This window comes from Marivita sp., assembly GCF_020055635.1.
Taxonomy (GTDB): Bacteria; Pseudomonadota; Alphaproteobacteria; order Rhodobacterales; family Rhodobacteraceae; genus Marivita.
Map to the genome: position 1 here is coordinate 1 of NZ_JAIPUT010000014.1, position 57,671 is coordinate 57,671.

The following is a 57,671-nucleotide window of genomic DNA, read 5'->3' on the forward strand; positions in this document are numbered from 1 at the left end:
TTGCGCGTGTGGGTCGTGGCCCCGCCCAGTTCCTCGGCGGTGACATGCTCGTTGGTGACCGTCTTGACCACGTCCGGGCCGGTGACAAACATGTAGGAGCTGTCCTTGACCATGAAGATGAAGTCGGTCATCGCGGGGCTGTAGACGGCCCCCCCGGCGCAGGGCCCCATGATCACGCTGATCTGGGGCACCACGCCCGAAGCCATGATGTTGCGCTGGAACACTTCGCCATATCCGGCAAGGCTGTCGACACCTTCCTGGATGCGCGCGCCGCCCGAGTCGTTGATGCCGATCACCGGCGCGCCGTTCTGCATCGCCATGTCCATGATCTTGCAGATCTTCATCGCGTGGGTGGCGCTGACCGATCCGCCAAGCACGGTGAAATCCTGGCTGAACACATAGACCATGCGGCCGTTGATCGTGCCCCAGCCGGTGACCACGCCATCCCCTGCGGGCCGGTTCTCCTGCATGCCGAAATCGATGCAGCGATGGGTGACGAACATGTCGTATTCTTCAAAGCTGCCCTCATCGAGCAGCAGTTCGACCCGCTCGCGCGCCGTCAGCTTGCCGCGTGCATGCTGCGCGTCGATGCGGTTCTGCCCACCACCCATGCGGGCATCGGCGCGGCGGGTCTCCAACTCTTGCAGAATATCTTTCATGGACCGTCCCTTTTCGCTTTCGCCGGAACATACTGTTACGCAGCATTCCCTCAAGCTTTAAAGAGCAAATTTGCAAACCATGAAAATCGCTTGTGCTGCAATTTGCAAAACTGCAAATTGTATCGTTACGCCTGCCCATATGGACATTCCTCAACCGCAGGCGTAGCGATACATGATGAGTTACGCCTCTAAGGTCCGATTTCTCGACCGATCCACACCGCCGCATATTGTCACACTGATCCTGCTCGCGGGGCTTTCGGCGTTGGTGATGAACATCTTCCTGCCATCCCTGCCCAACATGACCGCCTATTTCGACACCGAATACCGGCTGATGCAGCTGTCGGTGGCGGGGTATCTCGCGATCAACGCGGTGCTGCAAATCCTGATCGGCCCGGTCTCGGACAAGCTGGGCCGCCGCCCGGTGATCCTGTGGGGGATCGGCGGCTTCTGCGTGGCGACCCTGGGCTGCATCTACGCGCCCGACATCTACACCTTCCTCGCCTTCCGCATGGCGCAGGCGGTGATCGTGACCGCCATGGTCCTGAGCCGCGCCGTGGTGCGCGATTGCGTGCCGCAGGAACAGGCGGCGTCGATGATCGGCTACGTGACCATGGGCATGGCCGTGGTGCCGATGATCGGCCCGGCCTTCGGCGGCATCCTCGACGAGGTGTTCGGCTGGCAGTCGAACTTCTGGCTGCTCTTCATTCTCGGCCTCGGGATGCTGTGGCTCTCCTGGTCCGACCTTGGCGAAACCGCCAGCGTCAGCGGCCTGACCCTGACCCAGCAATTCGCGCAATATCCCGAGCTTCTGACCAGCCCGCGCTTCTGGGGATATGCGCTCTCCGCCGGCATGTCCTCGGGCGCGTTCTTCGCCTATCTGGGCGGCGCCCCCTTTGTCGGCACCGAGGTATTCGGCATGTCGCCCGCCGTCCTGGGCTTCTTCTTCGGCGCGCCCGCGATCGGGTATTTCCTCGGCAACTTCATCTCGGGGCGCTACTCGGCCCGGATCGGCGTGAACCGCATGGTGTTTACCGGCACGTTGATCAACGCGTCGGGGATCATCCTGTCGATGGCCGTGTTCTGGGCCGGGCTGGGGTCGGAATGGACCTTTTTCGGCTTCATGACCTTCGTGGGTCTGGGCAATGGCATGACCATCCCCAACGCCACCGCCGGCATGCTTTCGGTCCGCCCGCATCTGGCGGGCACGGCCAGCGGCCTGGGCGGCGCGATCATGCTGGGCGGCGGCGCGGGCCTGTCGGCGCTGGCGGGGGCATTGCTGGTTCCGGGATCGGGCCCCTGGCCGCTCTTGTGGATCATGTTCGCCACGGCGATCTTTGCGATCATGGCGATTCAGCTGGTCATCTGGCGGTCGGCCCGTCTGGCGGGGCTGGACAGCGCGGGGTGAATTTGCAAACTCGGTCCTGACAGGCTGCAAAGCTGCAAAGCCCCGAGGATGCGATGCCCACCCAGAAACTCTATGCCGGCGCCAAGCTGCGCGAGATTCGCACCCGGCTGGGCATCACCCAGCGCGATTTCTCGGCCAAGATGGGCGTGTCCCTGCCCTATCTGAACCAGATGGAGAACAACAAGCGCCCGATGTCGACAACGGTGGTGCTGGCGCTCGCGCAGGAGTTCGGCATCGACGTCACCGAACTGGGCCAGGGCGACGCGGAACGCATGATCTCGGACATGCGCGAGGCGCTGGCCGACCCGGTCTTCGCCGATGCCGCGCCGCCGATTGCCGATCTGCGCCTCACGGCCTCGAACGCGCCGGGGCTGGCGCGGGCCTTTCTCGAACTGCACCGCGCCTATCGCCAGACCCATGAACGGCTGGCGTCACTGGACGAGGCCCTGGGCCGCGAAGGCGCGCAGTTGCAGCCCAGCCCCTGGGAAGAGGTGCGCGACTTCTTCCATTATTGCGACAATTACATCGACGCCGTGGACAAGGCCGCCGAACACGTGGCGACGAAGCTGACCGGATCGGACCGGGTGCGCGCCGCCATTCGCGGGCTGGAGAACGAGGGCCTGCATGTGCGGTTCGCCAATGTCCCAGACCTGCGCCGCTTCGACGCGCTGCGCCAGGAGCTGACCCTGTCATCGCTGGCCGCGCCCGAAACCCAGACCTTCCAGATGATGCTGCAACTGGCGCTGACGCGGCATGGCAAGCTTCTGGACGCGACGCTGGACCTGGGCCGGTTCCAGTCCGACGCCGCCCGTGACATCGCCCGGTTGGGGCTGGCGAATTACTTTGCCGGCGCCGCCATGATGCCCTACGGCCAGTTCCTGCAGGCCGCGCAGGCGACGCGCCACGATCTGGAGCTGATGGCGCGGCGCTTCGGCGCGTCGATCGAACAGGTGGCGCACAGGTTGTCGACCCTGCAACGGCCCGGCGCCAAGGGCATTCCCTTCTTCTTTGTCCGGGTCGACCAGGCCGGCACGATCACCAAGCGGCACTCGGCCACGAGGTTGCAATTCGCCCGCTTCGGCGGCGCCTGCCCGCTGTGGAACGTGCACCGGGCGTTTGAGACACCGGGCCGGTTCCTGCGCCAGCTGGCCGAAACCCCGGACGGGGTGCGCTATATCTCGCTGGCGCGCGACGTGTCCAAGACCGGCGGGCATTTCGGTGCCCCGGTGCGGCGCTACGCGATTGCGCTGGGATGTGAGGTCAAACATGCAGGCGCGCTGGTCTATGCCGACGGTCTGGATCTCACGCGCGACGGGGCGTTCGAGCCGATCGGGATCTCCTGCCGCATCTGCGAGCGGTCGAATTGTCATCAGCGGTCGGTGCCACCCTTGGAGCGCAAGCTGACGATCCAGACGCATCGGCGCGGAATATTGCCCTACGAACTGAGTTGAGCGGGTGGCGATGCGTCGACGCATCGCGTGTTTCCGTTGACGGAAACACTTGGGGGCCAGCCCCCAAACCCCCGGGATATTTCCGAACCGGAGAAGATCAGGCCGGGGCGACGGGCCAGCGATGTGCAAGATCGGCCATCAGCGCGCGGTCGGTGTCGTCGAGCGGGCCCGTGGCCCCCGGACGAAAACGCAGCCGGAAGCTGTGCAGCAGCGTGTCGGGCTGCACATCGGCGGTGTAGCCGAAACACCGCGCGTTCCGCAAGAAATCCCCCGTGCCCTGTGCGTCGGGCCAGACGGCCAGGCCATGGCGCGCCAGTCGCTGCCAGTCGAACCGCGCGCCGGGGTCGATCTTGCGGCCCGGCGCCATGTCGGAATGGCCGATCACCCGTTCGGGCGGGATCGCGTGGCGCGCCATGATGGCGCCCACCAGGGTTTCGAGCGCGTCCATCTGGGGCGCGGCGAAGGGCGTGGCGCCGCTATTGGCGATCTCGATGCCGATGGAGCGGGAATTGACGTCGGTGACCGGACCCCAGGCCCCTGCCCCGGCATGCCAGGCGCGGTCGGCCTCGTCGACGAGGTGCCAGATGGTGCCATCCGGAGCGATCACGTAATGCGCAGAGACCTGGGCATCGTCGTGGCAGAGCCAGTCGCGCGCCTTTTGCGCGCAGTCCATGGCGGTGTAATGCAGCACGATCAGGTCAGGCCGCGCGGTGTTCCGGCGCGGGCCGCAATTGGGCGATGGATGCCAGAGCGGCGTCAGTTGCGCACCGCGCGGAAGGGGGCCGGATCCCAGCTGCAGGCGAAGCCGTCGCCATCCGGGTCGAGGTTCTGGCGGTCACGGTCCGGCCCGCCACTGGCGAGGAAGGCCTCTTGCGCCAGGTCGGGCGAGGCGAAACCCGCGCAATTGCGCAGGTGGCGGTTTTCCGAGGCGAAGGCGGAGCGGCGGTAGATCGGCGCCCCCCTGGGGTTGGTGGTCTGGAGCGCATAGGCGACGATATTGGGCGCATCGGTGCCGGGGCGCGTGGGCAGCGCTTCGGGCTGGATGATTTCGTAGCGGGCCCGGTTCTGCGCGATCAGGGCGGCATCGCCCTCGATGCTGCGGGTGTTGGAGACGGCGTCGAAATCGTTCTCGCCCGAGATGCCGGCGGCGTTTTCGACGATCTGCGGCGCCGGGTTGCCGGGGGAGGCCTGCACCGGATCGACGCCGGAATTGGCGATGCGCGCCTCGATGCGGGCTTTTTCCTCGGGGGACATCGCGTTGAGCGGTGCGCCTGTGACCGGCGGCGGTGCCGTAATGGTCGTCGGGGCCGCGCGGCCTTCGAGCACCGCTTCGCGGCGCTGCTGGTAGCGGTCGTAATTGTCGAAGCCGACACCTTGGGCGCTGTTGGGGACGGTCGGGCTGCAGGCGGTCAGGGCGAGCAGCACGACGCCACCTGTCAGGCTGCGGATGGGGATGCGTGTCTGTGTCATGTCCTGCCTCGTTCGGCGCGTGTTACCACCATTGGGAGGGCTTCGCCACGAAGCCTGCCGCCTGTTCGAGCGCGTAGGCGGTATTCAGCAGATCGCCCTCTTCCCACGGGCGACCGATCAGTTGCAGCCCCAGCGGCAGACCTTGCCTGTCGAGCCCCGTCGGCACCGAGATGCCCGGCAGACCGGCAAGGTTCACCGTCACGGTGAAGACGTCGTTGAGATACATCTCGACCGGGTCGGAATGTTGCTTGCCCAGTTCGAAGGCTGCCGAGGGTGTGGCCGGTGTCAGGATCGCATCGACGCCCTGGGCAAAGACATCCTCGAAGTCCTTCTTGATCAGGGTGCGGACCTTGCGGGCGCGGTTGTAATAGGCGTCGTAGAACCCCGCCGACAGCACGTAGGTGCCGACCATGACGCGACGCTGCACTTCGGGGCCGAAGCCTTCGGCGCGGGTCTTCTCGTACATCTCTGTGATGCCGTCGCCCTGTGCCAGTTTCGCGCGGTGGCCGTAGCGCACGCCATCGTAGCGCGCGAGGTTCGAGGACGCCTCGGCGGGGGCAATGACGTAATAGGCGGGCAGCGCGTATTTCGTGTGCGGCAGGGAGATGTCCCTGAGGGTGGCCCCTGCGTCCTGAAGCATTCTGCGCCCTTCGGACCAGAGCGTTTCGATCTCGTCCGGCATGCCGTCCATGGTGTATTCGCGCGGGATGCCGATGGTCTTGCCCCGGATGTCTCCGGTCAGCATCGCTTCGAAATTCGGCACGGCCAGATCGGCGCTGGTGCTGTCTTTCGGGTCGTGGCCGCACATCGCCTCGAGCATGATGGCCGCGTCGCGCACATCCTTGGTCATCGGGCCGGCCTGGTCGAGCGACGAGGCGAAGGCGACGATGCCCCAGCGCGAGCAGCGGCCATAGGTCGGCTTGATGCCGGTGATGCCGGTGAAGGCGGCGGGCTGACGGATCGACCCGCCGGTGTCGGTGCCGGTGGCGCCCAGGCAGAGGTCTGCCGCGACCGCCGAGGCCGAGCCGCCCGAGGAGCCGCCGGGCGTCAGCGCGGTGTCGTCATTGCCGCGGCGCCACGGGTTGATCGCGTTGCCATAGGTCGAGGTTTCGTTGCTGCTGCCCATGGCGAACTCGTCCATGTTCAGCTTGCCCAGCATGACCGCGCCCGCGCCAAAGAGCTGGCTGGTGACGGTGCTTTCGTATTCCGGCCTGAAGCCGTCGAGGATGGCGCTGGCGGCTTGGGACGGCACGCCCTTGGTGCAGAAGAGATCCTTGATGCCCAGCGGGATGCCGCAGAGATCGGGCGCGTCGCCGGTCTTGATCCGGTCATCGGCGGATTTCGCCTGGCCCAGCGCCACCTCCGGTGTCTTGTGGACAAATGCGCCCAAGGCGTCGGCGGCGTCGATGGCCTTGAGGCAGGCCTCGGTCAACTCGACGGAAGTCACTTCGCCCTTGCGCAGCGCGTCGCGGGCCTCGGAGATCTTGAGGCTGGTCAGATCGGTCATCATTCCACCACCTTCGGCACGGCGAAAAAGCCTTCACGCGCGTCGGGCGCATTGGCCAGGACCTTGTCCTGCATGCCGCCATCGGTCACGCCGTCCTGACGCCGCTTGAGCCGCATCGGTTCCACGCTGACCATCGGCTCAACGCCCTCGACATCGACCTCGTTCAGCTGCTCGATGAAGCCGAGGATGTTGCTGAACTCCTGCGCCAGAGCGGGCAGCGCATCGTCTTCGACGCGGATGCGCGCAAGCTTGGCCACGCGGGCGGCGGTTTCGATATCAATGGACATGCGGCGGGATCCCCCCGGGTTTGCGGAACGCTGGTCTTTGGCAGCGTTTAGCCCTAGCCGGGAGTGGGTTCAAGGGCGCAACCGATCCCTCAACGCGCCGTGATCGACCGGCGCCGCCGTCCCTTCCGTCCCGTCCGTCATGCCGCCCCGGCGGCGTCTTCGGTGTCGAACACGCTGCGCGGCAAGGTCAGGACATGCTCGACCCCGGACCGGTGCCACGTGCTGTCGAAGGCCCCGCCGATCTGTCGGGCCACGGTCAGGTCGATCAGGCGGCTGCCGAAACCGCTCGGGCTTGGCGGCTCGGCGATGTCGGGGCCACCGGTTTCGCGCCAGACAAGCCTGAACTCATCGCCCTGGCCCACGCCATTCACGGTGACGGTGCCATCCGCGACAGACAAGGCGCCATATTTGGCGGCGTTCGTGGCCAGTTCGTGAATCACCAGGGCAAGATCGGTCACGGTCTGGCCGGACACGCCCAGCGTGGGCAGGTCCACGAACAATTGCGTCCGCCCCGGATGCAGATGGGGCTGGACCAGCCGGTCGAGCAAGCTGTGCAGGTCGATGCTTTCGACCTTGACCTTGCCGTCCGACAGCGCCGGGCTGATCATGCCATGGGCACTGGAGAGCGCCGACAGGCGGCCATGCAGGACACGCGCCATGTCCTGGGCGCTGTCGGCGGAACGTGCTGTCAGGCTGATCATGCCGCCAACGACGGAAAACAGGTTCTTGACCCGATGATTGAGTTCGCGCGCCAGCGTCTGCATCGCGTCGCGCTCGTGCCGAAGTTGCAACTCGGTTTCCAGCGTCCTGCCGAGATCCGTCAGGGCCTCGGCATCGGTCCGGGTCCAGTTTCGGGGCATGTGGTCGATGGCGCAGAAAGCCCCGACCGCCGCACCCGATGGCGCGTGGATCGGCGCGCCGAGATAGGCGACGATTCCAAGGTCTTGTATGGCGGGATTCGAATGCAGCAGCGGATGTTCGCGCGCGTCCGACACCGCCAGCGGGCGGTCATGCGCCACGACATATTGGCAGAATGAATGGCTCAGCGGGGTTTCGCGCAGGTCCGCGCAGCCCTCTGGCAGACCGCATTGCGCCTTGAGAACCTGCCGCGTGTCGGACACGAACGAGGCCAGCCCGACAGGCACCCCGAGAAGGTTGCTGGCCAGCCGGACCGCGCGGTCGAACACGTCTTCGGAGGAGGCGTGCATCACCCCGGTTTCCGCCAGCGCATGCAGGCGATCCGGGTCGGCGAGGCGCGCGTAATGGTCCGGCAAAAGCTCGGTCGGGAACTCGGCAAAGTCGGTCGACTTTTGAATGTTCAAGCGTGCGGCCCCCGATGACGCGAAAGATGACGTGGCTGACAGACATACCGCACCCAAGCCTGAGCGCACCCGTCATGCGGCACTTCGGGGCAGCTCTGACCCGGCGAGATTGAGTCGCCTTCATGTTACCGAGGCAAAAATGTCGCTCCAAGGCGAAATGTCAGTTTCGGTGAAAAACCGCTGATTATCGCGGAGTCACGGTGTCAACTTGAACTGACACGAGGCGTGGCCGGGCATCGCGCAGCAGGCTGTTTCCACGCACAGGACATGCGGGCCGACCAATGTGCGGTACAGCTGCTGGAAGACCGCGGCATGCCACTGGCAGAGCGGCACGTCGCTGTGTTCGCCCTGCACGATGGGGTTGTCGGCAATCTCGAATCGCCACGGCCCCCGGGCGACAAATCTGCCCGAACCGGCAAAGGTCCAGGCATGGCGGGTGATCGCCCGGCTCAGCATGCGCGCTGCCACGGGGGCCGGCAACGCCCTGAGCAGCCAATGCACCGGCTGCGGAATGCGATGCGCGAGGATGTAGTCGGCGGTCGCCGTGCCGGCTTTGGCGGCCAGGTCCGGTGCCATCTCGGGCATGTCGCGGCGCAGCGCCTGATGCAGGCGCGCCGCGTCGCCTTCGGGAATCATCCGGCTGCCATCGGGCATTTCGGCGACCCCGGCCCTGGCCAGCATCTGTGCCGCCCGCGCCGCGCCGCAGGTCCGTTCGATCTGCGGCACCAGTTGCAGGATGGCGTTGGGCCCGATCAGCGCGCCGTGACCGGTGGCGTGGCGGGGATCGTGGCGGACATCCTCAGACGTCCTCCATTTGCTGCGATCCTCCTCCACAGGCCTTGACCTCGGCGCCGTTCGGCATCTTGAAATCCTGTGTGCGCATGGCCGACCGTTCCTTCATCTGCGCCTTCACCGCCTCGCGGCGTTCCTTGGCGGCGGCTGCCTTGTCGGCTGACGACACCCAATCCTCCATCTGCGCCTCGGCGATGGTGCGGGTCTCGTCGAAGTGGAAATCCAGCTTGTTCTTGGATTGCGGCCCGGTATAGCCGACCTTGCCCAGATCATAGAAGGTCCGGCCCACGCCCGCCTTGAGGAAGGCATAGAGACAGCCCAGCAAATAGCGCCGCCGGAAGCCGGTGCCGCGCCACGGATAGTGGAACAGCGCCTTCTTCATGTAGAACCGGCGATAATTGTTCATCACCCCGTCCAGCAGTTCCCCCCGCTCCATCGCGGCGGGTTTCATGATGGGTGTCACGAAGTTGTAGCGACTGAAATCAAAGACTTCGACCTGATCCTTCAACTCCTGAAACAGGGGCGTGAAGGGCCACGGCGTGTACATCGACCAGTTCGCCAGACCGGGCTGCCAGTCCCAGGCCATCTGGTAGGTCTCTTCCAGCGTTTCGGGGGTCTCGTTGTCCAGACCGACGATGAACTGTGCCTCGACAAGAATGTCGGCTTCGCGCAGCAGGCGAATGGCGGTCTTGTTCTCGTCGACCTTTGTTTCCTTGTTGAAGATGTCCAGCTTCATCTGCGCCGCGGCTTCGGTGCCCAATGACACATGCACAAGCCCTGCCTTGCGGTAGAACTTGAGCAGATCGCGGTCGCGGTAGATGTCGGTGACGCGGGTGTTGATGCCCCACTTGACCTTGTCGGGCAGACCGCGGTCGATCAGCTCCTGACAGAAGGCCACGAATTTCTTCTTGTTGATGGTGGGTTCCTCATCGGCAAGGATGAAGAAGCCGACACCGTGGTTGTCCACCAGATCCTCGATCTCGTCGACCACGTCCTTGGGATCGCGCACGCGGTAGTCGCGCCAGAATTTCCATTGGGAGCAGAAGGAACAGGTGAAGGGACAGCCACGCGCAAGGTTTGGGATCGCGACGCGGGTGCCGAGCGGGATGTAGATGTATTTCGACCATTCCAGAACGGTCCAGTCGGGTTTGATCTTGGACAGGTCCTTGACCGTGCTCGCCGCCGGGGTCGCGACGATCTGGTCGCCGTCCATGAAGGCCAGACCCTTGATCTTGTGCTTGTCGGCAGGCCAGCGCCCGTCCTCAATGGCGAGCATCAGCTCGGTGCAGATCTCTTCGCCTTCGCCGCGCACGATCACATCGACCCAGGGCGCCTCGGACAGGACCTGCTTGTACATGAAGGTCGCGTGCACGCCGCCCAGCATGCGCACGGCATTCGGCACCACCTCCTTTGCGACCTTGAGAACATCCTCGGCGCGGTAGATCGACGGAGTGATCGCGGTCACGCCGACCACGTCGGGCTTGACCTCCTCCATCTGGCGCGCCAGTTCGGCATCGTCGATATTGTCGGTCATGGCGTCGATGAAATGGATGTCGTCGAACCCCGCCTGCCGCAGATGACCGGACAGGTAGGCGACCCAGGCGGGCGGCCAAGTGCCCGCGATCTCGGCCCCGCCGGAGCGGTAATTCGGATGGACAAACAAAATGCGCATGGCGACTCTCCCCGTATGTGTCAACTTATTCTGACACTTAATCCGTCAGATTTGATTGACATGGATCAAGACAGCATCAGAGCTTTTCCCCCGCGCAGGCTGTGGTAGCCTTCCCGGACACAGGAGGGAGGTTCACAGATGAACATCATTTGGCTTGGACACGGATCATTTCGCATCGAAATCGGCGACCAGATATTGCTGGTCGACCCTTGGCTGACCGGCAACCCGATGATGGAGGGCCAAGACCACGACGCCGCCGTCGCCGGGGCGACGCAGATCCTCGTCACTCATGGGCATTTCGATCACACGACGGATGTGGTCGCCCTGTCTCAGAAAACCGGTGCCCCGGTGAGCGCGATCCATGAACTGGCGAACTACCTGTTCGGACAGGGCGCGATCGAAGGCGCGGGGTTCAACAAGGGGGGCACGATCGGGTTCGGGGATGTCACCGTGAGCATGGTGCCCGCGTCACATTCCTCGTCCATCGTCGAGAACGACCGCCCGGTCTACATGGGGATGGAGACCGGCTTTGTCATCAAGGGCGACGGCCACACGATCTACCTGTCGGGCGACACGGCGATCATGGCGGACATGGAGTGGATCGGCGATTACCACAAACCCGATATCGGCATCCTGTCGGCGGGTGGACATTTCACCATGGACATGGCCGGGGCGGCCTATGCGGCCAAGCGGTATTTCGACTTCAAGACGGTGATCCCGTGCCATTACCGCACCTTCCCGCTGCTGGAGCAGAACGCCGAAGTGCTCAAGGCCAGCCTGCCGGATGTCGAGGTGATCGAACCGCAGGTGATGCAGGCGATCACGCTGTAATCCGGGCGCGCAAGCCCGTTCGAACGGGCTTGCCGCATTTTCGAAAATGCGGAAAAGGCCCTTGGAAGGGCCTTCCAGCTCTACCTGACCGCGTTCAGCGCCTGGTTCAAATCGGCAATCAGGTCCGCCGGGTCTTCGATCCCGATGGAGATCCGCACCACGCTCGGTCCGGCGCCCGCCGCTTCCTGCTGCTCCGGTGACAGCTGCCGGTGCGTGGTCGAGGCCGAATGGATCACCAGGCTGCGCGTGTCACCCAGATTGGCCACGTGGCTGAAGATCTCGAGCGAGTCCACGAATTTCACGCAGGCGTCATAGCCGCCCTTGAGCTTGACCGTGAACAGGCCACCCGCGCCCTTGGGGCAGATCTTTTCGACCCGGTGGTTGTAGGGCGATGTCGGCAGACCGGCATAGGTCACGGCTTCGACCGCATCGTGGGTTTCCAGCCAGCCCGCCACTTCCATCGCGTTCTCGACATGCTTCTGCATCCGCAGGCTCAGGGTTTCGATCCCCATCAGCGTGTAATGCGCCGCCTGCGGGTTCAGCGTCATGCCCAGGTCGCGCAGACCGATGGCGATGCCGTGGAACGTGAACGCCAGAGGCCCGAAGGTCTCGTGGAACTTGAGGCCGTGATAGGCGGGTTCCGGTTCGCTCAGCGACGGGAACTTGTCATTTGCCGACCAGTCGAACTTGCCGCTGTCGACGATCACGCCGCCGGTGACGGTGCCGTTGCCGGTCAGGAACTTGGTCATCGAATGCACGACCAGTGTGGCGCCATGTTCGATGGGGCGGCACAGGTATGGCGTGGCGCTGGTGTTGTCGACGATGAGCGGGATGCCAGCCTCGTCCGAGATGGCCGAGATCGCATCCAGATCGGTGATGTAGCCGCCGGGATTGGCGATGGATTCGCAGAACACCGCGCGGGTGTCGTCGTTGATCGCGGCCTTGACCGCGTCCAGATCGTCGAAATCGACAAATGTCGCGGACCAGCCGAAGCGTTTGATCGTCTGGCTGAACTGGGTGATCGTGCCGCCGTAGAGCCGTGTCGAGGCGACGACGTTCTTGCCCGGACCCATCAGCGGGAACAGTGCCATGATCTGCGCCGCATGTCCCGAGGAACAGCAGACCGCGCCCGCGCCGCCTTCGAGCGTCGCCATGCGTTCCTGCAACGCGGCCACGGTCGGGTTCGTCAGGCGCGAATAGATGTAGCCGACTTCCTGAAGGTTGAAGAGCGCCGCCGCGTGATCGGCGTCGCGGAACACGTAAGCCGTGGTCTGGTAGATCGGCACCTGCCGCGCGCCGGTGGCCGGGTCGGGCCGGGCGCCGGCGTGAATCTGAAGCGTGTCGAAACCGTAGTCGGGTCCGTCTGTCATGGTTGTCTCCCCTTTGGTCTGTCTGGTTGCGCACAGGATTAGGCCATCGCGGGGGCGCTCACAACTGCTGCCTTGTGCGAAAGAACAGACGGACAGGCTCGCCCGGTTCCCGACGGGACGACGTTCCGGGTTTCGACGGCAGAGCGAAACACCGGTCCTGCGGGCTTGCAGGACCGCTGCAATCTGCGACACAAGGGAGACCAAGCTGACAGGAGACCGTATCGCCATGACCCTTCCCGCCACGATGACCGCCATCGAGATCACCAGCCCCGGCGGACCGGAGGTCTTGCAGCCCGTGTCGGTCCCGGTGCCCATGCCCAAGGCGGGCGAGATCCTGATCAAGGTGGCCTATGCCGGGGTCAACCGCCCAGATGCGCTGCAACGTGCGGGCCTTTACAACCCGCCGGCGGGTGCGTCCCCCCTGCCCGGTCTCGAAGCGTCTGGCACCGTGGCTGCTGTCGGTGCCGGTGTGTCGCGCTGGAATGTGGGCGATGCGGTCACAGCGCTTCTGCCTGGTGGCGGGTACGCTGAATACGTCACAACCCACGCCGATCACGCCCTGCCAGTGCCCGAGGGCATGCCGATGGATCAGGCGGCGGCGCTCTGCGAGACATTCTTTACCGTTTGGTCGAACGTGTTCCGTCGCGGCGGCCTGCAGGCGGGCGAGCGGTTCCTGGTGCATGGCGGATCGTCCGGCATCGGCACCACCGCGATCCAGCTGGCCAACCTGCGCGGCGCGCGGGTGTTCACCACCGCCGGGTCCGCCGACAAATGCGCCGCGTGTCTCGCGCTGGGGGCCGAGGCGGCGTGGAACTACCGCGAGACGGATTTCGCAGCGGCCATGCGCGCCGAAGGTGGTGCCAATGTGATCCTCGACATGGTGGGCGGCGATTACCTGCCGCGCAACCTCAAGGCGCTGGCCGATGACGGGCGGCTGGTGCAGATCGCGTTCTTGCAAGGCCCGAAGGCCGAGATCAATTTCGCGCCGCTCATGATGCGGCGTCAGACGATCACCGGATCGACTCTGCGGCCCCAGTCGGTCGCCGCCAAGGCCGCCATCGCCCGCGATCTGGAGGCCGAGGTCTGGCCGCATTTGGCCTCTGGCCGGATCGGACCGGTGATGGACAGCGAATTTGCCCTGGCCGACGCGGCCAAGGCCCATGAACGGATGGAAGGCTCGAGCCACATCGGGAAAATCGTGCTCAAGGTCGGCTGAGCGCCGCCAAGATCATTCCGCCGGCATCGGTTGCGGCAGGGCGTCGCGGTCGCGGCCCTGATCCGGCATCACAAGCGTGCGGGTCGGGAACGGGATGTCGACGCCGGCGGCATCCAGCGCCTCTTTGACCCGGCGCTTCATGTCCGCCTGGTACTGGAAATAATCGCTCGACGCGCACCAGACGCGGACAAGGAAATCGACGCTGCTGCTGTTGAGATTGTTGACCTGGATGAACGGCTCGGGGTCGGCATGCGAGCGCGGGTCGGCCATGATCGTGTCGCGGATCACCTGTTCGGCCTGCCCGAGATTGGCGCCGTAGCCGACGCCGAATTCCCACTCGGCGCGGCGGGTGTCATAGGCGGAATAGTTCTTGATCGTCTTGCCCCAGACCTCGGAATTGGGCACCACCACCTTGACGTTGCCGATATCGGCAAGCTCGGTGTAGTTCAGGGTGATCTCCTTGACCGTGCCGAGGACATCGTTGATCTGCACGAAATCGCCGTTCTTGAGCGGGCGGAACAGGATCAGCATGACACCGGCGGCGACATTGGACAGCGTGCCCTGCAGGGCCAGGCCGATGGCCAGACCGGCGGCACCGATGACCGCGATGATCGACGTGGTCTGCACACCGAAGGTATTGAGGACAAAGAGGCCGGTGAAGGCCAGGATCGTGTATCGCAGGATGTTGCCGAAGAAGATGAACAGCGTGTCGTCGAGGCTGGCGTGCATCTGGCCGATCCGGATGACGCGGCGCTGGATCACGCCCGAGACGATGACCCCCAGGATCAGGATGACCACCGCGCCGACAAGATTGCCAAGCGCGCCCAGCAGCGCCTCGAGCGTCAGCAGATCGGCCAGAGATCGGCCATTGTAGATCTCCACCGTGAGGAGCGAGGTGATCTTGTCCCATGCGCCATTTGCGGCGGCTTCGACGTCTTCCATGCTTTGGCCTTCCTTGTTTGCGCGACCTCGGGGTGGCCGCGCCGCAGTCACGGGCGCCTCCCCCTAAAGGTTTCGCTTCGATGTATCTTAGGGGGAGGTATTGCCGTTCGGTCCCTTCGGTGCAACCCTCGGGTCAGCCCGCCCCGCCGTGCGCCATCGACTTGACGACGGCTTGGGTCAGAGTGGGATCGGCGGTCAGCCCGAACATGTCCTGCAGACAGGTCAGAACCGCGATCACGTCCAATAGCGAGGTTTCCCGGACAAGGGCCGTGCCGTGGAATTCCCGAAAGGTCGTGCCCTCGAGCGTGTAGCGCCGTCCGTCTTGCTGACGCGCGACGACAAGCGTTTGCCGGAACAGCGATCCCGGCGGGGTCGCCGCCAGCCAGTTGCCCGCCTGAAGATCGGACAGCGCCGTCACCTCGTCGGTGAAGGCATAGAGATCGGACCAGTCACCGCTGGCGGAGCGACGGCCGAGAACGGTGCCAAGCCCCGGGCGGTCATCCAGACGGAACGCAACGCCATCAGCCACCAAAGGCGTGTCGCGCAGCATTTCAAGCGGGGCTGACGGCCCCGGACCGCCGAAGCCGACATCGACAAGATGCTCGGTCCCTTCTATCGTAACGATCACCACGCAATGGGTTCTGGGCCCCGGTTCGGGGCGATTGCGCATCACCCGCGCCATAAGCAGCCGGGCCTTGAACCCCAGGGCGCAAAGACCCGTGCAGAGCAGCAGGTTGAGTTCGAAACAATAGCCGCCCCGGCGCTGAGCGATCAGCTTTCGGGTCAGCGATCCGAGGTCGAGCGATGGCACGTCGCCCCCCAGAACCGACAGGTTTTCGAAGGGTATCCGCGCCAGATGCGCGCGTGTCACGTCTTCGAGCGTTGCCCGCGTGACCGGTGGTTGCCCGTCGATCTCCAAACGGGCCAGCCACTCGGGCAGCCACGTGGTGTCGGTCGGTGTTTCGGGTGTCATGCGTCCTCGGTGGATGTCAGTCCTCTTCGACCGGCGGCGTGCCGTGAGTGTGGAAGGTCTCGATGGTCTTGAGACCCCAGGCCTGCCCCTTCTTGCGCTCGTCTTCCGTCCAGGTGACGGTCTCCCAATCGGGTTGCAGGATCAGCCGCGCACCCGCGTTGGCCAGTTCCACCCGGTTGCCCGCCGGTTCCCAGACATAAAGAAAGAACGTCCCCTGAATGGCGTGCTTGTGCGGGCCGGTTTCGATATGCACGCCATTTTCCAGAAAGATGTCGGCCGCGCGCAGGATGTCTTCGCGCTGATCCGTGGCATAGGTCACATGGTGCAGGCGGTTCTCGCCGCGGCCGTGTTCTTCGGTGCAGGCCAGATCGTAGGTCTTGTTGTTGATGGTGAACCAGCAGCCGCCCAACCGCCCGTTGTTCAGGCGGATCTGTTCGGTCACGCGACTGCCCAGACAGGTCATCATGAAGTCACGGAACTGGGTCACATCCTCGGCCAGCAGGTTCAGGTGGTCGATCCGGCGCGGCGACACGCCCTGTGCGTGAAAGCGGCTGGACATGTTCTTGAGTGCGGGTTTGTCGTCCTCGGGCGGGTCGTATTTCACCGTGTCCCAGTAAAGCTCGAACACATGCCCGAACGGGTCTTCAAAGCGAAACGCGCGGCCATGGCCCAGGTCGCCCTCGGTCCATCCCTGCACCTTGTAGCCCGACGCCTCGATCACCGCGACGCGCCGCTCGAGAGCCGCCTCGGACGACACGCGGTACCCGATATGCGCCACGCCTGTGCTGTCGGATTTGGTCAGCTTGAGCGTGTGGAACTCGTAGTCGTCCCACGCCCGCAGATAGGCGCTGTCACCCTCCAACGCGGACAGTTTCAACCCGTAAACCCGCGTGAAGAAATCAAGGCTGTCGTCGAACCTGTCGGTCAGGACCTCGACATGGCCAAGATGTGCGACGTCAAAGCAGGGTTCGGTCATAAGCGCCTCAATTGAACATGGTGTTTGGCAGGAACAGCGAGATCTGCGGGAAGGCCACGAGGATCGCCAGCGTGGCCAGCATCATCACCCAGAAAAGGATCACGCCGGTGAAGATCCGGCCCAGCGACACGCCGGGCGCCACGGATTTCACGATGAACACGTTGAGCCCCACCGGTGGCGAGATCAGCCCCATTTCGAGCGCCAGAACCACCAGCACGCCGAACCAGATCGGGTCGATGCCCAGTTCCAGCACGATGGGAAAGAAGATCGGCAGCGTCAGCACCAGCATCGCGAAGCCTTCAAGGAAGCAGCCGAGAATGATGTAGATCAGCAGGATCAGCAGCAGGCTGCCCATCGGCCCCATGTCGAGCGCGGCAAAGCCCTGGGCGACCAGTTCGGTCATGTGGCTGAGCGCGAGGAACGGGTTGATCATATGCGCCGCGATCAGGATCAGCATCACCGTGGCCGTGGTCACGACGCTGTCCTTGGCCGCATCCCAGAGCATCGCGGGTTTCAGCCGCCGCGTGATCGCACCGATCAGGATGACAGCCCCTGCCCCGACGGCGGCGGCCTCGACGGGGGAAAAGAACCCGCCATACATGCCGCCGATGGTGATGAAGATCACAAGCACAATGGGACCGGCGCGGCCGATCGCGCGGATCTTTTCCATGAACGCGGTCTTTGGACCGGGAGGGCCGAAATCCGGGCGGATCATGCACAGGATCGACACGGCCAGCACGAACATCGACAGAAGCAACAGCCCCGGCAACACTCCGGCCAGAAACAGCCGGCCAATGGATTGCTCGGTCAGGATGGCGTAGATCACGAAGCCGGTGGAGGGCGGGATCAGGATGCCCAGAGTGCCGCCCGCGGCCACGACCCCGGTCGACAGGCGGTCGTCGTATTTGAAGCGGTCCATTTCCGCGAGCGCGACCTTGCCCATGGTCAGGGCCGAGGCGACGGACGACCCCGACAGCGCGGCGAACCCGCCGCAGCCGATCACCGTGGCCGAGGCCAGGCCACCCCGGATCGACCCGATCACCGCATAGGCCGCATCGAAAAGCTGACGGCTCATGCCGGTATGCGACGCGACATTGCCCATCAGGATGAAAAGCGGAATGACGATCAGTTCGGGCGACGAGGCCAGCGTGAACGCCTCGGAGGCCAGCAGCGAAGTGGCCGAGTTCAGCCCGTTGAGGCCCCAGATCCCGACAAAGCCCACGGCGAACATCGAGAACGCCACCGGCACCCGCAGCAGCAGCAGCGCGAACAACACGAGGATGCCGAGGATACCCGCGACAGACCCGGTCATGACCGGGTCTCCGTCCGGACATCGCGGCCCGTCAGCAGCAGTTCAAGCGCGCGCAATGCAAGCCCCAGTGATGCCAGCGACATGAACCCGATGGCGGCCCATTGAAAATAGGCCTTTTGCAGGTAAAGAAGGTTCGTCGACAGGTTCAGCATCAACGACAGTTGCGCACTGTCCCAGGTGGCGAGGGCAAGCCAGCCAAAGATGACGGCGCCCAGAAAGGCCACGAAAATGTCGATGCCGCGATTCACGGCGTCGGGGAAATAGCGTTCCAGAAGATCGACCGAGATATGCCCGCCAAGCCGGTCACAGAGCGCCATCGGCGCGAAGACAAGGATCACCGACGCCATCGTCGTGATGTCCTGGCTGCCGTAGAGCGGGCTGCCGAAGGCGCGGCCGATCACATCGATCAGGATCACGACCACGATCCCGATCAGCGCAGTCGCGCCAATGGCAGCGGACAGGCCGATCAGCCTGTCCGCAAGGGTGCGTATACGCTCCAAGGTTTATTCCTGCATCGCGGCCAGGGCGGCGTCGCCGCCGACGCTGTCGACATACTCCGCCACCACGTTGGAGACCGCCTCTTCGAAGGCCTGCGCCTCGTCTTCGGTCAGATCGACAAAGGTGTTGCCGTCATCCGCGCGGGCGGTTTCAAGCGCCTCGGTGGCGGTTGCGTTCCAGGCGGTTTCGGCGTTGTTGCCCAACGCGCAGCCACGGGCCTCGTCGAGCGCCGCTTGCGCGTCGTCGGACAGCGCGTCATACGAGCCCTGCCCCATCACCGCGAAGAACGCCAAGCGACCCAGCGGTGCGCCCAGCGTGTAGGCATCCGCGACCTCGTCGAGTTTGAAGTCGCTGAGCGTCGATGCACCGGTGAAGACGCCGTCGATCAGGCCGGTCTGCATCGCGTTGTAGACCTGGTTGATCGGCATCTGCACCGGGGTTGCGCCCAGTGCCTCGGCCACCTTGCCCGCCGTTGCCCCGGCGACGCGGATCTTGAGCCCCGCCAGATCGGCCGGTGTGCGGATCGCCTTGTCCTTCATGATCATGATGTTCGGCTCGGACGTCCAGAGCGCGACCGGCACGGTGCCGGGAAATTCGCCCGAGATCTCGTCCATCGCGTCACACAGCGCGTCGGCCCCCGTCTTGCCTTCGGGCAGGACGCCCGGCAGTTCGACGATCATGGTCTTCTGGAACTGCTGGGACGTATAGCCCGGCAGGCCCCAGACCATGTCGGCCACGCCCTGCACGGCGCGGACATATTGCTCGACCGGGCCCGCGCCCAGTTCGCCGCCGTGATAGCCGCGCACCGTCAGGCTTCCGCCGGTGGCTTCGGTCAGGTCCGCGTTCAGCTTTTCGATCACGCTGGCGTTGACCGTGTGGAACGGCGGCGTGAAATTGGCGAATTTCAATTCCTGCGCGGCCAGCGGTGCGGCGGCTGCCACAGCCAAAGCGGCCCCGATAAAGGTCGTTCTGAGTGTCATGTCTTTCCTCCCATGTCAGGCCCGAAACCGATCAGGCCGAGTGTTGCAGGCGGCGATCCTTCTGTGTGACCGCCGCCCTGAAATTCTGCTGATCAGACGGCTTTTGCCCGCCAGCTGTCGGCAGCATAGCTTTCCCGTGCCTCGCTTGAATACGGTGTTTCCGAAACCCGCACCCGAATCTCGGCCTGCTTGTGCTTTTCGGCGGATGTTTTCTGCGTCTCGTCGGATTCGCCCCAGCGCATGGTCAGGATGTCTCCAATTTCAACGCTCTGGTCAACAACACCCAGCGACAGCACGCAGCGTTCGTTGTAGCTGTAGCCGTTGAACATGCTCATGCCGACCATCTTGTCGCCATGCATGACCATATCGGCCGAGGACGACGCGTAGTTCGGCTGCGGGAAGTCGATCCACTTGTAGGGGATGCCGTCCTCGAAGGCCGAGGCGATGACCTTGAGCACGTCTTCCTTGTTCCACTCAAAGGTGACCTTCTTGCGGTTGGTCTTGCTCTCTTTCATCTTGAGAAGCGCGTCCTTGCCGATGAAATCGTCTTTCTTCCAGCCGATGTAGAAGTTGTAGCCCAGCTCGAACGGATTGACGTAATAGTCCTCGATATTGTCCGACACAAAGCTGCCGCCGATGGCGCCTGCCGCTTCGTACATGTCGGTGCCCAGCCAGTCGCGGTAATCGGCCAGCATGCCGTCGCCGGTGTAGATGCCGGGCAGCGGCGACGGAATCCAGCCGGATTCCAGCGTGTTGGTCGAATAGGCGCGGCTGCCGCACTGGACCAGATCGACGCCCGCGTCCTTCGCGGCCTGAAGGATGGTCGAGTGGATGTAGTGCTTGTCCTCATACGGACCCCAGACTTCGAGACCCGGCGCGCCGGACATGCCGTGGCGCAGCGCCTGCACCTTTTTGGAGCCGATATTGATCCAGTCGACATGGAAGAACTTGATGTCCTGGATCGGGCCGCCGTTCATCTTTTCAAAGATCTTCGGCGCGTCGGGGCCCTGGATCTGGTAGCGGTAATGGGTGCGCAAGACGCGCTCGCCTTCGGGGCGCGAGGTCGAGCGGGGATCGTGCTTGATCCGCACGTTCCACTTGCCCCAGGCGGCGGCGAACATCAGCCAGTTGGAGGTCGGCGCGCGGCCCACGAGGATGAACTTGTCCTCCCGCTCGCGGAAGATGATGTGGTCGCCGATGACGTGGCCGTTCGGCGTGACCGGCACGTAATGCTTGGCGCGGTTGAGGTTGAAATTCCCGAAGGCGTTGATGCCGTGATAGGCAAGGAATTCCTCGGCCTGCGGGCCTTCGACGATCAGTTCGTCCATATGATGCGACTGGTCGAACAGAACGGCGCTGTGACGCCATGCTTCCTGCTCTACCCGCCAGTTGCGGAATTCCGGGGTCACAACCGGGTAGACATACATCCCGATCTGGGAATTCCGAAGCATTTCAACGGGGTTGCCCCATTCCTTCATCTTGTCTGACAGGCTTGGCATAGATCTGGTCTCCTCCTGAGATCTTATTCTGCGGATAACAGCGACAGGCCGGGCACGCGTATCGCGACCCCCGGACCGGCATTGGCAAGGTAATCGAGGTTGCGCCGCGCAAGGCGGGCATGTTCGCGCGACAGGTATTCGGCGCGGGCGCCTTCGCGGGCGCGGATCGCTTCGATGATGGCGCGGTGCTGGTGCTGCGCGCGCACGAGCGACGCGTTGAAATCCGGGATCAGTTCCTGTTCGCGCAGGAACGCGCTGGGGGATGCCAATGGCAGGCGGCTCACCCGGTCGGCCTCGCGCTGCACGATCTGGCTTCCGGCAAGACCTGCGAGCAGGCTGTGGAAGGCCGCGTTTTCGCGCACATAGCTGTCAAAGTCGATATTGGCGGGATCGGCGATGGCGGTGTCGATCCGGGCCAGCACCTGCTCGACCTCGGCAAGACGCATCGGATCGGCCCCGCGCTCGGCGGCAAGCCGCGCCGCCGTGCCTTCGATCACGCCGCGCAGTTCGATGGCATCGTTGATGTCGTCGAGCGTAAAGCGCGCCGCCCGGCAGCCCCCGGTTTCGATACGCTCCAGCAGGCCCTCGTCGATCAGACGGTCCATCGCCTGGCGCAGCGGCGTGCGCGACAGGCCCAGCCGTTCGGCAAGTGCGACCTCGGGCAGACGCGCGCTGCCAGCGAATTCGCCGCTCATCACAAGCGAGCGAAGGCCCAGTAGCGCCTTTTCATACTGCGTCATGCGATCCGACATGCACCCTCCCCAGGCGCGCGCCGCTCTCCCCTGCGGCGTTCTGTCCAACAGGGTTAGATTGTATACAGGAACCTGTCAATATCTCGTTTTCGGCCTCCCAGAACGCGATACTGATGGTTTTTGTATACAGGAAAAGGCCATTTGTATGGCCCGGCTACACGAGCCCCGCCTGTGCCGCGTCCCAGATCAGCTTGACCGCGATCACCGCCAGAAGCGACAGGATCAGCCGGTCGAAGGCCTGTTTCGACAGGAACCGCGCGGCCCAGGACCCGACGGGGATGCCCATGAACATCGGGATCAGCGCCAGTACCGCCAGCAGCACCCGGTCCCATGTCAGGATGCCAAGCACCGCAAGCGCGGGCACCTGCGTGGCCGACATCGCCAGAAAGAAGATCGCGATTGTGGCGATGAACTCCTTGCGGGGCAGGTTCAGCGCGTTGAGGAAGGTGATCGACACCGGGGCCGACAACCCGCCCGCGCCCTGCATCACGCCGCCGACAAGGCCCACAAACGGCCCCATCTGACGCCCGCGTGCGCGCGGCAGGACCCAGTTGGGCCGCGCCAGCCGGATGCCGATATAGGCGAACACCACCCCCGCCAGCGCCGCCATCAGAAGCGGCACCGGGAGCGACGCCAGAAGCACCGATCCGACGATCGCCCCCAAAGCGCCCATCCCCGCGAAGGTCCAGACAAAGCGGTTTTCGGTCACCTCGGACCGGAAGGCCCAGCTTTGCCAGATATTGGTGCAGAGGTTCAGCACCGAGAAGATCGCCACCGCCATCGGCACGTCGAACACGATGGCAAGCACCGGCACGCCGACCACCGGCGCCCCTGCCCCGGTGGCGCCTTTCAGGAACCCGCCAAGCGCGATTCCGACAAAGGCAAAGGCCAGGGATGCGGGGTCCATCAATGGTCGTCCGAGGCCACGACCGACAGGTCGAGCAGGACCTGACGGCGTTCGGTGCGAATGATCTCGACCGCGCGGCGCAGGGCGTCGGGCAGATCTGCGCCCCGGTCGATGCGTTCGGCATGGGCACGGCTGGCGCGGGCGATCTGCGTGAAGTCCGGCAGCGGTTCGAGCGAGGTCAGCGGAATACGGTTCTGGCGTACGGCGGCACCGTCCGGGTAACCCTTGACCACCGACCGCCGCACCGCGTTCCACATGGCGTTGTTCTTGACGATCGTGAGGATCGGCAGGCCCAATGCCTCGGCGATCTGGTGGCAGGCGACCGGGTTGGCGAACATGTACGATCCGTCGCCCACGCAGGCGATCACAAGCCGGTCGCGATCCGCCAGTTGCGCACCAAGAGCAGCGGGCATGGCCCAGCCAAGGCCACCGGCATGTACGTTGGAGAACACGCGGTTCGGACCATTGAGCGTCATGTGGGGTAGCAGGAGCCCCAGTTCGGAAAACGCGACCGCATCTTTGTCCATGATGTTCGAGACACAGGCGCTCATCCATTCCGCGCTCATCGGGCCGTCGCCGCCCGCGACGGGTTTTGGTGTGGCGTTGCGGGATGCCGAAACCTTGGCATGCACGCTGTCCCGCCGGTCGGGGGCACCGGGATCAGGTGTCAGTGCCATGAGCGCATCGAGCACCATGACCGGATCGGCGGTGATCGCCAGATCGGTGCGATAGCCGCGCACCGGCATGCGGCGGAACAGCGGGTCCGGGCCGATATGCACGACGCGGCAGTCCTTGGACGGCGCGCTGACCGCTTCGATCCACGGCACGCCAGAATCCAGCACGATCACCAGATCGGCCTCTGCGGTTGCCGCTTTCGGATTGTAGCCCAGCAGCGCCGGATCGTCCGAGGCCAGCACGTTGCGGATGCTGAACGGCTCGGCCACCGCCAGCCCGAACGCGTCGGCACAACGGGACACAAGCGCCGAAAGCCTGCCCTGCGGATCGCCGCGCTGGCACAGGACAACGGGCATCCTGGCCTCTGCGATCCAGGCAGCCAGCGTTTGCATCGCCTGGGCGTCCGGGGCGGCGGGGCGCGCGCGCGCGGGAACCGCTGCGGGCAAGAACCCGTCCGGTAGCGGCTCCGTCAACGGCTCCTTGGGCAGGCTCATGTAGACCGGCCCCTCGGGCGCGCTGACCATCAGGGAGGCCGCCCGTTTGGTCACGCTGTCGGCCTGTTCGGGGTAGCGCAATTCGTAGTCGAACTTGACCACGTCGCGCACGAGGCTGGTCTGGTCGTACATCTCCTGCCCGTACTGGATCGGCGTCATGCGCCCCCCCTTGCGACCCGATTCCGTGAGCGGAGTGCGCCCCGACAGCACGAAGACCGGAATATTGTCGGACGCAGCGTTGATCACCCCCATCACGGCGTTGGCCAGACCGACATTCACATGCACCATGACGGCCTGCGGACGCCCGGTGACCAACCAATGCCCATGCGCCATCGCCATCGCCGCAGTTTCATGCGGCACCGTCACGGGCGTTGGTACATCACCTTCAGGAAGCCGCGCAAGCCCTTCTATGATTGGTGGAAAATCGGTTCCGGCATTGGCGAACAGATAGTCGATCCCGCACGCTTTCAGGGCGGTCAAAAGCGCTTCGCCCCCGGTCTTGGGACGGTCCTGATCTTCAAACATACATCCTCCCTGAATCTCAGGCTTGATATTCCGCTGACCCTTCGTAAAGTCAACTTATTCTCAATAATTGGGATTCTAACCCAAACGAGAACCACATTTGGGAGGACAACCATGAAGACGCTACTCACCGCGGCGGCGGTATTTCTGAGCGCGACGATTGCCACATCTGCCAGCGCGCAGAATGTCGGCATCGCCACATCGAACCCCGGATCGCTGTTCCACAATATCGGCACGGCGGTCGCAAATGCCGCCAACGAAGCCGGGCTGAACACCACGATCCAGCCCGCCACCAGCCCCAATCAGTTCATTCCGTTTGTCGATCAGGGCGGCATCGATTTTGGCGTGGCCAACCTGCAAGAGGTCAACTACGCCATCACCGGCGAGGAATGGTGGGGCGGACGCACCAACCCCAACCTGCGCGTCGTGGCGCATCTCATGCCGCTGGTCGAGGCGATCTTCGTGCGCGCCGACGGCGACATCCAGAAGGTGTCGGACCTCAAGGGTCAACCGATGACCGATGGCTATACCGCGCAGAACACCATCCTGCCGCAGCTGGCGGCCTTCTACGCCACCGCCGGCATGACGCGGGACGACGTGGAAAAGGTGTCGGTCGCCAGTGTCGTGGCCGGGGCGGATGCCTTCATGGCCGGCGACACGGTCGGGTTCATCTTTGCCCACGGTGCCGGCAAGGTGCGCGAGGCGGATGCGGCCGTGGGCGGCCTGCGCGCGCTGGGGGTCGAGGATGACAGCGAAGCCGCACTGGCTGCGGCCCGCGAACACTGGCCGACGGCGTTCTTCACCACGCTGCCCGCAGGCGCCATGCCCGGCGTGCTGGAAGACACGGTCTATATCGCCTTCCCGCAGGTGGTCTTCACGCACGCCAACGCTCCGGAGGATGTGGTCTACGCGATGACCAAGGCGATGTATGAAAACGCGCAAGTCATGTCGGACACCTTTCCGCCGTTCCGGGCCTTCAAGCCCGAAAACATGAAGGGCGATCCCGGCGTGGCGGAATTCCACCCCGGCGCGCTGCGCTTCTTCGAGGAAACCGGCCTGAACTGAGCCCTCCTGCCCCGCGCGGTCATGATGCGACGCGCGGGGCGATCCATCTTTCACCCTGACTGCACTCAAGGAAACAGACCCCCCTGATGCCTGCTCTTCCGATGCGCCTTGCCAGACCCCTGGCCGATCTGCTTGCAGCCTGCCTGGTCCTGCTGGCCGTTGGTTGGGCGCTGTCGGTGCAGCGCAAGCTGGGGCTGGATTTGTACCCGCAGCAATTCTTTGCAGGCGTGCTGTTCTTTGCCCTGCCATTGGCCTTCTTCACCCTGCCCGCCCGGCGCGGGGCCGAGCGCGGGGATGTGCCGCTGCATGACCTGATCCTGGCCGGATTGTCGATGGCCGCTTTGGGCTACGTCGCGGTCTCCTATCCCGATCTGGTGCTGATGATCTTCGCCCGTCCGCCCGAGCTTTGGATCCCCAGCGGGATCATCATCCTTCTGCTGTTGGAGTCGCTGCGCCGCGCGACCGGTTGGGCGCTGGTGCTGATCATCGGGGTTTTTCTGCTTTACGCGCTGTTCGGAGACCTGGTCCCCGGACGGCTTCAGGGGCGCCCGCAGAACTGGCAATTGCTGACAGGGTATCTGGCGGTCGACTCCAATGGCATTCTCGGCCTGCCGATGTCGGTCGCGTCCACCGTGGTGATCGCGTTCATCCTGTTCGGCGTGCTTTTGGGTATCACCGGCGGGTCGCAGTTCTTCACCGATGCGGCGATGATCGGCATGGGCCGGTTTCGCGGCGGGTCGATGAAGATCTCGGTTCTGGCCTCGGGCCTCTTCGGGTCGATCTCGGGCTCGGCTGTCGCCAACGTGGTGGGCACCGGCGTTGTCACGATCCCGATGATCAAGCGCGATGGCTACCCGGCCCACAAGGCAGGCGCGATCGAGGCCGTGGCCTCCACCGGAGGGCAACTCATGCCGCCGGTGATGGGCGCGTCAGCCTTCCTCATGGCCGAGTTCCTCGCCATCCCCTACAGCCAGATCGTCATGGCGGCGTTGCTGCCCGCAGTGCTCTACTACGTGGCGCTGTTCATACAGGCCGATCTGGAAGCGGCCAAGCTGGGCATTCAACGCGTGCCCGAATCCGAGATCCCGGCGCGCCGCACTGTTCTGGTGGGCCTGCATTTCGCCACCGCCTTTGCCGTGCTGATCTACCTGCTGTTCTGGATGCGCTACCAGCCCGAACGCGCGGCCCTCTGGTCGGCGCTGGCGCTGTGCGGCACTGCGCTGATCTTCGGCTATCGCGGTGTCCGCCCGACGATCCGCGCGCTTTTCGGCAGCTTTGCCCGCACCGGGCACGGCGTGGTCGAGATCCTGCTGATCTCGGCCGCGTCCGGCATGGTGATCGGGGTGCTCAACATCACCGGTCTGAGCTTCAACCTGACCTATGCGCTGGTGCAGGTGGGCGGCGGCAGCGCGATCACGCTGCTGGCATTGTCGGCGGTGGTCTGCATCATCCTCGGCATGGGCCTGCCGACGCTGGGCGTTTATGTGTTGCTCGCCGCGCTGGTCGCCCCTGCGCTGATCGAAGTGGGGATCGAACCCATCGCGGCGCATCTTTACGTGCTTTATTTCGGCATGATGTCGATGATCACGCCCCCCATCGCCATGGCCGCATTTGCCGCCGCCGCCATCGCCAAGGCCCCCGCCATGGCAACCGGCTGGGCCGCGATGCGGTTCGGCTGGGCGGCCTATGTGATCCCGGTGCTGTTCGTGTTCAGCCCGTCGCTGATCCTGATCGGCGAAACCGGAGAGATCGTCTTTGCCGTGATCACAGCAAGCCTTGGCGTCTGGCTGGTCTCCGCCGGTCTGGCCGGGTATTTCTCGGACCGGTTATCGCCGCTCAAACGGCTCTTGTTCATGGTGACCGGCCTGATGGCGCTGGTGCCTGCCGGAGCCTTCGAGGGCGCGATCCTGACCGATGCGGCGGGCGTCGTGCTGGGTCTGGCGCTGATCGGAAGCGAACTCTTCCGCAAGCGCAGCGCGCCCATGGCGGAGGAGGCACAATGAGATCGGTCTCCGGGTCCGGCGAGCGGCTTCTGGCGATCCTTGGCCTGTTTTCCGAGGACACCCCCGAATGGGCGCCCGAGGACATGATGCAAGCGCTCGGGTTTTCGCGCCCGACGCTCTATCGCTATCTCAAGACGCTCAAGGATGCGGGCTATCTCGTGTCGCTGCCGCAGGCGGGCTACACGCTTGGCCCCCGCGTAACCGAGCTCGATTTCCTCATGCGCCGGTCCGATCCGCTGATCGCGGCGTCGGATCCGCATCTCGAGGCGTTGGCGCGGGCCTTCGTGGGGTCGGCCTTTGTCGTGAGGTTCTACGATCGGAACATGCTCTGCGTGGCGTCCGAAGTGTCCACACCGACACCCCGGTCCTCCTACCCGCGCGGACGCCCCATGCCGATCGGCAAGGGCGCGGTCAGCCGGGCGATCGTCGCTTTCCTGCCCCCCAAGGACCGTGCCGCGCTGGTCAGCGACTATCTCGATGCCTTTGTCACCTCGGGCATCGGCACGACCAAGGATGCGGTTCTGACCGAGCTGAAACGCATCCGCCGCAACCGCGTCGCCACCGCGCGGGGCGAGGTCACGCCGGGGCTGGTCGGTGTTGCCGCGCCGATCCTTGCGGGTGACGGAACCCCGGTGGGCGCGCTGTGCCTGTCCACCGAGGAAGCCACCCTGACCGACACCCGGCTTGCCGCGCTGCGCGAGACCATCCGCGACCGGGCCGAGGCGATCTCGGACGCGCTGTCGCATCCCCAAGCACGGGCAAGCGCCTGACCCATGACTGACCGGAAAGAGAGGCAAGATGACCCCTGACCCCGCAAGGCATCCCAGCGGCAACGCGTGGGCCGCCATGACCAGCCACCGCGCGCCCGACCACGGATGCGTCGGAGGACTTTCATGAGCGACAGCTACGACGTGGTGATCAATGGCGGCGGTCCGGTAGGGCTGGGTCTTGCCATCGAACTGGGCCAGCGCGGCATTCGTGTCTGCGTGGTGGAACGCTATCCCGAACCGCAACCGATCCCGAAGGGCCAGAACCTGACCCAACGCACCTCCGAGCATTTCCGGGCCTGGGGCTGCGAAGACGAACTGCACAGCGCTCATCCCATTCCCAAGGGCGGCGGCATCGGCGGCATGACGGCGTACGGCACGCTGCTGTCCGATCACACCTATGACTGGCTGAACCGGTCGCACGTGAAGGACTATTACTTCGCGCCCAACGCCCGCCTGCCGCAATACGCCACCGAACGCGTGCTGCGCGCCCGCGCGGCGGAAATTCCCGAGCTTACGGTTCTGTACGGCTGGTCCGGCGAGGCGCTCGAGATGTCCGATGACGGCGTGCGCCTGACCATCGCCGAACGCAGGGGCGACGGGCGGCAGGTGATCGAAGCGTCTTATGTCGTGGGCTGCGATGGCAGCCGGTCGTTCATTCGCGACCATGCCGGGATCAGCGAGACCCTGTCGGACCACAACCGCCTGATGGCGCTGCTGGTGTTCCGGTCGGAAGAGCTGCACGAATTGCTGACGCGCTATCCGGGCAAGGCGTTCTACAACGTGTTGCACCCCGACTACGAAGGGTACTGGCTGTTCTTTGGCCGCGTCGATCACGGGTTGTCGTGGTTCTTCCACGCCCCCGTCCCCATCGGCACGACGACCGAAAATTTCGATTTTCGCGCGCTGCTTCACAAGGCGGTGGGTCAGGACTTCGCGCTTGATCTGGATTACGTCGGCTTCTGGGACCTGCGCGTGTCGCTGGCCGACACCTATCGCCAAGGTCGGGCCTTCATCGCGGGGGACGCGGCGCACAGCCATCCGCCTTATGGCGGCTACGGCATCAACACCGGGTTCGAGGATGCCCGAAACCTCGGCTGGAAGCTGGCCGCGACGATCAAGGGTTGGGGCAGCGATGCGCTGCTCGACAGCTACAGCGCCGAGCGCCAGCCGGTCTTTGCCTCGACCGCAAGGGATTTCATCGAGAATTTCATCCGCGAGGACCGCGAGTTCCTCGACCGCCACGACCCGACACAAGACGACGACGCCTTCGAGGCCGCGTGGAAAGCCCGCGCCGAGGGCGGATCCGGGGTCGAGGATTTCGAACCGAATTACGAAGGCTCGCCCATCGTGCCCGGAACGGATGGCACGCCCGGCGCCAAGGGATCGCACAGCTTTGTCGCGCGCGCAGGCCACCACCTGCCCCCCGCCGGGCCCGAGGGACGCGACGTGGCCGACACGCTTGGCCCGGACTTCACGCTGCTCTGCGCCGATCCGGGGGACGCCACGGCCTTTGCCGAAGCCGCCGATGTGCTGGGGCTTCCGCTGGCCACGCCGGACTGCAACGCCGACTGGTTTGCCCCGTGGGACCGCCGGATCGTGCTGGTTCGCCCGGACGGGTTCGTGGCGTGGTCGGGTGACACGATCGCGCCGGAAACCGCGCAAACCATCCTGTCCGCCGCCATCGGCCGCTCCGGGGCATAATCCTCGGCTGCGCAAAGGCCGACAGCCACGGAACATTGCGTGGCGCATCGGTGTTGTCTTCGCGATGACAAAAACCGTGTTCTTCACGCTTGGGGGTCTTGCACTTCTTGCCGCGGGCATTGCCGCGGCATATTTTGCGCGCGGTCTCGAAGGCGATGCGGCAACCGATCCGCCACAGGCCCCATTGGTGGAAACGGTGCGTCCCGAACCGGCGTCGGCGCCGCCCGCCATCGTGGAGACAGGTTTTGTGCGGGCAGCCGAGCGGATCGAGGTTGCACCTGAAATCGGCGGGCGGATCGTCGAGATCGGCAGCGGTTTCTCCCTTGGGTCAATGGTCGCGGAAGGCGCGCTTCTGGTCCGTCTCGATGCCAGCACCATAGAAACCGAGATCGCCCGCGCCGAGGCCGATCTCAACAGTGCCGAGGCCGCCGAGGCGCAGGCCGAGGCCGAGTTGCAGCGCAACGCGCAACTTGCCGAGGAGAACATTGCCGCAGAGGCCGAACTGGAGCGCGCGCGGGCCGATGCCGCCGCGGCGCGAGCGCGGGTCGAACAGGCAGAGGCAGCGTTGCAGGCGGCCGAGTTGCGGCTCGACGACACTCGGCTGCGCGCCCCGTTCGATGCGCTGGTCACCGAAGAAGACGCCTCGGTCGGACAGCTGCTTCAGGTTGGCGCGCCGATCGGCACCCTTGTGGCTTCGAACGTGGCGGAGGTGCGTGTCGGGCTGACCGAAGACAACTTTCGCCGGCTGCGGCGCAACGGCGACCTTGAGGGCCGCAGCGTCGAGATCCAGAGGGAAGGACGCGAGCCGCTGTCGGGCACGGTCGCTGCCCTGGCGCCGGTACTCGAGGGACAGGCGCGCACGGTGGATGTCGTGATCGAGGTGGCCGATCCGTTTGCCGAAGACCGCGATCTGGTTCTGAACGCGCTTGTCACCGTGTCCATCCCGCTGCCGGACAGCGATCAGCCGCTGTTCCGTCTTCCCGATGGCGCGTTGCATGCCGGGGAACGGCTGTGGCGCGTGACACAGGACGACACGCTCGAGCCCGTCTCGGCGCGCATCCAGCGCCGCGGCGACAATTCGGTCTATGTCATCTCCGACATGCTGACCGAAGACGATCGCATCCTGCTGACGGAAATCACCAATCCCCTGCCCGGCCGCGCCGTGCGGACCGACAGCGGCTCAGCGGACCAGAGCGCCGAAAATGATGGCGGATCAAACGCCGAGGCAGGCGAATGATGCACCCGATCGAAGCCGCGCTGCGCAACCGGGTGTTGCCGAACCTGCTGATGGTGGCGCTGCTGCTGGCGGGCGTCTTTGCGATGACCAACCTGACGGTCAAGAATTTTCCGGACATCAACACCGGCACGATCAGCATTTCGGTGGCCTATCCGGGCGCCACTCCGCAGGAAGTCTCTGCCGGTGTCGTGCAACCCATCGAGAACGCGATCCGATCCATCGAGGGCATTCGGCGCATCGACGCGACGGCGAGCCAGAACACCGGAACGGTCACGGTCGCCACCCTGCGCTCGGCCAATGTGGCGCGGGTACGCGACGACATCGAGACCGAGGTTCAGGGCATCACCGTCTTTCCCGATGGGGCCGAAAGCCCCACGATCGTCGAAGTCGAACCGCAGGAACTGGCGATCCAGTACGTTATTGCCGGGGACATCGACCGCGCGCTTCTCAAGGATGTCGCGCAGACCGCGCGGCAGGATCTGCTCGCGCTTGACGGCGTGTCGACCGTCGAGGTCGCAGGCGTGCCGGTGGACGAGATCGGCATCGAGGTCGGCCAGGACAAGCTGCGCGCCTACGGTCTGAGCATTGACAGCCTTGCAGAGCGGATCCGCAGCGAGAACCTGGACCTGTCGGGCGGCGCCTTGCAATCGGGGGACGCGCGCATCCAGATCCGCACGTTGGGCGAACAGCAGATGGGCGCGCAGATCGCGGACCTGCCGGTCATCCGGGGCGAGAACGGAACCTCCGTGACCCTCGGCCGGATCGCCGAAATCGAGGACGGCCTTGCGGAAGAGCCGATGACGGCCCGGCTTGGCGACCAGCCGGCGGTGTTCCTGTCGGTCTTCCGCTCGGGCGAGGAACAGCTTCTCGATCTGGTCGAGACCACTCAGACCTATGTCGAGAACCGCCTGCGCCCCGGCCTGCCGGACTCCATCGAGGTGCTCGAATGGTCCAACGAGGCCGAGAACCTGCGCGGGCGGATCCAGCTTCTGGCGAAAAACGCCGCCATCGGCGCGGTCCTGATCCTCGCCTTGCTGACGCTGGCGCTTGACCTGCGGATCGCGGCCTGGGTTTCGAGCGGGATCATCATTGCCTTCGTTGGCGCCTTCGGCCTGATGCAGCTCTTCGGCATTACCATCAACCAGCTGTCCCTTTTCGGCTTCATCCTTGCGCTTGGCATCGTGGTGGATGACGCCATCGTGGTCGGCGAACGCGTCTATTCCGAGCGGGAGACGACGCAGGACGGCCGACAGGCGGCGATCGCCGGGGCGACGAAAATGGCCAGGCCGGTCTTTTTCGCCGTGGCGACGACGATCGCGGCCTTCGTGCCGCTGCTGTTCCTGCCGGGGACATCCGGGTCCTTCATCTCGCCGGTGGCGGCGGTGGTGATCATGGTTCTGACCATGTCACTGATCGAGAGCTTCTTCATCCTGCCGCAACACCTGTCGCATATCAGCACCGACCCGCCGCGCCGCTATTCGCCGCGGCGTGTCACCGATGCGTTGCGCCGTCGCGTCGGTTCCGGAATCGACCGTTTTGCGAACGGCCCGATGCGGCGGATCGCGACGTTTTCGGTGGCGCAACCCCTGTTCGTGATCTGCCTGTGTTTCGCGATCCTCATTGCCAGCTTTTCGGTGATGACCTCGGGGCTGGTCCGGTTCGTCTTCTTCCCCGAGATCGAGGGCAACACCGTCTCGGCCCGGCTTGTGCTGCCATCGGGCACCGCGGCGCCCCGCACGTTGAACGTGGCGGAGCGCATCGCCGACGCCGCCGGACGCGCCGCCGAGCAGGTCGCGAGCGAGACAGAAGAGACAAGTGCCGACGAGGTTGTCCTCGCCACTTCGATTTCCATCGGGTTCGAGGCAGCCTCCGGTGGTCCGCAAGGCGGGTCCGATGGATCGTCCAACGCAGCCACCGTCGAACTGCGCATCCAGGACGCGGAAACGCGGGCCTTCTCGGCGCAGGATTTCACCGATGTCTGGCGTCAGGAAACCGGCGAGATCCCCGGTGCCCGCGAACTGGTGTTCTCCTCGGCCATCGTCGGTGCCGGCGCGCCGATCTCCCTGCGGGTGTCAGCGGCCAGCGAAGAAGCGCGCCTGGCCGCCGTGCAGCGCATTCGCGAGGCGCTGGCAGAACGCGAGGGGGTCTACGGCATTCGTGACAGTCAATCGACCGCGGCCGAGGAAATCGTCGTCACCCTGCGCGACGATGGTGCCGCGCTTGGCGTGTCTCTGGCCCAGGTTGCAAACGCGGTGCGCGACGCGACCTTCGGCGAGATCGCGGGATCGTTCCTGCGCAACGAGGAAGAGGTCGAACTGCGGGTGCGTCTGCCCGAAGATCAGCGCGAGACCCTGTCGGACCTGCAAGAATATCGCATCCCGGTCGGCGACAATTTCGTGCCCATCGGCGCGGTGGCCGAGCTGACCCGCCAGCCCGCGCCCACCACGATCACCCGGCTCGACGCGCGCCGCGTGACCACGGTCGAGGCGGATGTCGACACGTCGCTGACCGCCGGCGGCACCGAATCCACCTATATCCGCGAAACGGTGCTGCCCGAGATCCAGCAGACCTACCCAAGCGTGTCGGTGCAATATGGCGGTGAACAGGAAGAACAGGCCCGGTTCGGTCCTGCCCTGGCGCAGAATTTCGCGCTGGCGCTCTTTGCGATCTACGCGCTGCTGGCGCTGGCCTTCCGGTCGTATTCGCGCCCCCTGCTGATCCTGCTGACGGTGCCCTTTGCGCTGGTCGGTTCGATCCTCGGGCACGCCCTTCTGGGCCTGAACCTGACGCTTCTGTCGATGTTCGGGATCATCGGCCTGACCGGTATCCTGATCAACGCGTCGCTGCTGCTGCTCAATGAGTACGAAGACCTGAGAGCCGGCGGCGCCGACTGGCGCGACGCCATGCCCGAAGCCGCGGCGCGCCGGTTTCGCCCCATCTTCCTGACCACGCTGACCACGTTCTTCGGGATTGCGCCGCTTATCCTGGAAACCTCGCTACAGGCCCAGTTCCTGATCCCGACAGCGGTCTCGCTTGGCTTTGGCGTGTTGGTGGGTTCGGTCCTGGTGCTTCTGATCGTTCCGGCCTACGCCGCCGCAGCGGCAGGCCTCGCGCAACTGGTGTCGCGGATGATCAATGGCTCCCGAAGCCACGACCCGACAGCCAATGGCACGCAGGAGAGCGCGCATTGACACAAGGATCGCGCCGCGCCGGTTCCAAGTCCCGAGTGCCGGGTCAGAGCCTGCTAGACATCATCCGTCACGGATCGGTTCGGTCCGGCGGCATCCGGAGGCGAATAATAGATAGCCTGGCTGAAAAGGCTCCGCGATGGGTCGAGCATCAGGAAATCACGCGTGCCAAGATGCCTGTTGTGCCTCTCGGAAACCAGCCAGAACAGATAAAGCACCCGCCGACGTCCAAAGAAGTAAAGTCGCGTCAGACTGCGCACCAGTCCGTGATACGGGTCCAGCCAGAGATGCAGGACAAGTGACCTGACCGACTGGAGGTACAGGCGGGAGCGCCAGAACTTGATGATGGCCGAACGATGGGCCGCGCCGAGGGCGCGCCGCCGCATCCTGTCATTCAAACGGGGGTCTTTCAGAAAGTTCTCGATGACGGCGAATTGCCCCAGGGCGATCGCGGATTTGTTGGTCGACATGCTTTCCGGGTGCACCCGGTAGCCGACAAGGAATTCCGGCACCACCTCGATCTTGTATTTCTGGAGTATCTTCAGTTGAAAATCCCGATCTTCGCAGCCGCCGATGCCCTTCTCCGCGTATGAGGGATCAAAGCCGCCCACCTCGAGAGCCACGTCGCGGCGCACAAGAAGAACGCTGCCGTTGCCGGCGTGGTTGATCAGAAGATGGTCGAAAAAGAAGTCCCCGGACTCCTCGTACAAGGCGCCATCCGCAAACGGGTGATCGTCGGTGTCAATGAGCCTGAATCCGACGTAACAGGCCCCCCACGAGTCATCCCCGGCATGTTGGGCCAAAGCCTCGACTTGTTTTTCGATCTTTTGCGGATGCCAGAGATCATCGGCGTCGAGATAGGCGACATACCCGTCTTCCGCCAATTCGGTGCCGATGTTCCTGGCCCTGGCAACCCCGCCGTTCTTGACGGTTTCGATTTTCAGAAATGGAATCTCTTGGCACAAGTCCTCGACTATGCGGCGACTATTATCCTTCGAACCGTCGTCGATCACGAGGATCTGCAAATTGGGATAGGTTTGCGATGCCGCGCTGCGTACCGTCCGCTCAATGAAACTTTCCGCATTGTAGGTCGGAATGACAACCGTAACCTTTGGAAGAAAATCTGTCATATGACCCCCAGGCAACGGGCGCTTTTTCCATCCTCAGGGAATGAAAAAGATCGCCTCGGGTCAGAGAAACACAAAACGGCACACCAAGGAAATGGGATTCGAGCACTCAGGTACGCGGCATTCGAGTTGCTTCTGAAGTCCATGGTTTCCTTCTCGGGCAGCTTGATTGGTGGGAATTCTAAATTCACTTTCAGCTTACTTTTTTCTGGACCAGTTCGCGCCCCGGCCCACCGTTCTGCATATAGATGTCCAGCGTTCCGGTCATCATCGCTTCGATGGTGCGGGTCTCTGCAAGGCGTCGACTTGCCTGGCCAAAGGCAATGCGCTTTTCCGCATCGCCTGCAAGTTCGACCAGAACATCCGACAATGTGTTCGCATCATCCTCAAGTGGCAAGACATACCCGTTTTCCCCGTGAATTACCGTTTCTTCGGCGCCACCCACGGCGGTCATCACGATCGGCACGCCCGCGTGAAGGGCCTCAAGCAAGGTATAAGGCATCGCTTCATATTGACTGGTCATGCAGAAGATATCGAGTGCCGGGAACAAGGCCGGTCCGTCCTGCCATCCCATGAAGTCAATTCTTCCGCCATTCGCGGCGTCTTCTGCCTCGGCGCGCAAGACGCCATCCCCGATCACGACGCCGCAAAGATTCGGCACATGCCGCGCAGCCGCCTTTACAGATCTGACAAAGCGGATCGGGTCCTTCTGTTTTTCAAGCCGCCCGATGAAACCGACCGCGACCTGGTCGTCGCACAGCCCCATCTTTGCGCGGGCCGTGGCGCGGGAGGCGGTTTTCGGAAGCTCTGCGCCATTGACCACGCGCTGAAGCCTGTGCGGGGCGATGCGAAGCTCTGACACTGCATGAAGTCGTTCTGCTTCACTCACGGCAATGATCTTGGCGGCTCTGGGCGCAAAGAGACGCTCGATTGTGCCGTAGATGAACCGCTGCGGGGTTTTCAAGTCGGGATCCATCGTGCGGAAGGCGTGCGGTGTGTAAATCCGGGCGCCAGGTATCGACTTGGGCAATAGCCGGATCAGAGCACCTGCCTTCGAACTGTGGGCATGCAATATGTCGAAAGGACCTTCTTGACGAAGCAGTCGTGCGAGGGCCAGATACGCCTTTGCATCGGCCAACCCGACTGCACGGTTCATTTCGAGTGGCACATTCCTGATCAGCGCCGCGTTGGTCAGCTTGTCCACAAAATCCGCCTGAGCCCTGACCGGCGACCAAATCACGGTCACGTCATGCCCGCGCCCTGCCAGACCAAGCGCCAGATCGAGCACATGTCGTCCCGAGCCGCCGCCCGATGGTTCCGTGATCAAGGCAATGCGCAACTGGGTATGCATGGATCTGAAAAGCCTTCTTTATAAAATAACTCGTCACACTTCAAATTTCTGACTACCCGCGAAATCAAATGAAGGGCTGCCAGATTGCCTTGTCTTCAACTTGACCTCGCTGCGCTACGGCAACGTGTCAGACATAATCATACCTCGAAAAGTCACCGTTTGTTGAAATATTCGCGAAGGTGCGACACCAATTACCTCATCAACGCACGTTTTATCAGCTTTATTTCCCCATAAGAAGATCCTGTCGAGCCAAGCACCACCGGCGTACAAGCCGAAATATTCCGCCCTTCTTGTATTGCCATTCAGAGATAGATGTCCTGTACACCGCCTGTCCCGCCGGTTGTCGAGACCGACAAATCTTCTCCTTCTGCATATAGCGGGATATCCTGAACCTCACTCTCCTGAGTGCCGCTTTCATGCGTGGTCTCGAGCAAGATCGAAGATTCGAACCAATTGACATTGCCACCGGTAGACGTTGCCTGGCTGGTTTGAACGATTTCCGGCGCTGTCACGACCGCGGTGACCGTTGCAGTGGCCATCAGGCCCTCAGCGTCCATCGCGATATAGCTGACTGCCGAAGACGCCGATTCCCCCGAACCAAGTGAATCGAATGCGCTTCCGGTATAGAAAAAGGCCGTGCCAACCGGGCTGATCCAGAAATTGCCGCCGTTGTCACCCGGCACCCAATAGCCGCCGTCGGCTGTCAGCGTGGTTCTGCTGCCGACCTGAATTACGGACAGATCCAAGCCCTCGTCATTCATGAGCACGTTGACAGAGGCCCGCGCGCCACCAAGTGGCTGTTCAAGAGTATCCGGAAGGGCCGGGAAGTCATTCCCCGGCGGCTGAGCGTCGGGCGACATGATTTCAGCCGTCAGTGTGGCGGAGGCCATGTTTCCCTGGTTGTCGGTGACGACATAATTGACGGAAGACAGGGCTGTCTGCCCTGCGGGAAGCGCATCGAATGCCCCGCCCTGGTAGAAGAACGCGGTGCCAGCCGGGCTGATCCAGAAATTGCCGCCGCCGCCGCCGGGGACCCAGTACCCCCCGTCAGCGGTCAGGGTCGTTCTGTTGCCGACCTGGGTGACGGTCAGCCCCGTTCCGATATCGTTGTCGAGAACGTTTACGCTGTCCACACTTCCGACGGTCGTCTCGAGCGTGTCGGGCGCGAGTGTGAGGCCGACGGAGCCACCGTCATCGGCAAACTCGATGATGGTCTGGTTGACGTAGCCTCCGGACCACGACACGCCGTCGTAGAACCAACCGAACCCGTCTCGCGCATCGGTCCATTTGCCGCCGACAGTTGCAAGCGCGCTGAGGTCCTGACCAAAGCCGCCGCCATCGTCCGGCGACCCTGCAACCCAGTTGGTAAAGGTGATCGGCGTTCCGTCGACACCGACAAAGGTGCCTTCCGTGGCCACGTCGTTGAACCCGAGCCAGATGGGATTGCCATCAAGGAACGTGTCGACGATGAACTGGTTTTCCGCCGCGCTGTCGATTTCAAGAAGAATACCGCCCAGCCCCTCGGCCTCGGCTTTCGCCTGGGTCCAGGTCAATCCCGGCGTTCCCAGCACATAGGTGCTGTCGCCAAAGCGGATCTCGGATGGGGCGACGCCAGCGACCTCTACGGACACCGTCGCCGTCGACGTCTCGCCGGTGTCGATCCGCGCGGTATAGGTCACTTCCGAGACACGCGTTTCGCCCAGCGCGAGCGTGTCGAAATCGGACCCGCTTTCGAACACCATGCCGCCCTCGGCCGTGATCGTGAAAATGCCCCCGTTCGAGCCGGCCAGGCTGATCTCGGGCTGGGCTCCGGCAGCGCCGGTCAGTTGCTGGCCATTCACCTCGATGATGGCCGGATCCTGACCGAAGAATATGTCGTTGCCGAAAAGCCCCAGGGCCGATCCGAATGCGATGGCCTCTGCGGTCTGGCCTGCATCAATATTGAACGGGTCGTCATTCGCCCTGAGCAGGAAGTCAAACTCGACAACCGTCTGATTGGTGAACCCGGAGGTCAGGGCCGTGTCGAAGAACTGCCCGCCGTCGTTTGTCGCATCGTCCCATTGTCCGGTGTTTGACACGATGGCCGCATTGTCCTGCTCCAGACCACCGGCCCCATTGTCCGGCTGACCGGGCAACCAGTTGAAATAGCTTGCCGGGCTCCCGGAGGAATTCACGAAGGTGCCTTCGTTGGCGGTGTCGTTCAGACCAAGCCAGACAGGGTTGTTTGCGACGAAGGCCGTTGTCACCGCAGCGTTCTCGACGGCGCTTTCGATCGTGACGAGATGACCACCCATGGCTGTCGCGGTGGCGTTTGCCTCTTCCCAAGTCTGCCCGGATTCGGCGTGGACATAGGCATGTCCGTTGAAGATCAGCAGTTCGCTGATGGTGTTGTCCGGTGCGGCCAGGTTGGTCGGCGGCACATAGTCACCGGCCACCGAATTCTCGACGATATAGACCCAGCCGTCATACTTGTTGGTAATGAAGATCTGACCTTCCGGCCCTTCGCCCCAGCGCACGTCCGACCGCAGGTTGTTCACGATCTCTGCGAAACTCGCGCGGATTTCCGGGGTGGTCGCGGTGTCGAAATCGACATTCTCGTAAAGCGTGACTTCCGACGGCGTGGCCCAGGACAGCAGGTCCGGGGTTTCGTTCGACTCCAGCGACGTCTTGGCCGCAAGAAGCTCGGCAATCGGAACATGGTACAGTCGGCTGCTTTGCGAGAAATCGCCGAACACGAACTGACCGTCAAGGTCGCTTCCGTTGGTCACGACAAAGCCGCCGGACAGGGCCTGGAAGACATCGCCACGCTGGCCGATCGGCGCATCATGGGCGACGAAGGCCGCCGGATACCGGTAGCCGTTCGTCCAGTCATCGGCAGGCAACGGATCCATCCCGGTCGTGTTGCCCGCGCCCGTGCCGAACGGTCCGCCGGTCACGAAGGGGCCTTCGCGCAGCCCCCAGCCGAGGTTGTCACCAGCTTGGATGATATTGACCTCGTCGATATTGTCGTAACCGACCCCCGTCGCGATCAGGTAATCGGTGCCGTCCGCAGCCTCGTAAAAGGAGAACGTATGCTCGTTGCGCAGACCGAGCGCATATACTTCGTCAAGCATCGACGGATTACCGACGAACGGGTTGTCATCCGGAATGCCGTAGGGGTCTCCGTTTGTCTGCTCCAACGGGTCGATCCGCAGCATCTTGCCCAGTGCGTCGTTGTTCTGACCGGCGTTGCGGATGATGTTGAACCCGTTGCCGGTGCCATCCCCCATCGACACATACAGCAGGCCGTAGTCGGCATCGCCCGGTTCGGCATGCGGATTGAACTCGATCTGCTTGATCGGGTGATTGGCCTGTTGAGGCAACGCCACGCGCGCGACTTCCCGGTAGCTTGCCGGGTCGATGATGCCTGTCGCCAGGTTCGCGGTGAATTCGACAAGCAGACTGTCGGTGTCGGTGGTCTCGGCAAAGTCGGTGATATAGGTCAGCCCGGTCGTGTCGGACGGACGGTCGACGACCACGGAAACGTAGAACTTGCCGTTGGTGTCGAAATCCGGATGGAAAGCAATGGATCTCAGACCGCCCTGCCCTCCGAATTCCTTGGGCTCGGGAATGCCCGCAGCGGCAAATGCGGCCCCTGCGTCGAAAAACAGCTCGGAGACGACGCTCCCGTCCGGATTGCGAACGATCTCGAACACCTTGCCGTCATGGGTCGTGCCGCCTTCGGTGGACACGAAGATACGGTCGCCGAATGTATCGAAGGAATTCATCCGGTTGCTCGGCAACTCGACATATCGCGAGACGATGAACTCGACGCCAGACGGGCTGAGCTCGGGGGCAATACGGCTGTCGATTGTCGATTGCGGCTGTTCGTGGGACCGCTGAACATCAAGCGTCACCGTCGCGCTGGACCGAAGGCCAAGCGAATCCTCTGCCGTGTAGGTAAAGCTGTCCGGGCCGGCATAGTCCGGGTCCGGCGTATAGACGACTTCGCCGTCGACAAGCGACACACTGCCATTCAGCGCTGTTCCCACCGAGGATATCGCAAGCTCGGCGGCGTTTTCATCATTCGCCAGGACGGCGAGTTTCATTGCCTGGCCATCTTCGATGACATTGAAGGCATCGTCGATTGCGAAGGTCCCGACCGGCGTCAGGTAGATCGAGGAGGTGACGGGGCCTTTGGGCAGATTGCCGTTCGCCGGATCGATCACCGCGGCAGCAAAGCCAAGGGGCAGCTTGTCTTCTCCGGGGAAATCGAAATCGGCGACGTTGTCGAAGGTGAACAGGCCGGAAATGTCCTGCGGCGTCCCCGTGAGCACCACGTCGACGGTCTGGAATTCCACCGCATTGTTGGCTGGAAAGCTCGAGTCCGCCAAAGCGGCCAGCTGCGCGTCGAGCTGCGGCGCATAGGATTGTTGCTGGGGCGTGCCACCGTAGAACAGGTTTTCCTGGGGCTGGATAAAGCCTTTGGTCATGACCACGCGGACAGTCTCGCCGGCGGGACCATCGACGATCACGACAGGCGGTTCTTCATAGGTCGCGGCGCTTCCGGCCGAGAGCCCGTCGACAGTGAGGACCGCCTCGGTGCTGCTCGTTTCCTCGGTGGCGATCCCGTGCGAACCGGCTTGTGTGTTCGTACCGATCAGAGCACCGGTTGCCGTGTTTCCATCCGCAAATGTGACCGTGAAGGTCGAGCCGATCAGTTCGGCGCCCGAGATGCCGCCGACATCCCAGGAGGGGCTGCTTCCATTGTCTAGCAGGCCTTTCCAAGAACCGGCAACGGAGTTGGGATCCATGTCGATCGAAAAGCCAAGCATCTCGCCGGGTTGGAAACCGCCGTTCAAGGCTGCATCGAAATCGAGCAACAATCCTGTATAGCCCGATATTCCACCAAGGCCGATATAAGGGTTGTAGCTGGTCGGGTCGGAAATCCCGGTGCCGCCGTCGGTATCTATCGTCAGGGGCTTGAACGTTCTGTCCCCTGCAAGCCCCTCGGGGTCGAAGACGGAGTCATTGTACAAGGCGGTGGAAACATCAAGCGTCACGCTGACGATGTCCTTGCCACCGGTATTGGTCAGCATGAAGGCGTTCGGATTGAAGTTGGACGCCTTCACGTTGTTGAAATTCGGCATGATTTGCAGAACTGCGGAACCCGGATCGGGGGGCGTTACATCGGTCACCGTGATGTCGTCGAACACCGCCTGGAAGGTCTGCGCCGGATCGACGCCGGAATTGGTCGACAGGAGTCCGGCGGCCAGACCTGTCTGCGCTCCGTTGACGGTCACATTTCCAAGGATGGTGTCCAGCACCGCTGTGCCGGACAGGTTGACCGGTTCGAGCGTCAGTTCGGTCTCGCTGCCGTCAGGAAGATCGTAGCTCACTGTCGGCACCACGGTTTCTGCGACCGTGTCCACCCGCATCGTGACGGTGATCTTGTCCGTCGTGGCACCTGTCAGGAGGCCCGGCGCAGACAGGCTCGTATCCGAGACCAGAAGCCCGTTGTCTTCGAGCAGGACCTGGATCGACCCGCCATTCTGGGCCGTGGCGACCACCTTGAGATAATTGTCCTGATCGCCTGGTCCCAGGTACCCGCCGATCTGCTGGAGCGAATCCTCGGTCCATTCGGTTGCCGGATTGTACATCGACCAGACAACATCAAAGACCGCGACACCCGGATCAATCGTCATCCCGGTCTGGAACACGTATTCCGCTTGGTTCTCGGCCAGCAGCGGATCGCCGTTGGACACATATTCGACAATCGTGGTGCCACCGCCCGCGGCGGTCACGAACTTCACGTTGTCCAGCTTCACGTTCTGGAACGGAAGCGTCGACGGTGAAATCAGGAAAGCCTCGAAATCGGTCACGCCGTCGATCATCACCCCGGTGAGACCGCCACCAAAGCCGCTGGGGCCGGTCAGGTTGCCATCCTGGTCAGGGTCGAAATCCCAGACCAGGGAACCGCCGGGTGCCAGCGCGGTTGCCAGCCCATTGTCCGGGTCGCGCATGAAAGGGTCGATCGCGTTGTCCAACCCGTCATTGTCGAGATCGAGATTGACGCCTGAAGTGCCCGGAGCGAAGACCTTGATCTGGTTTGCACCAAGTTCGGCCACCCAGATGGAACCATCTGGCCCCATGGTCAGATCAAGACCGAGGGACAGACCTGAGAGACCTTCGACGGTCTCGTAATCGGCAGTGCCATCCGGATTGAGCACGAGGCGCCCGATGGTGCCGTTGAACTGCACAACCAGCAAATCGCCGTTCAAGTCGCCGGGGCCCGTATATTCGATCAGACCGTTCGACGAGGACCCGATCACCTCGAGCGCCGGAGAGGCAGGATCATCATAATAGACGCGCACGCCGCTTTCCGCGAGGCGCGCTGGATCGCCCGTAAACCGCGACGGGTCGATCAGGAATCCGTCCGGGATCGCCACACCGGCCGGAACAAGGTCGGATATGTCCGGAACCGTGTTGACCGCCAGAGACGCATCCGGCGCGCCGGTGTCGTCATAGACGATCCAGCCTTGATCCTGGTTGGCGCGGGTCGGGTTGGGATGGCCGTAGTAGCCGCCATCTTCCAGCAGGAACAGCGGCTCACCAGCCCCGACCCCGCCATTGTTGGGCAGGTTCGATGCTTCTCCGTTCACCGGGATCGGATCGCCCCCAATGCTCGGGTTGGAGCCGTTGTCCACCGTATAGAGCCTGCCATCCGCGGTCAGCGCCAGATCGTAATTGTTGCGAAGGCCATCGGCATAGATCCGAATGGGCGCGTCCGCCGGCAGGATGGCCTGGTTGAGCCCGTCATTGCCACCCCATGGTCCCGTGACATCCATTCCGTTCGCATCTTCGCGCACACCGTCATTCGGAACGTTCGGGTCATCCAGCGTTGGAAGATCGTACACGTAATCGCGTGGCCCGGTGCGGCCGCCGTTCGGATCCGTCAGGACCGGCATTGCCTCAAGCGCTGGCAGATCGATTTCGAGAACCACCGCCGACAGCGCGTATTCGGCGGTATACGCAAAGAATTGCGATGGTGCGCCGTTGTTGGTGTTGCCGCCGACGGCCATGTACATCATGCCTGAAACCGGGTCGATCACCATGCCGTTGTTGGAATGGTTCTCTTCCGAGCGCGGCAAGCCGCGAATCAGGTCGACGGCCTCCCATTCCGCGCCGTTCCAGGTGACCTTGGTTAGAACCCCCGAATTGGTGTCGAGGTTCTTGTCTTCGTTCTCGGCGATGCGCGGGTCGGAAGACGTGACATAGAGAGCCGGGTTTTCGGCCGTTCCGGCCGTCACGATTCCCGTCACCTGCCGGCTTATGATCGAGGTGTCGATCACCCCGCTGTCGTCATGGTTCGCAATCGTTCTGACAACCGCGCTGCCATCCGGCAATTGAAGCGTTTCGGCAGCGATCGCGGACCAGGAACCGTCGGTCTGCTTCTCGACGGTGACGGCGCGGATGACGCCGTTCTGCTGCGACACGTAGAGTCGTCCGTCCGGCCCGAATTGCAGGGAGGTGGGATTGAAAATGTTCGAAGTCCCATTGGGACCTTGGAAAGACGAAATCAAAGAAAACATAAAAGCCGCCTGTCTAAAATATCAGACCAATAGGCAATCAATCACCAACGCGAGTCAAGAATGTAGACGGTTTGTTAACCTTTTGCGGCTACTGCGCCGCCAATCTGCCTTAAATTGGCCCGATTTTTTCCATTGCGGCACAAATACTGATTCGCAAAAGAGCCCGAGACGGATCACAAACCGTTACAAAATCGAAAGATTTTTATGAAATACCTGTTTAGGTTCTGAGTGTCGTCCGCACGGCGCAACTTCATCAGGGTCAAGCCTCGGGCGACCTGTAGAGCCTTTCCTTCCATGCAATCTGTTCGTTCAACCTTTCGGCAAGCAAAGCAATCTCGTCCTCCGTGGGCTTTATGCGTTGTGCGCCGTTCGCTCCGAAGAAAATGTCCTTGAGGCCCACCTTTTTCGCGAAGTTGACAATCCTGTATCCCCCGCCCCAGCGGATGATATCCGCAGCCTGACGCCCCAATTTGGCAACCAGAAACGACGGAGGGATACCCCCTGCATTCGTTTCGCCCAGATGCTCGGGAGCCTGTTGAAACGGCAGATCGAGAGCTTCGCACAACGCCTGTGTGTAAGCCTCGCGATCCGCGATGAGGTCTTCGAGACGCAGAACTGTCAGCGGCGATCCCGGCATCTCTGAGCACCAGCGTTCCAACTGCGCATCGAACAGGCTCGCATCCAGGATCTCGGGGAAATGCTCCAGTGCCGAAGTCAGATCCTTCCGGGTGAAACCTTTGCGCTGGAGATGCATGTAATGCGACCAAGCCCGCTTGATCGGATCGCGAAGTGTGACGATGAGCGGAACGGTTCCAAGGCTCGTGCGGATACGTCCGGGAGCGTCGGAACTGTGAAACAAGGTTGGCGCAACTTCGACGATGACCTTGTGGCAGCTTGGATCGTAATGAGAGAAATGCTTGCGGTACCACTCGTCTCCGCGACTCGCGTATCGATCAAAATAGAATGTTTCTTTTATTCCAGCCGGCAAACAGACATCCTGACGCGTGAGAAGGTACTGATAAATCCAACTGGTGCCTGCTTTCATCGGACCAATGACCAGAGCAGTGGGTAACGTCATGGTGTCACTTCTTATATCTTGGGGCTTAAATAACTTTTCATATGAATATCATTCTTGGCCTGAGCAAGCTATGACAAAGTTCCACAAGGCACACCGGCAGCACTCAGAGTGACGCGGGACTCACACTCCTCAGGACTCTATGGCGTAGCTTTTCATGCGAATGGTATCCGGCTTGCAAAAATCTTGATTGTTGTCGCGTCAGTTTCACTCCATCCACCGTGAAAGGACAACATAAACATGCAAACTCCTCGCGGATGCGCGGCCTCGCGCGTGAAATGGCGCTGTTCCGCCTAAAATTCCGGCGAAATATTCGCTGCCTCACCTTGAACGCGAAGGCTTGATCGCGGTTTTAACAGCACGCTGGCGTTGCATTTCGCCCGACCCACAACCCAGACGATAACAGTTCTCAAGCCCAAGGCGCTATGGATTCAAAAGGCAACAAGGTCTCGCCCGCGGACCTTGCTCAACCCAATAGAGAAACGCAGTGTCGGATACACCTCGGGCGGGCTCTCAGCATATTAGCAGACGATGGCACGAATCCGATCTGCATGAAGTTGGCGAACCGATCAATTTGTCACTTTGCCGAGCGATTGTATTCTTCAGGGCCTCCCCAGGAAATCAGTCAATTCGATTTTCTGGGCCGAAGCGAATTTGAATATAACGAGGTGGAGCAGCGTTCTGCTCCACCTTTTTGACGGTTCACATGAAATCGATCACGCCGATCACACCCGTCGTATTGCTTATCCCATGAAGGAGAACCGCATCGCCATCACCGAAGTTCAAGGTCAGGCTGCCATTGTTCATGTTGCCGAATTCTTCCACGACTTGTCTTGCCGAGAGTCCGCCGCCCCACAGGCTCTGATCGAGCGAAAGCGTGTCATTCGCGAGAGAGAAGCCGTACAAGGTATCGAACCCGCCGCCGCGTTCGAACTGGACCTCATCGGAACCTTTGGCCAGGTACAACGTGTCCGCGTCACCGCCGCCATTCACGACGTTGGAACCGGTGCCCCCGAAGATGTCATCCGCGCCATCCCCGCCGAGGATCGTGTCGTTTCCATCGCCACCTTCTAGGTAGTCATTCCCGGCATCGCCCATCAAACGGTCGCTGCCCGAGTTTCCGCCAAGCCGGTCGTTTCCGGCGCCGCCGGACAGGACATCATCGCCGTTTCCGCCCCAGATGCTGTCTGCGCCCTCCATTCCATCGACAGTGTCGTTGCCATTGTCGCCCATCAACTGGTCGTTGCCGTCACCACCCGTGATATTGTCGTCACCTTCATCACCGTGGATCACATCGGCACCGTAGTTTCCGTGCAGACCATCGTTCCCGTCGCCGCCATCAAGCGTATCGTTTCCGGATCCGCCCATCATGACATCGTTGCCCCGGCCACCCTGAAGGTTGTCATCGCCACCCCCTCCCCAGACGCTGTCGTGCCCGTCTTCACCGAAAAGCACATCGTCTTCGGTGCCACCATACAGGCGATCGTTGCCGTCACCGCCCTTGAGCAGATCGTTGCCGGCGTTGCCGGACAGGGTGTCATCGCCGTTGCCACCATAAACCTTGTCGGACTGAGTTCCGCCGTTCAGGCGGTCATTTCCGTCTTCGCCGTGAAGCGTGTCACTGCCGTTTCCACCCCATATGGTGTCATTCCCGATATCCCCCCAAAGGTTATCGTTGCCAGCGCCGCCACCGAGCTTGTCGTTGCCTTCGTCACCGAACAGGACGTCATCATCGTCACCGCCCCAAAGGTTGTCGTCGCCTTCGCCGCCCTTGAGCATGTCCTGTCCTTGCTCTCCGAACAGCGTGTCGTCACCGGCGTCGCCGAAAAGCCTGTCATCACCAAGACCACCGCGCAGATTGTCATCGCCGGTGCCGCCGGACAGCGTGTCGATCCCGGCACCACCCCACAGGAAATCGTTGTCCGCGTTCCCGTCGAGCTTGTCGTTGCCGTTGTCGCCGAACAGCTGGTCGACGCCTGTGCCCCCTTCAAGGGTATCCGCGCCTTCACCGCCGTCGAGAGTGTCATTGCCCTGCCGCCCGATCAGAAGGTCTTGGCCGTCGCCTCCGAACAGCAAATCGTTCCCAAGGCCGCCATCGACATAATCGTTGCCGTCATTTCCAAAGACTTCGTCATTTCCGTCCCCACCGACAAGGATATCCTCGGAGTTTCCGCCAATCAGAGTGTCAGCCCCATCGCCACCGAGAAGATGGTCTGCCTTGTAGGTGCCTTCTATCCAATCGTTTCCGCCGCCTCCGAAAACGAAATTTTCCTTTCCGTAGTTGGGGTTGGACAGCAGGTTCGACTCGGTAATGCGATCATTGCCGTTCGTTCCGACGATCCGATCCCCGCTGTAGTCGGTCTTGCCGTAATCGTTGCCCTGAATGACCTTTCCGTCATTCTGAACAAAAAGGATATCTCCGACATTTTCCCAAATCTCACCGGAATTCGCGCGATAGATCGTGTTTCCGGAAACACCGAGATCCTTGGCGAAATCGGCAATCCCACCGATCCGGATGCCATAAGCCCCGACGTCATGAATGTGATTTGAATAGATATCCACGCCGGTGAACGTGCCCAAGCCCATGTCGAACTTGTGGCGATGCAGCATGACCCCACTTTTCTGGATGTCATAGATATGATTGTCGAAAATGCGGATGTTCTCGATATGAGTCTTGTCGGCGTCTATTTGCGATTCCCGCGCCACGACAACACCTAGTGTCGCATCGTAAACCACGTTCGATGAAACGTCGATATTCGAGACAGTCCTGTTTCCACTGTCAAGATAAATACCATATTTTTCAATGCCATGAACAAGGTTTGACTTGATCACGCCATTGGTGGCCCCCGCCTTCGCGTCAATACCGTACTGAAGCGTGTTGAAGACATGGTTGTTCGTGATCGCAAAACCATCGACACCCGCGCCAAGAGAAATGGCTTCGCTAACGCCGTTATCGAGATTGGTCTTGGTGACGGTGTTTCCGTCGATCACAACATCGAACAACCGGTATTCTTCCACGTCGGTCAGCATGTGGAAGGGTTGGCCGGCAATCAGAATTCCCGCGCCACCTGTCGTATCGACGGTATTGTTGGTGATCTTTATGTTCTCGGACCCCTCTTCGGAGCCTTGGACATGAATCCCGATTTCAGGAGCATTCTTGATCAGGAACCCTGACACCTCGATATGGCTTTGACCGATGACCTTGATCAGGCACCGCTCATTCGTACCGGCACCATTGATCGTGACGAGATGATCATTTCCCATATCCGCCAGAATTCGAATGGGCGCGTCAGCGGTTCCGGATACATTGACATCGAAAGGTTTGTAATTACCGGCCATGACACGGATCGTGTCTCCTGGCTGCGCAGCATCAATGGCCGATTGTATGTCTTTAAACTTAGTTTCAGACAATTCACCGGGCGCAAAGCCGGCAGAGACGACAAGTGTGGACACGACAGGATTATCCTTCTTGCAGGAACAATTTTAGTGCTTGTGGTATTGTTCGCGTGAGTGTGGTTTTTCTTGAGGCTCAATATGTTGATTTATTGTTTATAACGAGGCGATATCGTTCATGCGCCCATCTCTCGGCGAGGAAATGCTACCTGCGCGCAGCTTTTCGCCAACCGGACGGACGGCGGGCACTAAACAAGACCTTATGTGACATGTTGACGCATTGAACGGCACAGATTGTTCAATATCTTGCTTCACCGCACCAAGCAGGCCACCATATTTAGCGTGTCGACTTTGTGTAAAGGGAGCAACTAGGAGCCGGTGCGTGCCTCAGGTCATCACAGGATTTCCAAGGCGCTCAAGCTGCAAAAGATAAAATCATGATTGCCAGATTTAAATATTGTAACTTTTCAATACTTTTCGGAATCCATCCGAAATTGGCTCGGGATCGACAAGAGCACACAGCCCGTGCGACAGCCTCAGACAGACCCCTGGAGAATCCGGGCTTCGCTGACCCGCGCCTGTTAGCAGAGCCTCAGACGTGCCTGTCGCGGCGTGCTTTTGCCCGGACACCGATCCGGCAATAGCCCTGTCGGTCGGCAAGTCGGGCCAAGCCGTGCCGCTTAGCGGGAAATCAGTTCCGCGACCAGCAGAACCACCACGGCACCGACCAACGCCAGAAACAGGATCAACAGCAGACCGCCCGCCGCCACGATGCTCGTTGCGACCAGCGCTGCCAGAAACGGAACCAGCAACGCGCCAACGACACCGATGGCCATGTTGCGCGGCTTGTTGCGACCGCCCTGCACCGCAGACGCGAGCAGCCCGGCCAGCGCGCCGATCAACAGAAGAAAGATCAGCCCGACCGTTCCAAGTGCCTGTAGAAATTCCTCCATGCCGCTCTCCCTTGTTCAGACCGTGCCACGGGCATGGACGAGCGTCTCACAACGGGAGCGTTTTGCAAAGCCTCGGCTGCATGGCTCTGCAAGCGGCATTCGCTGCGACGCGCCGCTGGGGCACTCCTGTCCATTGGGTCTTCACGCTGCGTGTTCGCCCTGCCCGGAACTTGCGCATTGCTTTGCCGTTGATCTTTGGCAGTTGCGGTGTGCAACAGATTCAGAGGAGATCTTCATGTCCTATTGGCGGTTCGCAGCAATGATCGCGACCTCGACGGTCGTGATGTTCGGCCTGATGTACCTGAACACCTACGCTCTGGAACACCTGTTCTGGTCCGAAACACGGGTCTACATGGCCCTCCTGATGGGCGCGACGATGGCGGTCATCATGCTTGGCTACATGCTGTCGATGTATTCCAGCCGCGCGATCAACGCGGCGATCTTCGCAGGATCGGTCATCGTCTTCGCCGCCGCGCTCTGGCTCGTGCGCAGCCAGCAGACCGTGCAGGACCGCTCCTTCATGAGCGCGATGATCCCGCACCATTCGATCGCGATCATGACATCCTCGCGCGCCGAACTGACAGATGCCCGGGTCGAGAAGCTCGCGCACGAGATCGTTCTGGCACAGAACCGCGAGATCTCGGAGATGCGCTACCTTGTGGCCGACATCGAGGACGCGGACGAAACCACCGCGATCTACCAGGACCCGCCAGCCGAAATCGGCACACTCGAAGAGGCGCTGAACAACACGCTCCTCGCCACGCTTGACCCCGCGCCGCTGGCGCTTTCGGACCTTCCGGACCGCGCCGAAACCGGGGCGCTCGATTGCGGGTTCCGACGCGTCGAGGGCGAGGATCCTGTCCTGTGGACCAACCCCGAGGGCGGCCTGATGAACCTCAACGGCATCATCGTGCCGCTTGACCGTCAGGACACCGATGAGCGGATCTGGGCTGCACCGGGCGTCACGATGACCGTCCGCGACGTTGCCGAAGCCGACTGGCGCGGCAGTGCCGAACTGATCTTTGCGCTCGAACAAGGGCTGACCGTCGGCTACCGCGGCTTTTACGACTGCGATATCTGACCTCGGCGCAGCCTTGGCATGCAGACCGTGCGGCCGACCGATTCCGTCACGAGATGCGGCCGCAGCATCCGGCGGCGCTTGATGTCCAAACCGGTCGTCCCCGAAGTCAAAGCTGGAAACAGCCTGTGCACCATCGGAACAAAACGATTTTCCCGAGGTTTCCCTGAACGGGGCATGTCCGCCCGCACATGAGTCCGCTGACGAAGAGGAACCGATGGACCTGAACGACAAACAAGCCGCCCTGTGCGATCAGAACACCACCGACTTCTCCGACCTCCGGGCCGTCTTCTTCAACTGCACCCTAAAACATCCCGACCAGCCGTCGCACACCTCGCTTCTGATGGGCAGCGTGGCCGAGATCATGCGCAAGAGCGGCATCGCCGTGGAGGACATCCGGATGACCGCCCACGATGTCGCCTTTGGCGTCCAGCCCGACATGCGCGAGGAAGGCTGGGAGCGTGACGAGTGGCCCGATCTGTGGCGCAAGGTCGACGCGGCGGATATCCTGGTCATCGGCACACCGATCTGGCTTGGCGAGCAATCCTCGGTCTGTCGGCTCTTGATCGAACGGCTTTACGCGATGTCGGGTGAACTCAACGACAAGGGGCAGTCGGTCTTTTACGGCAAGACCGGCGGTGTCGTGGTCACGGGCAACGAGGACGGGATCAAGCACGTGGCCCAGAACGTGCTTTATTCGCTGTCGCATCTGGGCTTCGTGATTCCGCCACAGGCCGATTGCGGCTGGATCGGCGAGGCCGGGCCGGGCCCGAGCTATGGCGACGACGGTGCCGGCTTCGACAACGAATTCACACAGCGCAACGCGACGATCATGACCTGGAACCTGATGCACATGTCCCGGATGCTCAAGGATGCAGGTGGCATCCCGAACCACGGCAACGACCGCAACGCCTGGTCGGCCGGGTGCCGGTTCGATTACGAAAATCCCGAGCACCGGAGCTGAGACCGGCCCGAAATACCAGGTTCTTGTCGACCGGGCACCTGAAATGCGCAATCATGGTGCAATACGGGCCGCAGTCAGGCCGCATCCAGCCCAGGACGCCATCAATGTCATCGTTTCGCACCCTTGCCCTGGCGACCCTCGCAAGCCTCGGGATCGCGGCGCCCGCTCTTGCGCAGGAGGGATCGGTGACGATGGGGCGCGACATTGCCGAGGAATACTGCGTGGCCTGTCACGATGTGGGCGCAGACGGCCGGTTCAAACTTGATCCGCCGAGTCTTGCGGCGATTGCGCGGTACCGGTCGGCAGACCAGATCAGGCAGCGGATCGTGCAGCCCATCCATGCCAGCATGCCGCGCTATGCCGAGTACATGATCGGCGGAAATATCGACGACATGGTGGCGTATATCGTGTCGCTCGAGAAGTGAACGACACGCCTATTCCGGCTGGCAGATCTCGCCCCGCAGGATCGCCAGCGACGTGCGCCAGACCAACCCGGCGATGATCCCGCACAACAGGACCAGCAGCCCCCATCCGATGGCAAGAAACACCTCCGACCCCGACAGCGCGGCATAGCGGAACGACGCGATGGTCATGGCCGCAATGGGGAAGGACAGCGCCCAGAACGAAAGCGCAAAGGGCAACCGGATCAGGCCGCGCACCTGCAACAGCACCAGGGCGGTGAAGAACAGGCCAAGATTGTAGAACACACGCGCCGGCGCATCCAGAACGCCGCCGTTCAGTTGCAGCCAGGCCAGAAAGGCCACCGCCGGAGGGGCGATCAGGATCGTGAGAGTCGGACGCAGCTTGCCCGGCAGGGGTTCATGAAACACCAGGCGGTTGAACACCAGCGTCAGCAGGATGATCCAGAACAGCACGCCCAGCGAAAAGAAATACCAGCTGGCATCGACGAACCCGAGGCTCACCCCCGCCACCGGCGCGACGACATTGCCCACGGCGGGGATGAACCATGCCGGCGACATCTGCCCGACGCCAAAGCCGCGATGGCTGATCCAGCTGGTCACGATGGCCAGCGTCAGGATGGCCTGCAAGACCGCTCCGACCGCCCAGATCAGCGTCGCGAGGCCCGGAGCCGACGCCCCGAGCACCACCGCCCCCAGTAGCAGCGAGATGCTGACGGCCGGAAAGAAGGCCAGCTTGATCGGATGGTTCCACTCTGCCGCGACCGCGCCCGGATGGCGAACAGCCTTGGCGCCGTAGAAGGCCAGTTGCAGGACAAAGACACATGCCGCAAGGCCGGCCACGATCTGCCCCGCCTGAACCAGCCCCGCGACCTCGAGCGCCAGGGCCGTCCCCAGAAGCCCCATGACGGCGCTGAAGAACGCAACCGGAAAATGCTCCAGTCGGGTATGCGGGATCTCGGCGGATTGCTCGGCTGTTGTTTGCGTCATGTCCTGTTCCTTTCGGCATGTCCTTGCAGACAGAGGCGTCCCTTACTCTGCCACATCCGGCACCACGGCGGATCCGGCGAGGGCCTTCCACGCATCATATTGCGACAGGAAAACCCTTCCATTCAGATCCCGCAGGAAATGCGTTTCCTGCAATCGGTCCATCACTGGCCCCTTGACCTCGGACAGGTGCAACCCGATGCCCAGTTCGGTCAAGCGCTGATTGATCGCCTCGAGGCTTTCGAGCGCGGAAAAATCCACCTCGTTCACCGCCGAGAACATCAGGATCACATCCTTGATGTCGGAGCCTTCGGACACGCGCGACTGCACGAGGTCCTCGAGAAAGCGTGCGTTCACGAAATAGAGGCTTTCGTCGACCCGCAGGCTGAGGACCGCCGGATCGGTCTGGACCTCGTGGCGGTGAATGTTGCGAAAATGCTGGGTGCCGGGCACCAGCCCGATCTCGGCCACGTGCGGGCGCGAGGTCTTGTAGAGATGCAGCAGAATCGAAATGCCGACACCGGATGCAACCCCCACCTCGACGCCCATGACCAGGGTCAGCACGATGGTTGCGGCGACGGCGGTGAAATCGGCCCTGGAATAGCCCCAGGTCTTCTTGAGGATCGAGAAATCGACAAGGCTCAGTACCGCAACGACGATGGTCGCGGCCAGTGTCGCGGTGGGCAGGTAATAGACCAGCGGCGTCAGCGCCACCGCCGCAATGGCCAGTCCTACAGCCGTGAAGGCCCCCGCGGCGGGTGTTTCGGCGCCTGCGTCATAGTTGACGACCGACCGGGCAAAGCCCCCCGTGACCGGGTAGCCGCCGGTAAAGGCCGCGCCGATATTGGCGGCACCCAGACCGATCAGTTCCTGATCGGGGTCGATCCTCTGGCGCTTCTTGGCGGCAAGCGTCTGGGCGACGGACACGGATTCCACGAAGCCGATGATCGAAATCAGGATCGCGGGCATCAGCAACTGGCCAACCAGATCCGGCGACAATCCCGGCAGCGTGAGCGGCGGCAGACCCTGCGGCACCTCCCCCACGATGGACACGCCCCGATCGTTCAGACCGAACAGCCAGACCGACAGCGTCGTCACGGCAACGGCCGCCACCGGACCCGCCTTGGTCAGCACGTCGGCAATCCTTGGCGACGCGCCAAGCCGACGCAAGAGCGGCTTGAGCCCCTTGCGCACCCAGAACAGGAACGCCGTCGCCAGCCCGCCGATGAGCACGGTCAGGAGATTGATGTCGCCGACATGCGCCCAGAGCGACCCGATAACCTGCGGCAATGTATGACCATGCGCTGTGATCCCCAGCAGGTGCTTCAACTGGCTGAACGCGATCAGGATGCCCGACGCGGTGATGAAGCCCGCGATCACCGGATGGCTGAGGAAGTTCGCCAGAAAGCCCAGTCGCAGCACCCCCAGCAGCACCAGGAACCCACCCGACAGGAAGGCCAGCGTCAAGGCTGCCACGGCATAGCCGGCTGTCCCCTGCTCGGCCACCTGCCCCACGGCGGATGCGGTCAGCAGCGACACCACCGCCACCGGCCCCACGGCCAGCGCGCGGCTGGTGCCGAAGACCGCGTAGAGAATGATCGGCGCGATCGACGCATAGATCCCCGCCTCGGGCGGCAGTCCCGCCAGCAGAGCATAGGCCAGCGATTGCGGGATCAGCATGATCGTCACGATCACCGCCGCGATCATGTCATTGGAAAACGCGTTCCGGTCATAGCTCCGCCCCCAGTCGAGGATCGGAAAGTAGCCGCGAAGATGGTTGAGCATGGGTCTTCTCGAATTGAACGCGGACAGAGCCGCGTGGCCCTGTCCGACGTAAGGATTGTGCGGCGCGCACCGGCCGCAAGAGACAGGTTACTCGGCCGCGACCTTGAGCTTTTCAGGCTTGGCCAACCATTCCTTGCCCTTGAGCATTGCCTTCCAGTAGATCGGCGGCAGCAGCTTTTCCTTGAGGAACCACGCCGCGCGCGATGGCTTGGTTCCGTCGATCAGGTAGCTTGGAAAGCTTGGCAGGAGTGTCCCGCCATAGCCGAATTCGGCCAGCACGATCTTGCCGCGTTCGACCGTCAGCGGACACGAGCCATAGCCGTCATACTGTGCAACCGCAGACCGGCCGCGGATATCGGCGACGATGTTGTCCGCGACGGTCGGCGCCTGCTTGCGCGCGGCGGCGGCGGTCTTGGCATTGGGCGCGTTCATCACATCGCCCAGCGACCAGATGTTGTCATACCGCGTGTGGCGCAGGGTGGCTTGGTCCACGTCGACCCAGCCCGCCGCATCGGCCAGCGGCGAAACCCGGATGAAATCGGGCGCAGTCTGGGGCGGACAGACATGCAGCATGTCGAATTCCACTTCGACTGTTGTGGGGGCTCCATCCGGCGCGTTGACCGCAAAGGTCGCCTTTTTCGCCGGGCCATCCACGGCAATCAGGGTGTGGAAGAAATTCAGGGTGGCGTCGTATTTGCGGACATACTCCATCAGCGCCGGGACATAGTCCTTGACCCCGAAGAGCACGCCTCCCGCGTTCATGAACTGGATGTCGATGTTTTTCAGCGCCCCGTTACGGAACCACGCGTCGCCCGACAGATACATCGCCTTTTGCGGCGCACCGGCGCATTTGATCGGCATCGGCGGTTGGGTAAAGAGCGCCCGGCCCTGCTTGAGGTTGCGGACCAGTTCCCACGTATAGGGCGCCAGGTCGTAGCGGTAATTCGACGTCACCCCATTGCGGCCAAGGGTTTCCTCCAGCCCGTCGATCTTGTCCCAATCGAGCTTGAGGCCCGGACAGACAACCAGCCGGTCATATTTCACCACGCGGCAGCCATCGAGGATCACCGCGTTGTTTTCCGGCTCGAACGCGGCCACGGCGGACTTGATCCAATGCACACCCTGAGGGATCAGCGACGCCATCGTCTTGGCGGTGTCCTGAGGATCAAAAATGCCGCCGCCGACCATCGTCCAGCCGGGCTGGTAGTAGTGAATGTCCGCCGGGTCGAGGATCGCCACCGACAGCCCCGGCTTGCGGGCCTTGAGGCTCGCCGCAACGGACACGCCGCCTGCCCCACCGCCGACGATCACCACGTCGAATTTTGCATCGCCGGTATCGGTCGGCGTCTTGCCGCCATTGGCGATGCGCCGCGCGACACCGTTCATGTCATAGCCCGCCGCCTGTGTCGCCCCGAGGATCTCGGCCATCGGCAGGGTTTTCGCCTGGCTCAGCGACCAGAGCGTCGCCGACCGCGTACCCGACCGGCAATAGGCGAGCACAGGCCCCGGCAGGTCGCGCATTGCCGCGCCGAAAGCCACCGCATCCGCGTCCTGCACCAGACCGGTCTGCACCGGCAGATAGCGCATCTCGAGACCGGCCGCCTTGGCTGCCGCCTCGATTTCCTCGTGGGTCGGCTGATCCGATCCCTCGCCATCGGGACGGTTGCAGATGATCGACCGGAACCCGGCCTCTTTCAGCGCAGCAATGTCATCGGCCGCGATTTGCGGGCTGACGGTGAGCGCATCGTTGATCTTGTTGAGTTGCATGGGAAGGGTCTCACCTGGCTACGCGTTGCGGGGAAAATGGCGGCATGTGGCCGCCATCCCGGTTGGACATCAGCCTCAAAGCGCGTTGACCGGCACCTTGAGCATCGGGTTTCCGTCCTTGTCCTTCGGCACCGCGCCGGCACGCATGTTCACCTGCAGGGACGGGATGATCAGCTTGGGCATGTCAAGCGTCGCGTCGCGTTCGGTGCGGAACTTGACGAAATCGTCCTTTGTCTTGCCGCCGCCGACATGGATGTTGTGGGCCTTTTCTTCGCCCACGGTGGTTTCCCACTGGATGTCGCGGCCATTGGGGCCGTAATCGTGGCACATGAACAGACGCATGTCATCCGGCAGCGTCAGCACCTTCTGGATGCTGTCGTACAGCGTGGCGGCATCCCCGCCGGGGAAATCGGCACGGGCCGATCCGCCATCGGGCATGAACAAAGTGTCGCCGACAAAGGCCGCGTTGCCCATCACATGCACCATGCAGGCGGGCGTGTGGCCCGGTGTATAGATCGCAAAGGCGTCCATGTTGCCGATCTTGTAGGTGTCGCCATCCTCGAACAGCTTGTCGAACTGGCTGCCATCGCGCTGGAATTCGGTGCCTTCGTTGAACACCTTGCCGAAGGTGTCCTGCACAACCATGATCTTCGAGCCGACACCGATCTTGCCGCCCAGCTTCTGCTGGATGTAGGGCGCTGCCGACAGGTGGTCGGCATGCACAT

General features: G+C 62.8%; 42 protein-coding genes (1 of these 42 running past the window's edge). 13 read left to right on the forward strand and 29 right to left on the reverse strand.

The window, feature by feature from the left end; all coding sequences use genetic code 11:
- The coding region (locus LCF60_RS09005) for a carboxyl transferase domain-containing protein (protein ID WP_292291259.1) at nt 1–659 on the reverse strand (659 nt) is incomplete at its 3' end.
- A gap of 175 nt (nt 660–834) precedes the next feature.
- Between LCF60_RS09005 and LCF60_RS09010 the strand changes: the two genes are divergently transcribed.
- On the forward strand, nt 835–2,064 hold the full coding sequence (locus LCF60_RS09010; protein WP_292291260.1) for a multidrug effflux MFS transporter: 1,230 nt from the start codon (nt 835–837) through the stop codon (nt 2,062–2,064).
- Between the two features lie 53 nt (nt 2,065–2,117).
- Nucleotides 2,118–3,515, forward strand: coding sequence for a helix-turn-helix transcriptional regulator (locus LCF60_RS09015; protein WP_292291262.1), 1,398 nt, complete (start codon nt 2,118–2,120; stop codon nt 3,513–3,515).
- Between the two features lie 97 nt (nt 3,516–3,612).
- Here LCF60_RS09015 and LCF60_RS09020 read toward each other — a convergent pair whose 3' ends face one another.
- The 7 genes from LCF60_RS09020 to bchE all read right to left on the reverse strand — a co-directional run bounded on the left by LCF60_RS09020 (nt 3,613) and on the right by bchE (nt 10,565).
- Nucleotides 3,613–4,203, reverse strand: a complete 591-nt coding sequence (locus tag LCF60_RS09020) for an N-acetylmuramoyl-L-alanine amidase (RefSeq protein ID WP_292291341.1) — start codon at nt 4,201–4,203, stop codon at nt 3,613–3,615.
- 68 nt (nt 4,204–4,271) lie between these two features.
- Entirely contained in the window at nt 4,272–4,985 is a 714-nt protein-coding gene (locus LCF60_RS09025; protein ID WP_292291263.1) for a hypothetical protein, read from the reverse strand.
- Between the two features lie 22 nt (nt 4,986–5,007).
- Nucleotides 5,008–6,492: an Asp-tRNA(Asn)/Glu-tRNA(Gln) amidotransferase subunit GatA gene (gene gatA / locus LCF60_RS09030; RefSeq protein WP_292291264.1), complete on the reverse strand. Its 1,485-nt coding sequence runs from the start codon at nt 6,490–6,492 to the stop codon at nt 5,008–5,010.
- On the reverse strand, nt 6,492–6,779 hold the full coding sequence (gatC, locus tag LCF60_RS09035) for an Asp-tRNA(Asn)/Glu-tRNA(Gln) amidotransferase subunit GatC (protein ID WP_085629752.1): 288 nt from the start codon (nt 6,777–6,779) through the stop codon (nt 6,492–6,494). The genes gatA and gatC overlap by 1 nt, the downstream gene beginning before the upstream one ends.
- 137 nt (nt 6,780–6,916) lie before the next feature.
- Nucleotides 6,917–8,101, reverse strand: a complete 1,185-nt coding sequence (locus tag LCF60_RS09040) for an HWE histidine kinase domain-containing protein (protein ID WP_292291266.1) — start codon at nt 8,099–8,101, stop codon at nt 6,917–6,919.
- A 195-nt stretch (nt 8,102–8,296) separates the two neighbouring features.
- Nucleotides 8,297–8,857 carry a bacteriochlorophyll 4-vinyl reductase gene (gene bchJ / locus LCF60_RS09045; protein ID WP_363318401.1) on the reverse strand — a complete coding sequence of 187 codons (561 nt, stop codon included), beginning with the start codon at nt 8,855–8,857 and terminating at the stop codon, nt 8,297–8,299.
- 43 nt (nt 8,858–8,900) lie between these two features.
- Entirely contained in the window at nt 8,901–10,565 is a 1,665-nt protein-coding gene (gene bchE / locus LCF60_RS09050) for a magnesium-protoporphyrin IX monomethyl ester anaerobic oxidative cyclase (RefSeq protein ID WP_292291268.1), read from the reverse strand.
- A gap of 138 nt (nt 10,566–10,703) precedes the next feature.
- On the opposite strand from bchE, the gene LCF60_RS09055 reads away from it, so the two are divergent.
- Nucleotides 10,704–11,396 carry a metal-dependent hydrolase gene (locus tag LCF60_RS09055; protein WP_292291269.1) on the forward strand — a complete coding sequence of 231 codons (693 nt, stop codon included), beginning with the start codon at nt 10,704–10,706 and terminating at the stop codon, nt 11,394–11,396.
- An 80-nt stretch (nt 11,397–11,476) separates the two neighbouring features.
- Here LCF60_RS09055 and LCF60_RS09060 read toward each other — a convergent pair whose 3' ends face one another.
- Complete coding sequence (locus LCF60_RS09060) at nt 11,477–12,766, reverse strand: O-acetylhomoserine aminocarboxypropyltransferase/cysteine synthase family protein (protein WP_292291270.1); 1,290 nt, start codon at nt 12,764–12,766, stop codon at nt 11,477–11,479.
- A 226-nt stretch (nt 12,767–12,992) separates the two neighbouring features.
- Here LCF60_RS09060 and LCF60_RS09065 point away from each other — a divergent pair, with 226 nt between their 5' ends.
- Nucleotides 12,993–13,982, forward strand: a complete 990-nt coding sequence (locus LCF60_RS09065; RefSeq protein ID WP_292291271.1) for an NAD(P)H-quinone oxidoreductase — start codon at nt 12,993–12,995, stop codon at nt 13,980–13,982.
- Nucleotides 13,983–13,994: 12 nt separating this feature from the next.
- Here LCF60_RS09065 and LCF60_RS09070 read toward each other — a convergent pair whose 3' ends face one another.
- The 10 genes from LCF60_RS09070 to LCF60_RS09115 all read right to left on the reverse strand — a co-directional run bounded on the left by LCF60_RS09070 (nt 13,995) and on the right by LCF60_RS09115 (nt 24,515).
- On the reverse strand, nt 13,995–14,924 hold the full coding sequence (locus tag LCF60_RS09070) for a mechanosensitive ion channel domain-containing protein (RefSeq protein ID WP_292291272.1): 930 nt from the start codon (nt 14,922–14,924) through the stop codon (nt 13,995–13,997).
- Nucleotides 14,925–15,057: 133 nt separating this feature from the next.
- Nucleotides 15,058–15,897 carry an arylamine N-acetyltransferase gene (locus tag LCF60_RS09075; protein WP_292291273.1) on the reverse strand — a complete coding sequence of 280 codons (840 nt, stop codon included), beginning with the start codon at nt 15,895–15,897 and terminating at the stop codon, nt 15,058–15,060.
- Between the two features lie 16 nt (nt 15,898–15,913).
- Entirely contained in the window at nt 15,914–16,873 is a 960-nt protein-coding gene (locus LCF60_RS09080) for a VOC family protein (RefSeq protein ID WP_292291275.1), read from the reverse strand.
- Between the two features lie 7 nt (nt 16,874–16,880).
- Nucleotides 16,881–18,185, reverse strand: coding sequence for a TRAP transporter large permease (locus LCF60_RS09085; RefSeq protein ID WP_292291276.1), 1,305 nt, complete (start codon nt 18,183–18,185; stop codon nt 16,881–16,883).
- Nucleotides 18,182–18,685 (reverse strand): TRAP transporter small permease subunit, encoded by a 504-nt coding sequence (locus LCF60_RS09090; protein WP_292291277.1) that lies wholly within the window; start codon nt 18,683–18,685, stop codon nt 18,182–18,184. Before LCF60_RS09090 ends, LCF60_RS09085 begins: the two co-directional genes overlap by 4 nt.
- Before the next feature lie 3 nt (nt 18,686–18,688).
- The gene (locus LCF60_RS09095) at nt 18,689–19,663 is read right to left on the reverse strand and encodes a TRAP transporter substrate-binding protein (RefSeq protein ID WP_292291278.1); all 975 of its coding nucleotides are present in this window, start codon (nt 19,661–19,663) and stop codon (nt 18,689–18,691) included.
- 92 nt (nt 19,664–19,755) lie between these two features.
- A complete protein-coding gene (locus tag LCF60_RS09100) occupies nt 19,756–21,162 on the reverse strand; it encodes an aminomethyltransferase family protein (protein ID WP_292291279.1) in 1,407 nt (468 codons plus the stop codon).
- Nucleotides 21,163–21,185: 23 nt separating this feature from the next.
- A complete protein-coding gene (locus tag LCF60_RS09105) occupies nt 21,186–21,914 on the reverse strand; it encodes a GntR family transcriptional regulator (protein ID WP_292291280.1) in 729 nt (242 codons plus the stop codon).
- A gap of 154 nt (nt 21,915–22,068) precedes the next feature.
- Nucleotides 22,069–22,821 carry a sulfite exporter TauE/SafE family protein gene (locus LCF60_RS09110; protein WP_292291281.1) on the reverse strand — a complete coding sequence of 251 codons (753 nt, stop codon included), beginning with the start codon at nt 22,819–22,821 and terminating at the stop codon, nt 22,069–22,071.
- Nucleotides 22,821–24,515 (reverse strand): thiamine pyrophosphate-requiring protein, encoded by a 1,695-nt coding sequence (locus LCF60_RS09115; protein WP_292291282.1) that lies wholly within the window; start codon nt 24,513–24,515, stop codon nt 22,821–22,823. The genes LCF60_RS09110 and LCF60_RS09115 overlap by 1 nt, the downstream gene beginning before the upstream one ends.
- Nucleotides 24,516–24,626: 111 nt before the next feature.
- On the opposite strand from LCF60_RS09115, the gene LCF60_RS09120 reads away from it, so the two are divergent.
- From LCF60_RS09120 to LCF60_RS09145, 6 genes are all read left to right on the forward strand, one after another.
- The gene (locus LCF60_RS09120) at nt 24,627–25,577 is read left to right on the forward strand and encodes a TAXI family TRAP transporter solute-binding subunit (RefSeq protein ID WP_292291283.1); all 951 of its coding nucleotides are present in this window, start codon (nt 24,627–24,629) and stop codon (nt 25,575–25,577) included.
- A gap of 86 nt (nt 25,578–25,663) precedes the next feature.
- The gene (locus LCF60_RS09125; protein ID WP_292291284.1) at nt 25,664–27,580 is read left to right on the forward strand and encodes a TRAP transporter fused permease subunit; all 1,917 of its coding nucleotides are present in this window, start codon (nt 25,664–25,666) and stop codon (nt 27,578–27,580) included.
- The gene (locus LCF60_RS09130; RefSeq protein ID WP_292291285.1) at nt 27,577–28,350 is read left to right on the forward strand and encodes an IclR family transcriptional regulator; all 774 of its coding nucleotides are present in this window, start codon (nt 27,577–27,579) and stop codon (nt 28,348–28,350) included. The genes LCF60_RS09125 and LCF60_RS09130 overlap by 4 nt, the downstream gene beginning before the upstream one ends.
- A 123-nt stretch (nt 28,351–28,473) precedes the next feature.
- The gene (locus tag LCF60_RS09135; protein WP_292291287.1) at nt 28,474–30,051 is read left to right on the forward strand and encodes an FAD-dependent monooxygenase; all 1,578 of its coding nucleotides are present in this window, start codon (nt 28,474–28,476) and stop codon (nt 30,049–30,051) included.
- 64 nt (nt 30,052–30,115) lie between these two features.
- Nucleotides 30,116–31,288 carry an efflux RND transporter periplasmic adaptor subunit gene (locus tag LCF60_RS09140; RefSeq protein ID WP_292291288.1) on the forward strand — a complete coding sequence of 391 codons (1,173 nt, stop codon included), beginning with the start codon at nt 30,116–30,118 and terminating at the stop codon, nt 31,286–31,288.
- On the forward strand, nt 31,285–34,479 hold the full coding sequence (locus LCF60_RS09145) for an efflux RND transporter permease subunit (protein ID WP_292291289.1): 3,195 nt from the start codon (nt 31,285–31,287) through the stop codon (nt 34,477–34,479). The genes LCF60_RS09140 and LCF60_RS09145 overlap by 4 nt, the downstream gene beginning before the upstream one ends.
- A gap of 53 nt (nt 34,480–34,532) precedes the next feature.
- Here LCF60_RS09145 and LCF60_RS09150 read toward each other — a convergent pair whose 3' ends face one another.
- The 6 genes from LCF60_RS09150 to LCF60_RS09175 form a co-directional block, all read right to left on the reverse strand.
- A complete protein-coding gene (locus tag LCF60_RS09150) occupies nt 34,533–35,606 on the reverse strand; it encodes a glycosyltransferase family A protein (protein WP_292291290.1) in 1,074 nt (357 codons plus the stop codon).
- Between the two features lie 190 nt (nt 35,607–35,796).
- Entirely contained in the window at nt 35,797–36,954 is a 1,158-nt protein-coding gene (locus tag LCF60_RS09155; RefSeq protein WP_292291291.1) for a glycosyltransferase, read from the reverse strand.
- A gap of 302 nt (nt 36,955–37,256) precedes the next feature.
- Nucleotides 37,257–44,429: a PQQ-dependent sugar dehydrogenase gene (locus tag LCF60_RS09160; protein ID WP_292291292.1), complete on the reverse strand. Its 7,173-nt coding sequence runs from the start codon at nt 44,427–44,429 to the stop codon at nt 37,257–37,259.
- Nucleotides 44,430–44,784: 355 nt separating this feature from the next.
- Entirely contained in the window at nt 44,785–45,603 is an 819-nt protein-coding gene (locus tag LCF60_RS09165) for a sulfotransferase (RefSeq protein ID WP_292291293.1), read from the reverse strand.
- 699 nt (nt 45,604–46,302) lie between these two features.
- Nucleotides 46,303–48,864: a right-handed parallel beta-helix repeat-containing protein gene (locus tag LCF60_RS09170; RefSeq protein WP_292291294.1), complete on the reverse strand. Its 2,562-nt coding sequence runs from the start codon at nt 48,862–48,864 to the stop codon at nt 46,303–46,305.
- 809 nt (nt 48,865–49,673) lie between these two features.
- Nucleotides 49,674–49,946, reverse strand: a complete 273-nt coding sequence (locus LCF60_RS09175) for a GlsB/YeaQ/YmgE family stress response membrane protein (protein WP_292291295.1) — start codon at nt 49,944–49,946, stop codon at nt 49,674–49,676.
- 235 nt (nt 49,947–50,181) lie between these two features.
- On the opposite strand from LCF60_RS09175, the gene LCF60_RS09180 reads away from it, so the two are divergent.
- The 3 genes from LCF60_RS09180 (at nt 50,182) to LCF60_RS09190 (ending at nt 52,413) form a co-directional block, all read left to right on the forward strand.
- Nucleotides 50,182–51,027, forward strand: coding sequence for a DUF305 domain-containing protein (locus LCF60_RS09180; protein ID WP_292291296.1), 846 nt, complete (start codon nt 50,182–50,184; stop codon nt 51,025–51,027).
- Nucleotides 51,028–51,241: 214 nt separating this feature from the next.
- The gene (locus LCF60_RS09185) at nt 51,242–51,988 is read left to right on the forward strand and encodes a flavodoxin family protein (protein WP_292291297.1); all 747 of its coding nucleotides are present in this window, start codon (nt 51,242–51,244) and stop codon (nt 51,986–51,988) included.
- 104 nt (nt 51,989–52,092) lie between these two features.
- On the forward strand, nt 52,093–52,413 hold the full coding sequence (locus LCF60_RS09190; protein WP_292291298.1) for a cytochrome c: 321 nt from the start codon (nt 52,093–52,095) through the stop codon (nt 52,411–52,413).
- A gap of 9 nt (nt 52,414–52,422) precedes the next feature.
- Here the strand turns inward: LCF60_RS09190 and LCF60_RS09195 are convergent, their stop codons facing one another.
- The 4 genes from LCF60_RS09195 to LCF60_RS09210 all read right to left on the reverse strand — a co-directional run.
- The gene (locus LCF60_RS09195) at nt 52,423–53,397 is read right to left on the reverse strand and encodes an SLAC1 anion channel family protein (protein WP_292291299.1); all 975 of its coding nucleotides are present in this window, start codon (nt 53,395–53,397) and stop codon (nt 52,423–52,425) included.
- A 42-nt stretch (nt 53,398–53,439) separates the two neighbouring features.
- Nucleotides 53,440–55,179 carry a sulfate permease gene (gene sulP / locus LCF60_RS09200; RefSeq protein ID WP_292291300.1) on the reverse strand — a complete coding sequence of 580 codons (1,740 nt, stop codon included), beginning with the start codon at nt 55,177–55,179 and terminating at the stop codon, nt 53,440–53,442.
- 87 nt (nt 55,180–55,266) lie between these two features.
- The gene (locus LCF60_RS09205; RefSeq protein WP_292291302.1) at nt 55,267–56,946 is read right to left on the reverse strand and encodes a bifunctional protein tyrosine phosphatase family protein/NAD(P)/FAD-dependent oxidoreductase; all 1,680 of its coding nucleotides are present in this window, start codon (nt 56,944–56,946) and stop codon (nt 55,267–55,269) included.
- Between the two features lie 75 nt (nt 56,947–57,021).
- Nucleotides 57,022–57,671: the 3' portion of an MBL fold metallo-hydrolase gene (locus tag LCF60_RS09210; protein ID WP_292291303.1), read on the reverse strand. The gene runs 235 nt beyond the window's last position; only the last 650 of its 885 coding nucleotides appear in the window; the start codon falls outside the window, past its right edge — the gene reads right to left on this strand; its stop codon occupies nt 57,022–57,024.

What these genes read in the sequence shown, in the direction of transcription:
- LCF60_RS09010 (WP_292291260.1), top strand. Translation starts at nt 835, where the DNA reads ATGAGTTACGCCTCTAAGGTCCGATTTCTCGACCGATCCACACCGCCG.
- LCF60_RS09015 (WP_292291262.1), top strand. Translation starts at nt 2,118, where the DNA reads ATGCCCACCCAGAAACTCTATGCCGGCGCCAAGCTGCGCGAGATTCGC.
- LCF60_RS09025 (WP_292291263.1), bottom strand. Translation starts at nt 4,985, where the DNA reads ATGACACAGACACGCATCCCCATCCGCAGCCTGACAGGTGGCGTCGTG.
- gatA (WP_292291264.1), bottom strand. Translation starts at nt 6,492, where the DNA reads ATGACCGATCTGACCAGCCTCAAGATCTCCGAGGCCCGCGACGCGCTG.
- gatC (WP_085629752.1), bottom strand. Translation starts at nt 6,779, where the DNA reads ATGTCCATTGATATCGAAACCGCCGCCCGCGTGGCCAAGCTTGCGCGC.
- bchE (WP_292291268.1), bottom strand. Translation starts at nt 10,565, where the DNA reads ATGCGCATTTTGTTTGTCCATCCGAATTACCGCTCCGGCGGGGCCGAG.
- LCF60_RS09055 (WP_292291269.1), top strand. Translation starts at nt 10,704, where the DNA reads ATGAACATCATTTGGCTTGGACACGGATCATTTCGCATCGAAATCGGC.
- LCF60_RS09060 (WP_292291270.1), bottom strand. Translation starts at nt 12,766, where the DNA reads ATGACAGACGGACCCGACTACGGTTTCGACACGCTTCAGATTCACGCC.
- LCF60_RS09065 (WP_292291271.1), top strand. Translation starts at nt 12,993, where the DNA reads ATGACCCTTCCCGCCACGATGACCGCCATCGAGATCACCAGCCCCGGC.
- LCF60_RS09070 (WP_292291272.1), bottom strand. Translation starts at nt 14,924, where the DNA reads ATGGAAGACGTCGAAGCCGCCGCAAATGGCGCATGGGACAAGATCACC.
- LCF60_RS09075 (WP_292291273.1), bottom strand. Translation starts at nt 15,897, where the DNA reads ATGACACCCGAAACACCGACCGACACCACGTGGCTGCCCGAGTGGCTG.
- LCF60_RS09080 (WP_292291275.1), bottom strand. Translation starts at nt 16,873, where the DNA reads ATGACCGAACCCTGCTTTGACGTCGCACATCTTGGCCATGTCGAGGTC.
- LCF60_RS09085 (WP_292291276.1), bottom strand. Translation starts at nt 18,185, where the DNA reads ATGACCGGGTCTGTCGCGGGTATCCTCGGCATCCTCGTGTTGTTCGCG.
- LCF60_RS09095 (WP_292291278.1), bottom strand. Translation starts at nt 19,663, where the DNA reads ATGACACTCAGAACGACCTTTATCGGGGCCGCTTTGGCTGTGGCAGCC.
- LCF60_RS09100 (WP_292291279.1), bottom strand. Translation starts at nt 21,162, where the DNA reads ATGCCAAGCCTGTCAGACAAGATGAAGGAATGGGGCAACCCCGTTGAA.
- LCF60_RS09105 (WP_292291280.1), bottom strand. Translation starts at nt 21,914, where the DNA reads ATGTCGGATCGCATGACGCAGTATGAAAAGGCGCTACTGGGCCTTCGC.
- LCF60_RS09110 (WP_292291281.1), bottom strand. Translation starts at nt 22,821, where the DNA reads ATGGACCCCGCATCCCTGGCCTTTGCCTTTGTCGGAATCGCGCTTGGC.
- LCF60_RS09115 (WP_292291282.1), bottom strand. Translation starts at nt 24,515, where the DNA reads ATGTTTGAAGATCAGGACCGTCCCAAGACCGGGGGCGAAGCGCTTTTG.
- LCF60_RS09120 (WP_292291283.1), top strand. Translation starts at nt 24,627, where the DNA reads ATGAAGACGCTACTCACCGCGGCGGCGGTATTTCTGAGCGCGACGATT.
- LCF60_RS09125 (WP_292291284.1), top strand. Translation starts at nt 25,664, where the DNA reads ATGCCTGCTCTTCCGATGCGCCTTGCCAGACCCCTGGCCGATCTGCTT.
- LCF60_RS09130 (WP_292291285.1), top strand. Translation starts at nt 27,577, where the DNA reads ATGAGATCGGTCTCCGGGTCCGGCGAGCGGCTTCTGGCGATCCTTGGC.
- LCF60_RS09135 (WP_292291287.1), top strand. Translation starts at nt 28,474, where the DNA reads ATGAGCGACAGCTACGACGTGGTGATCAATGGCGGCGGTCCGGTAGGG.
- LCF60_RS09140 (WP_292291288.1), top strand. Translation starts at nt 30,116, where the DNA reads ATGACAAAAACCGTGTTCTTCACGCTTGGGGGTCTTGCACTTCTTGCC.
- LCF60_RS09145 (WP_292291289.1), top strand. Translation starts at nt 31,285, where the DNA reads ATGATGCACCCGATCGAAGCCGCGCTGCGCAACCGGGTGTTGCCGAAC.
- LCF60_RS09150 (WP_292291290.1), bottom strand. Translation starts at nt 35,606, where the DNA reads ATGACAGATTTTCTTCCAAAGGTTACGGTTGTCATTCCGACCTACAAT.
- LCF60_RS09155 (WP_292291291.1), bottom strand. Translation starts at nt 36,954, where the DNA reads ATGCATACCCAGTTGCGCATTGCCTTGATCACGGAACCATCGGGCGGC.
- LCF60_RS09165 (WP_292291293.1), bottom strand. Translation starts at nt 45,603, where the DNA reads ATGACGTTACCCACTGCTCTGGTCATTGGTCCGATGAAAGCAGGCACC.
- LCF60_RS09170 (WP_292291294.1), bottom strand. Translation starts at nt 48,864, where the DNA reads ATGGGAAATGATCATCTCGTCACGATCAATGGTGCCGGTACGAATGAG.
- LCF60_RS09175 (WP_292291295.1), bottom strand. Translation starts at nt 49,946, where the DNA reads ATGGAGGAATTTCTACAGGCACTTGGAACGGTCGGGCTGATCTTTCTT.
- LCF60_RS09180 (WP_292291296.1), top strand. Translation starts at nt 50,182, where the DNA reads ATGTCCTATTGGCGGTTCGCAGCAATGATCGCGACCTCGACGGTCGTG.
- LCF60_RS09185 (WP_292291297.1), top strand. Translation starts at nt 51,242, where the DNA reads ATGGACCTGAACGACAAACAAGCCGCCCTGTGCGATCAGAACACCACC.
- LCF60_RS09190 (WP_292291298.1), top strand. Translation starts at nt 52,093, where the DNA reads ATGTCATCGTTTCGCACCCTTGCCCTGGCGACCCTCGCAAGCCTCGGG.
- LCF60_RS09195 (WP_292291299.1), bottom strand. Translation starts at nt 53,397, where the DNA reads ATGACGCAAACAACAGCCGAGCAATCCGCCGAGATCCCGCATACCCGA.
- sulP (WP_292291300.1), bottom strand. Translation starts at nt 55,179, where the DNA reads ATGCTCAACCATCTTCGCGGCTACTTTCCGATCCTCGACTGGGGGCGG.
- LCF60_RS09205 (WP_292291302.1), bottom strand. Translation starts at nt 56,946, where the DNA reads ATGCAACTCAACAAGATCAACGATGCGCTCACCGTCAGCCCGCAAATC.